This window comes from Streptomyces sp. NPDC048172 (genome assembly GCF_043202595.1).
GTDB lineage: Bacteria > Actinomycetota > Actinomycetes > Streptomycetales > Streptomycetaceae > Streptomyces.
This window is the reverse complement of record NZ_JBIDAT010000011.1, coordinates 114,022-169,686: the sequence shown is the minus strand read 5'-3', so window position 1 is coordinate 169,686 and position 55,665 is coordinate 114,022. Positions and strand designations below refer to the sequence as shown.

The following is a 55,665-nucleotide window of genomic DNA, read 5'->3' as shown; positions in this document are numbered from 1 at the left end:
TCGGCGACCTGCATGGCGGACACCTTCTCCAGGACGGTGCGGAACCCGCGCCAGGGGTCCGGATCGGCGAGCGCCTCGTCGAGCACCCCGACACAGGCCGTGAGGTCCTTGGCGAAGACCTCGGCGACGAGGGCGTCGCGCGTCGGGAAGCGGCGGTAGAGCGTGGCGACGCCGACGCCCGCGCGGCGCGCGATGGCGCTGACCGGCACGTCGATCCCGTGCTCGGCGTACGCGGCGCGCGCGGCCTCGATGATGCGGTCCCGGTTCTGCAGGGCGTCGGCACGCAACGCGCGCGGCGTACCGGTCTCGTTCCGAGAGGGCTGTGCACACATGTCTCTCACTTTACGGAGAACTGGAAGGGTCCCTCCACTTGGCTCGTTGGCGCAGGTGAGAGCAGTGACCACGAGCCAGGAGAGATGACCATGAGCGAGATGCGCGCCGCCCTCTACGACCGCTTCGGACCGCCCGAGGTCCTGTACGAGGCCAAGGTCCCCGCCCCCGTTCCCGCGCCCGGCGAGGTGCTGGTGCGGGTGCGCGCGGTGGGCGTCAACGGCGGCGAACTGCACGGCCGTTCGGGCCACGCGCGGCTGGTGACCGGCCGCCGCTTCCCGCAGCGCACCGGGATCGACTTCACCGGCGAGGTCGCCGGGAGCTCCGGCGTGCACGGCCTCAAGGAAGGCGAGCGGGTGTGGGGGATCCTGCCACGCGGGCGCTTCGGCAGCGCCGCCGAGTACGTGGCCGTACGCCCCCGGCACCTCGCGCTCGCGCCGCGTGACCTCTCCCCCGAGGAGAGCGTCTCGCTGCTCGCGGGAGGGACGACCGCGCTCACCGCGCTGCGCGACAAGGCGCGCCTCCGTCCCGGCGAGCGGCTCCTCGTGCGCGGGGCCGCCGGCGGGGTCGGCAGCGTCGCCGTCCAGCTCGGCAAGGCGCTCGGCGCCCACGTCACGGCGCTGGCGGGCCCCCGCGGCCTGGAGTACGTCCGCGAGCTGGGCGCCGATACGGCCGTGGACCGTACGGCGCTGGGCGACCCCTCCGAGCTGGGCACGTTCGACGTCGTGCTGGACACGGCGGGGAGCGAGCACGCGGCGTACCGCCGGCTGCTCGCGCCGGGCGGGCGCATGGTGGCCATCGCCTTCGACATGACCCACCCCGTACGGGCCCTCGCCGTCGTCCTGGCCTCCGCCCGCCATGGCTCCCGCCGCATCCGCGCCTTCAGCGGCGACCCGCGCCACGACCTCCTCGCCGAGGTGACGGCCCTTGTGGACTCCGGCGCCCTGCGCCCGGTCGTGGACACGGTCCACGAGCTGTCCGCGATCGCCGAGGCGCACCGCGCCCTGGAGGCGGGCGGCGTCCGCGGGAAGCACGTGCTGCGCGTCGCGTGACACCGGTCCGCCGGTCAGCCGGTGAGCCGGTCCGCCGGTCCGCCGGTCCGCCGGGGCAGGGGCCTCAGTTCGCCGCCCGGATCCTCCGGGGGGCGTCCAGGACACGGCTCGTCCATTCGACGAGGGCCGGGGGCTGGTCGCTGTCGTCGCGGCTGAGCCGGAGCGCGTAGTAGACCTGTTCGACGGAGGGCGGGCCGACCGCGAGCATCCGCAGCGCGGCCTGCCGTCCGTCGGCCTGCCCGGTGCGTACGAGGTAGGCGGCGGCCATCGAGCCCGTACGCCCGACGCCCGCGCCGCAGTGCACGAACACAGGTCCGTCGGACTCCCGGACCACCCTGAGGAACGCCTCCGACTGCGCCTCGTCCGGCGTCTGGCCGTCCCGGACCGGGATCCGGACCGTGCGCATCCCCGCCTCCCCGGGCCCGGCGAGCTGGCGCGGCGTCAGGTCCTCGGCGCGCAGGTCCACCACGGTGGCGACGCCGCGCGCGGCGAGTGCGCGGTAACCGGAGGGGCCGGGCGCCGAGCCGCGCCACAGGGTGCCGTCGACGCGCTGGAAGTGCCGGATCCCGGCGACCGTCTCCCCGCCCGTACGCCCGTCGTGGCGGGCCCACGCGGAGAGGCCGAGCATGCCGAGGGCACTGGCACCCCAGAGCAGGGCGTAGCCGAGCACGCAGCAGCCCAGCACCTTGAGGGGCTTGCGCACGCGGGGAGGGAGCGGCGGTAAACGGGAGAGGGAACGGTTCGCAAGGGGCATGTCGCGGCGCCTCATAAGGCCTCATAAGAGGGGGCGGAGGCTGTCAGCGTAAGCGGGAGGGCGCCCGGCGTCCCCCGCGCGCCGCCAAGTTCGCCCCCGCGACGTGCCGTTCATGGTTCAGCGCGACGCCTGCCCCTCCCCCAGGACACGTGCCGTCGCACGGTCCTGATGTACGTCCGTGAGGCAGCCGCGCAGCCGCATCAGGTTGTGCGGGGACAGCCCCGGGCGTACGACGCCGACGTAGACGTCCCGTTCGAGACGGCTCAGCGGCGCGTGCTCCAGATGGGCCGAGGTCGAGCTGCGGCACCGTTCCCACAGCCCCTGCGCGGCGAGCCGGGCGGCGGTGCCTCCGGGGCGCGCACGCCGCACGTCGACGCGGAAGACCACCGTGGTGGCGGCCGTTCGCGCCGGGCGGGCCTCCTCGCGGGTCTGGGTGGCGTCCGCGAGCCTGTCGTAACCGGCCGACAGCAGCATGATCACGAGCGCGACGGCGAGCACGCCTCCCACGAGCCGCCACGGGCTCCGCGAGGCGACGGCGGGACGGTCCTCCAGCCGTACGGTCTGCGCGTCGGCGGGCAGCGGGGGCGCCGTCAGGCCCACGAGCCGCCCCGCGAGCCGGTGGTCGGCGCCGCGCGCCGTCGTCTGCGCGATCTTCTGGATCAGCCAGGCCGCGCCGGACAGCGCGGCGCCCGCGACGACGAGCACGGGCACGAACACATACGTCCGCTCTCCCTTACCGCCGTCCTTGACGTCGAGCCAGGCGAAGGGGCCGGTGGAACTGCCGGTTCCGTTGGAGCCGTTGAGGTGGCGGCGTACGTCGGCATACGGGTCCGGGGCGGGGGCAGGCGCGGGGGCTCCTGCCCGGCTGCTCTCCTTGAGCTCCCTGACGTGCCGTTCCAGCCGGTCGAGGCGTAACAGCAGGACCGTACAGACGAGGACGCCCTCGATGGCGAGCAGCAGCGTCCCGGACAGCAGGGCGCGCTGCCACTCCCACCGGTAGAGGTACACGACGAGATAGACGGCCGCGCCCGCGGCGGCGGCGAAGCCGATCAGGAGGCTGAGGTACTTCACGTCACGCCCACCGTCTCGGCGGGGGGCACGGGCGGCCTGGTCTGCTCTGTTTGCGCGGTCTGCTCTGTCTGCGCGGCCTGTGGTGTCTGTGCTGTCGGCGCCGGTGCGAGGATCTCGACCGTGCCCCCGCTCCCGTCCACGGAGACCTCGGTCCCGGGCGGGAACCGTTCCGTCGCCCCGGGGAGGCCGACGACGGTCGGCACCCCGTACTCACGGGCGAGCACGGCGAGATGCGAGAGCGGACTCCCCGTCTCGGCGACCAGCCCGGCGAGCCGGGGCAGCACGGTGGCGAGCGCCGGATCGAGCGTCCGTACGACGAGCACCGCTGCCCGCTCCGGCGGCTCCGGCGGCTCCCCGTGTGTGCCGTCCCATACGGTCCCGGCGCCGATGCCGCCGCCCGCGCCCTCACCCTGGCCCTCGCTCGCGCTCTCGCCCCGGGCCGCGCGTATCCGTTCGGCGACCGGCCTCCCCTCGGCCAGCCGGAACGCGGCGGGCAGCGGCGGCGTCCACGGGCGCGGTACGCGCGCCTCGAAGCCGTCCGGCAGCGCGCCCGTACGGGAGTGCTCCAGCACCTCGTCCCAGCGCAGTTGCGCGAGGCGCGCGGGGCTGTCGAGCACGCCGTCCGCGCACCACCGCGCGGCCAGCTCCCGCGCCATGGCGGCCTGCATCTCCTGCACCCACCGCACGCGCAGCCGCAGCGCCTCCCGCGCGGGCAGCGCCCCGACGCCGCGCGGCATGCCGGTCCGTCCGGCCGCCCCTACGGTCCGTACGGTCCGCGCCGGGAACCCGGCCCACGCCTCCTCGTCCGCCAGCGACGGCGGTACGAGCGAGAGGAGCACCGGATTCCGTACGAGCAGCGCGTGGTCGCCGAGCCCGCGCCGCCGCCCCTCCGCCAGGACCGCCAGCGCCTCGGACGCGCCCGTCGTCCCACTCCCGCTCCCGGGCTCGGGCCCGGGCCCGGGCCCGGGCCCGAGCAGCGCGCCCGCGAGCGACTCCTGCGCGTGCAGTGCGGAGAGCGCGGAACGTCCCCAGGCGAGCGCGGCGAGGAGCTGTCCGCCGAGCATCCGCGCGGGCGGCGGGAACGCGGCGAGCTGCCGGTCCGTGTCGGCCGCCAGGTCCGCTGCGAGTCCGGGCAGCGCGGCGCGCAGCCGCCCGACCCGCCAGGCGGCGGAGGCGCGACGGGCGCCGGGGGCGGGGTTCACATGGCTGAGGACGGGGTGGGGGTGCGGCACGGCGCCGAGCAGCCGCAGATCGGCGGCGGCCCGCCCGTCGACGGTCGTGACCAGCGGCACCGTACGCAGCGCGCGGCGCGGCGCGGCACCGGCGATGTCGAGCGCGAGTGTGAGCCCGTGCGACATGGGGGCGAGCCAGAGGTCCTCCTCCAGCGGCTGGAGGACTCCGGGGAAGGTCTCGGCGACGGGCCCCGGCCCCAGCAGCCGCGCGCCGCGCGGCACCCGGGGCGCCACCGCAGTGACGGGCCGGGACTGGAAGAGCCAGAGCGTGCCGTCCCCGTCGAAGCCGAACTCCATGTCCTGCGGCCCGCCGAACAGTTCGCGGGTGCGCCGCGCGAGCCGCGCCAGCCGCCAGAGCTGCGCGCGCCGCAGGACCTGCGGCGCGTCTCTGGGGCGCTCCACGACGCGTCCGCGCGGGGTGAGTGCGTACAGCGCCCCGCGCACGCTCCCGCCGACGAGCCGGTCGGGGCCGCCCCGTACGGCACTCACCAGCACCCGGTCGGCCCTTCCGGCGACGGGATCCACCCCGAACACGACCCCGCCCGCCACCGCGTGCAGCATGGGCTGCACCAGCACGGCGCCCCCGCGCCCGTCCCCGGAGGCGAAGACGGTCGCGACGGCGCGCAGGAACTCCTCCCACCCGCGCACGTCCAGCACGGTCTCGAAGCGCCCCGCCATCGACGACCCGGCCTCGTCCTCCCCCGCGAACGACGACCGTACGACCACGGGCCGCGTCCCGCCCCTGCTCACCTCGCGCCAGGCCGCGCGCAGCACGCCCCCGCCCGCCGAGGGAGGCAGCCGCCGCGGCAGCACGGCGAACCCCGGCAGCACGGGCAGCCCCGCTGCGGCCGACCGCGCGAGACCGGCGGCCTTCGCTCCGACCAGCTCCGGGTCCACCGCCCGCCGGTCTCTCAGCGACACCACGGACAACAGGTCAGGTTCCACGCCGGTCCCCTTCCACCCCGTACGGCGACACAGGGGGACACACCACCCCTACGCGGCCCTACCCCGCCCTACCCGGACGTCTCCACCACCGAGGACGCTCCGCGCACCCCCCGGGTTGACCCCGGGGCGTGTCCGCGTGTTCACCCCTCCGTATTCCTCGCCTCCGGCGCAACCTGGAACCCTGTTGATGGCGTCACAAAGTGACAAGTGCGATCGCCAGCATGCGACAGCCAGCAAGGGATTGATCTGACGTGGTGAACCAGACGGAAAGCGACAGTCACGAGCGGGCCGCCGAGCCCGGGGCCGTGACCGGGACCGGGACCGAGGCCGAGGCCGGAACCGGGGCCCGGACTGAGGCCGGGACCAAGGCCGGAACCGGGGCCGGGAGCGGACCCGAGCCCATAGAGGTGACCAAGCCCGACGACCCCGAGGACGCGGGGGCGGACGAGAAGCCGCTCGGCTCCAGGGCGCCGCACTTCATCAGGCGCTCCCGGACGCTGCACCTCGGCTGGCAGGCCGGGGTCTTCCTGATCGGCCTCGCGATCGTCGTCGCCGGCGTGATCATGCTGCCCCTGCCGGGTCCCGGCTGGCTGGTGATCTTCGCGGGCATGGCCGTCTGGGCCACCGAGTTCATCTGGGCCCAGCTCGTGCTGCGCTGGACCAAGCGCAAGGTCACCGAGGCCGCCCAGCGCGCCCTGGACCCACGCGTCCGCCGCCGGAACATCGCCCTGACCACGGTCGGCCTCGTGATCTGCGCCGCGCTCCTGTCGGCGTACCTGTGGAAGTACGGCATCGTCATGCCCTGGGACATCGACCGCTGAGCTGCCGCAGTCACAGCCACAGCCACAGCCGCGGGGGACTCCTCTTAACCGGCCGCCGCCACACCGCACTTGAGAGCCGCGACGGGCAACTACCGCCCGTCGCGGCACTTTTGTGCCCACTCGCGCTCATCATGTGACTCAGGTCACATAATCCGGGGTAGCCAGCACTGTCGCTAAATGACACGCTGTCATTAAGTGACGAAGCGACGGAAGTCGCGATCGCACTCGCCCGTCCCCAACCCCGGAAGGCCCGATTCCCCATGCAGACGCACCAGCCGCACCAGCCACAGCAGCCGCAGCAGCCGCAGCAGCCGCCGAACGAGGCGGCGGAAGCCCCCAAGAAGCGGCCCACGGTCCTCGAACAGATCGGCGGCACCAAGGGCGCCGTCTACTCCGTGATCCCGGTCATCGCGTTCGTTCTCGCCAACAACTCCCGCGGGCTGAAGTTCGGGATCATCGCCGCGTTCGTCGCCGCGGGAGCCGTCGCCCTGGAGCGGCTGCGGACCAAGGAGACGCTGCAGCCCGCGCTGGGCGGGGTGCTGGGCGTCGCGGTCGCCGCCGGAGTCTCCTGGTACACCGGCTCGGCCAAGGACTTCTTCCTCATCGGCATCTGGGCGAGCCTGGGCGGCGCGATCCTCTTCCTCGCCTCCGTGCTCGTCCGGTGGCCGCTGGCGGGCCTGCTCTGGAACTCGGCCACCGGCAAGGGCACCCTCTGGCGCGCGGACAAGCGCTCGCGCCTCTACTACGACATCGCCACCCTGACCCTGACCGCGGTCTTCGGCGCCCGTTTCGCCGTCCAGTACTGGCTGTACGAGACCGACCAGGTCAGCTCGCTCGGCTTCGCCAAGGTCCTCATGGGCTACCCGCTGCTGGGCCTCGCGCTCCTGGTCGTCGCCTGGGCCGCCCGCTGCTCGAACAAGCGCCTGAAGGCCGTAGGCCTCCTCCCCACCGGACCGACCGGACGTTCCTGACGCACTGCACGCACCGCACGCACCGCACGACGTGACCGAGGGAGGCCGAACGACATGACCGAGGAAACGGGAACGAGGGCCCGCCGACAGGTGCTCCAGACGGTGTCCGGTCTCGTCGTCGGCCTCTTCGTCGCCGTCCTCGCCGGAACGGTCGTCTCCAACGCCCTCCCCCGCATCACCGCCGACCTGGGCGCCGGCCAGTCCGCCTACACCTGGGTCATCACCGCGGAGCTGCTGGCCATGACGGCGACCGTGCCGCTCTGGGGCAAGCTCTCGGACCTCTTCGACAAGAAGCTGCTCGTCCAGCTCTCCCTGGTCCTGTACGTCATCGGCTCGCTCCTGGCCGGGTTCTCCCAGAACGCCGAGACGCTGATCTTCAGCCGCGTGGTGCAGGGCATGGGCGCGGGCGGGCTCACGGCGCTGACCCAGGTCGTGCTCGCGGCCGTCATCCCGCCGCGCGAACTGGGCCGGTACAACGGCGTCTTCGGCGCCGTCCTCACCACCGCGACCGTGGCCGGGCCACTCATCGGCGGCGTCATGGTGGACACCTCGTGGCTCGGCTGGCGCTGGTGCTTCTTCTTCGGCGTCCCGTTCGCGCTGCTGGCCATCGCGCTGCTGCAGCGCACCCTCGACCTGCCCCGCGTACCGCCCCACGTACGCCGCCGCCCCGAGGTGAAGATCGACTTCCTCGGCGCGTTCCTGATCGTGGGCGGCGTGAGCGCGCTGCTCATCTGGGTCTCGCTGGCGGGCAGCAGCTTCGGCTGGCTGTCCTGGGAGACCGGCGCCCTCACGGCCACCGGCACCCTGCTGCTGGCGACGGCCCTCCCCGTCGAGGCGCGGGCGCCGGAGCCGGTCGTCCCGCTGGACATCTTCCGCAACCGCACCGTGGCCCTGACCACCGTCGCCTCGCTGCTCGTCGGCGTCGCCCTCTTCGGCGGCACCGTCTTCCTCTCCCAGTTCTTCCAGGTCGCCCTGGTCAAGTCCCCCACCGCCGCGGGCCTGATGAGCCTGCCGCTGGTCCTGGGCTCGCTCGTCGCCTCCACCGTCACGGGACGGCTCGTGAGCGCGACCGGCAGCTGGAAGCGTTACCTGGTCGCGGGCGCGGCCCTCATGACCACCGGCCTCGCCCTGCTCTCCACCATCGACGCCACTACGTCCCTCGTCCCGCTCAGCCTCTTCATGGCCGTACTCGGCACCGGCGTCGGCATGCTCACCCAGAACCTGGTCCTCGCGGCCCAGAACGACGTCCGCGCCGCCGACCTCGGCAGCGCGACCTCCGCACTCTCCTTCTTCCGCAGCATGGGCGGCACCATCGGCACCAGCGTCCTCGGCGCGCTCCTCGCCCACCGCGTCACGGCGGAGCTGGCCGCGTCCGGCGGCACCCGCCCCGAACAGGCCTACGGCGCCGCGACCGCCGACCTCTTCCGCTGCGCGACCCCCTTCGCGCTGCTGGCGCTGATCGCGGTGCTGTTCCTCCAGGAGAAGCCCCTCAAGACGACGACGAGCACGCAGCGCCTGGCGGAGGAGGGGACGGAAGCGGCAACGACAACGGCAACGGCAACGGCAACGCTGACGAAGGCCGAGCCGATGTGACGCCCGACGTCACTTACTGCCACTATGACACTTGGTGTGCTGAGGTGACGTGAGCAGGGAGTGGAGATGGCGGGCGCGGCTTCGACCAAGCGCAGCGGGATGAGCGACGAACGCCGCCGCCGTCTGCGGCTGGAGATCTCACGGGAAGCGGCCCGTCTCTTCTGGGAACAGGGCGTGGACGGCACCAGCGGCGACCAGATCGCCGAGGCCGTGGGCCTCTCCACACGCACCATCTGGCGCCACTTCCGCAGCAAGGAGAGCTGCGCCGAGCCCATCGTGTACAAGGGCGTGGAGTGGGAGATGTCCATGCTCCGCAGCTGGCCCCCGGAGCTCTCCCTCGAAGAGCACATCAGCGCGGAACAGCGCAGATACAGAAGCGAGGCGGACGAGACCGTACGGGCCGACGACGCCCTCGCCCTCAAGATGATCCGGCTCGCCGACGACGAACCGGCCCTCCGTACCGCCTGGCTGATGGCCTGCGACCAGATCGAGCGCGAAATGGCCGAGATCGTCGCCGTACGCCTGCGGCTCCCCGCCGACGACCTCCAGATCCGCCTGCACGCCGCGTCGGCCACGGCCGCCCTCCGCATCATCAGCGAGCACATCGGCGCCGCCCTCCTCGCCGGCACGGACCCCAAGGAATTCGCCGACGCCCACGAGAGCCTCGCCGAAGCCATCCGCAACGCCACCGGCAACGCCATCGGCGACCCCATCACCCCCTGACCGGCACCACCCCCCTCCCCCATCCGCTAACCTGTCCTGGGTCACCCTTCGGGGCCGACCCCCGCCTCCGTAGCTCAGGGGATAGAGCACCGCTCTCCTAAAGCGGGTGTCGCAGGTTCGAATCCTGCCGGGGGCACGTGCTGCATCTGTACGGCGAGAAGGGCCTGCGATCTTTTGGGTCGCGGGCCCTCTCGCATGTCCGGCACCCTGCGCGGCGTCGGCGATCTCGGACAGCCGGTCGGCGGGGAGCCGGATCGTGAGGGTGACGTCGTCGGTGTCGGGGTGGAGCTGGGCGGTGAGCCTCGTGATCTCGTAGAGGCGGCGCTGGAGACGTTCGGGGGCGCGGGAGAGGTTCAGCGCAAGGTAGGGAAGGGCGTCGAGCAGGCGGGCGGTCTGGGCGGTCGGGCGGGGCGAATCGACCGCTCCGGCTTCGGCCTCGTTGAGGTCCGACAGCGCTGCGACAGCGGCTCGACGCTCGGCTTCCAGCTCGTTGTAGGTCTGCCGCAGGCCCTGCGCGAAGGGGTCACCGGCCTCGCAGTCCTGTGCCTGCCGGAGTGCGTTGTGCTGGCGGCGGACGATGTCGTCGAGAGTGCGTTGATGGAGATCGCGTTCCGCTTCTCGTTGGCGCGCGGCGTGGTCGTCGGCCGTGGCGAGGTCGGCGGCGAGCAAGGTACGGCGGTGGGGGCCGAAGACGCGGTCGGCGAAGAATGCGTTGATGGCCTCCAAGAGACCGGTCTCGCCCACATACCGGGTCTTGGGATGTCCCGCGTACGTGTCCGGACGCCCGCGATTGTTGGCCCGGGGCCAGCAGGCGTAATAGGTCGTGCGGTGGCGCTCGTTGCCGTACATGCGGCGTCCGCAGGCGCACAGGACCATCCCGCGCAGGACGTAGGTGCGGCGGGTGGCGGGGTGGGTGTTGGGTGCGCCCCCGCTACGGGAACCGCGACCGGCCAGGCGGCGCGCGGCAAGCTCGTCGAACATCCACTTGGGGATCAGCGGCTCGTGGACGGGTTCCGGCGACCAGACCCACAGGGCCGGGTCGTTGCAGGCTCCGCGCTTGGAGCGGGACGCTCGGCGGTTGAAGACTTGGTAGCCGGTGTACTTGGGGTTGCGGAGAAGCTCGCAGACGGTCGACTTGCTCCAGGCCCCGCGTGCCCGTGCGGGGCCTGGTGGCTCCGGCGGCGGGTGGCGGTCGAGGTCAGTGTTCAGCCGGTCGGCGATGGCGGAGTAGCCGAGGCTCTCGTGGTAGCGCCAGAGGGCGATCTGCGTGACCGTCTCGGCCTTCGCGCCGTCCGGCTCCAGACGGGACTTCGTCGCGCCCTTGTCGGCCTTGGCGGGGTTGGGGTGGCGGTACTGGCGGGCGCGGTAGCCGTACGGTGGTTTGCCGATGTTCCAGCCCTCGCGGACGTGGGTGCAGAGGCCGCCCCAGGAGGTCTCCAGGGCGTTGAACACCTCGTACTCGGCGACGGACTGGTTGATGCGGCGCTGGAGGATCTGCTGAGCGCGTCCACCGTCGAGCTTGATCGGCTCGTTCCAGGCGAAGAGAGGGACTCCGGCTCGCTCCAACTCCCGCTCGACGGAAAGGTTCTCGTACATGCGGCGGGCCACGCGGGACGTGCTCTCGCAGATGACGGCGTCGAAGCGGCGATCCGGGCACGCGGCTTCGGTGAGCAGGTCCGCGATGCCGCCGTCGCGAGCGACCGGGATCCCGAACCGCTCGTAGCCGGTGCCCCGGCCCCGGGCCTCCAGCTCCATCCGGCCGGACTCGACGTCGAAGAAGTGGCAGACGATGAACCAGGCATCGGGGAGGGCCGACTTGCAGCGTTCCAACTGCCGCAGCAAGGACTGCCGCGGATCCTGCTGCTCCTCGGTCGAACACCGTCCGACCCATGCGACCCGGACCTCGCCACGCAGCAGGACCGTCGGCACCCCGAACGGGGAGACGGCCAGGTCGGACGGACCTGTTGCGCTCATGTTCATGTCTTGGCCTTCCGTGCCCAGACCAGGAGCTGGCGGATGACGAGGGCCAGCTCGCCTCGCAGACGTTCGCTCTCGGAGCCGTCTACCTGGATGACCCGCCCCTGGTAGCGGAGGGAAGGGCGTCGTCGGTTGGATGGTCGGTCCTGTGGGTGCATGGCGTACCTCCAGCCCCTGGAGGGGCAGGGAACGACACTGGGGCACCCTAAAAAGGCCGTCGTCCAGGTGCTTTTCCGACAGGCGCGAGGGAGGTGACCGCCGGATTTAAGCACTTCTTAGTAGTCCGCCGAGAGCGACAGCTCCACACGCAATCTGTCTGCCTCGGCAGCCGACAGCGGGAGTTCGAGGTCGGCGCAGTGCTCCCCGTCGCAGAGCAACCACAAGGGGAGAACAAGGCCACCCTCCGGCGTCTGCCGTACCGGCTTGCCGGGGATGCGGTCGATACGCCAGCAATGCTCAGGCTCCACGGAGCCCACCAGCCTCCATACCCCGTGCGGCCAGATCCTCGCGCAGCCAGTCGGGCGCGAACCAGTTCGCCGCGTACTCAAGGGCACACGACGGACACGCGTACACGATCGCGCCGGGCCCGGATCCGGACTCCACCGCCCCGATCATCACCGGGTCGCCCGTCATCCGGTGGCACCGCGCGCACCACTCACGGTCTGACATGTCAGTGCTCCCGCCTTCCGTCCTCGAATACGCGCAAGGCAACCGGAACGGGCAGTACCGGACCACTGCGGAAATGCCGTACTCCTGCTGCGACTCCGCTGCGAGGACTACGCTGACCTGGGCGGCACCTCAACGGGAGGACGGCCATGGCAAGCAGCAGGCGACGCCTCGCCGAGCGCCGAAAGGCGCGTGGCTACAGCCAGGAGCAGTTCGCGGAAGCGCTCCGGGTGGACCGTACGACCGTTCAGCGGTGGGAGAAGGGCGAGAACGACCCGCAGCCATGGCACCGGCCGAAGATCGCTCGGCTTCTCGGCCTCGACGCGACAGAGCTGGAAGCCGTCCTTGGCTCCGGCGGCACGGAACATCGCACCGACGGTGACGACGAACTCGAAGCCTGGGAGCTGCTCCGGCGAGTGCGAGCCAGCGATGTCGGCCCCGAGACCCTGTCCCGGCTGGAAGCCGACTTCGACGAGTTGGCTATCGCCTACGCCACGACTCCCCCGCAAGATCTTCTGCCGCGCGTCCGTCGGCACACGGCATACGTGGCTCAATTACTGGACTGCCGCAAGCCGCTGAAGGAGCACAGGCGTCTCCTGACCGTCGGCGGGTGGCTCTCGCTCATCGGCGCCACGCTGCACATCGATTTGAAGCAGCGGCACGCGGCGGCGGCGCGCTTGCAGACCGCAGCAGCGCTCGCCCACGAAGCCGATCAGCCGGAGATCGAGGCGTGGTGCTTCGAGACGGAAGCCTGGCGGGTCCTGACAGCAGGCGACTACCAACGGGCCCTGGAGCTGTCCCGGACAGCGCAGAAGGCGGCTCCGAAGGGAAGCTCGGCGGCCATCCAGTCAACGGCCCAGGAGGGCCGTGCTCGCGCACGCCTGGGGCAAGCCCGGGAGACCTACGCGGCCATCGACCGGGTCCACACCATGGCAGCGTCCGCCGACACCCCGGAACGCCCGGAACACCACTACCGCTACGACCCGTCGAAGTCCCTCGCCTACACCGCTACCACGCTCGCCTGGCTCGGCGACGCGTCCGCCGAGACACACGCCCGCGAAGTGATCGACCGCCTGAATCCGAGCGACGACATCACCAAATGGCCTCGCCGAGTGGCGACCGCCAATATCGATCTCGGACTGGCGCTGCTCGCCCAGGACCGCCTCGACGAAGCATGCGATGCCGCGCAGCGCGCCATTCTCAGCGGCCGGATCGTCCCGTCGAGCCATTGGCGAGCGCGTGAGGTCGTAGCGGGACTGGAGAAGAGAAATCTGCCAGAGGTGAAAGAGCTACGGGAGGTTTACGAGGGAATGAAGAGACTCACGGACAGGTGAGTGCACGCTCGCGGCGAAAGCGAATCAACCCAACCGGCGCCCGCCGCCGGGCTCCTCCCGCCTTATCTGAACAGAACTGTTCTGTAGATAAGTCGGGGATAGCGTGGGAACCCGCCCTACCACCTCTGACCTGCACCGTAGTAGCCGCGACTGAGGGCCCGCCTAATGGGCCCGGGGGTGAGCCCCCGGAGAAGTGCTCCGGGAGGAACCCCTAGAAGCCCCGTACCGTGCCGCCCTACTGCGCCGGAGCACTTCACTTCGCACCACTGTGCGCCTTCCCTCGACAACGCGAGGCCAAGAGGTTGGGTCTTCCGACATTCCGCTCGTGTGAGAGGTGGCATGGCATGGCCCGACAGTCCAAGTGCGGAGCGACTACCAAGAAGGGAACGCGCTGCCAACGGCTGGCACTCATCGGCGCCTCCCGCTGCGACATCCATTGCGGCCCTTGGTCCCGCGAGGCCACCGGGTGGCGCAAGGGTAAGCCGAAGAAGCGCCGGAAGTAGTAACCCCGAGCGCAATCAGCGTTTTGACCGTCCGGCCAGCGCGACCCACGCCGAGATCACCAACTCGCCCCGTACAGATGCAGCCCGCTCCTCCCCGGGGGCACCAGCGAAAAGGCCCCGGACCGATCATGGTCCGGGGCCTTTGGCATCCACATCTGACATCAACGCAGGCGGCCCCTCGTGACCGGCCGCCGCATCACGACGCCGAGTCCGGCCCCGGCCGCGGTGAGCAAAGTGGCGGTGCCGTACCGAGCACCGTCCAGCCGGATCACGCGAGGCACGAACGTCGCCGCGTCCAGGAAGGCGTCAGTCACCCGGCTCACGCGACTCCCACATGCTTCGCATCCGCTCACGCGCCTGATCGGAGGCGGGGACTCGTTCAAAGACGCCCTGACGAACCCGATGAACGATGTCGATCCCGTAATGGTGCAGGAGGTGGCGTTCCTTGGCCTCAAGCGGTTGGGGAAAGAGCGCCGCGAGGCGATCGACCTTGCTGGGAGCGTATCGCGCGTAGTCGAGCAGCTGAGCCAATGCCTCGCGCACATAACTCCGCTCGACACGCGACTTCGCCTCGATGAGCTCGCACCCCTCAGGGCCGCTCAAAAAGATGTCACAGATACCGGCCGTACTGGAAAAACGTTTCACCGTCGTGTCGGTGAGAGTTTCGCGAAATTCGATGACCAACGCGGCCTCGTCGCGGCGGAAGAAGACCTGCTGCGCAGCTCGCTCCACCGCTGTGTAGCGGGTGTGCTGTCGCTCCACCGGCAACTCGCGGACCTCGCCGGGCGGTGCCACAGCACCAGCGTCCTCCAGAGCCGTTCTGGTATTGATGAGCAGGCCGTCGATTCCCGCACGAGCTCGATCACCGGAGAGCACCAACTGCCCGGGATACTGAAAGTTGGATTTGTAGCCGAGGAGAGCACTCAACGTGGTGTACGGAATCTCCGTCACCTCGAACTGGCGCAGGCTGTAGACCGTGTGCCAGCTCTCGCCATCCTGCTTCGGCGGCCACAGCAGGTCGGCAAAGGAACGGTTCTGGAAAATGGCCCCGATCTCGCCGATGGCACGTATGTGGTTCTTCCCCGTGAAGAGCACTACGTCGCCTGCGGACACTCCCGCCATCTTGCGGTCGTGACCTGGTGTGGCGCCCCAGAAGCGTGCCTGTCCTTCGGGGTGGAACTGCTTGAGACCGTCCAGCTGGTCTTCCGTCAGTCTCCGGGCGTACTTGGCCTCCGTGAACGGCACCAACTGGTCCAGCGTATCGGCCCAGTGCCGGCGTGACTCGGCTCTGCCGTACGCCGGCGAGACCAACAGGCGCGTCTCGGTGCTTGATTCGGCGGGGTCCTTCCCAGCCCGGCCCTCCTCGACGCGGAAGCCGAGCCGGGTCAGCACCGGGACAACTGTCGCGGCACCACCGGAAAAGTCACTCGACCCCAAGGCGCGGCCGTTCGCATGCCGGTGGGCCACACCGACGATGGCCTTGGAGTCATATCGACGGCCGTCATGAAGGAGCAAGTAGTCTCGAGCGGGCTTGAACCCGTACTTGGCCAGGAAGGCCTGCCTACCAAGGTTGTCGCACTCCGCCAGCGCCTGAAGCACGTGCTCACGTGCTATGTCACCGATTCCCACCCTCGCATCATATGACGGCCAGTCACCTCGACGACGTTCGGCGCGGTTCCTCGGACCGGCTGTTCCTCAGCCACGGCTCTCTTGTGTCACGCCGTACCACCACCCGTGCGCCCTGACCCCCCAGGTGGGTCAGGGCAAGGCCCGACACATCCAACGCTGCCGTCCTGCTGCTCTGCGGGGCTCCGGCGTCGTGGGCGCTGGGGTCAGGGGCCGTGGGCCAAGTGGGCGGCAGGGTCTCCGGCTTGCGGCGCGCATAGGGCACATATGCGTCTGTGCTCCTCCCTGTGGGAGCTGTGCCCGAGGCCCGATCGGTGAGCGGGGCGTCCCCGAGGAGAGCCGTAGCGGATGACGGCCGGGGCGGGGGTGCTCGTGGTGTCAGAGCAGTTCGGTGCGGTAATGGGCGGCGAGGTCGGTGGCTTTCTTGCTGCGGGCCGCGAGCTCGGTGTCTGTCAGTTCCGGGGGCTGCGCGGTCGCGCTCGGGACCGGGTCGGCGACCTGGAGGAAGTACTCCTCCTGGCCCGCCGGGGTGCACATGGAGTGCATGCGGGCCGGGCGGTCGGACACGTTGCGGAAGAAGTGGGGCGCGTTCGCCGGGATGTTCACGGACTCGCCAGCGTGCACGGTGACCTCCTCGCCCCGGAAGGTGAACTGGATCTCCCCTTCCAGGATCGTGAACATCTCCTCGAAGCCGTGCCGGTGCGGCGGCGGACCGCCGCCCGGCGGGACCCGCATGTCGATGAGGCAGTACCGGCCGTCGGTCTGCTCACCGGTCAGCAGGATGGTGTAGACGTCGCCGACCAGAGCGATGTGCTGGAGGCTGCCGTCATCGCCCGGCCGGGCGACGGCGAGCTGCCGCCGCGGATCGTCGGGCGGGATGGGGGAGTTGGCGGTGGGGGTCATGGCAGGCTCTCCTTCTGAGGCTTTCCGGTATCGCTCAGGAACGGGGAGAGAAGCCCCAGGAACTCAGCAGGGCTCTCCTCTGCGAGGAAGTGGCCGGTGCGGGGCACGACGGCGGCGGTCACGCCGGGAACCGCCGGACGTACGGCGTCGGCGAGTCGGGTGCCCGCTCCCAGCTCGCCCCCGATCGCGAGCACCGGCATGGCGAGTCGGCCGCCGCTCTCGTACCAGGTGCGGTTGACCTGCCCGTCGACGAGCAGGGTGCGGTAGTGCGCGAAACCGCACCGTAGGGACTCGGTGCCGGAGTAGGCATGGGTCACGGCGGTGACGTCGGCCTCGCCGATCGCGTCGGGAGCACCCGCGAGGTGGGCGAACCACCAGGTGAAGAACGCGTGTTCGTGGCCGGAGAGCAGCAGCTCCGGCACCTGTGGGGTCATGAAGAGGCCGAAGTGCCATCTGCCGCCGCGGGCCACGTCCATGGCCTGTTCCAGCCCCAGCCCGGGGACGGCGAGTTCGGCGAGTACGAGCCGTTCGACCGTGTCCGGGAATCGGCGCGCGTACGCGAACGCGACCATGCCACCGATGTCGTGCCCGACCAGCCGTACGTCGTCCCGGCGCAGCCGCAGCGATTCGAGCAGCGCGCGGAGGTCGTCCGCCTGCGTGTCCTTGTCGTATCCGGACGTCGCGCGCGCGGAGCGGCCGAGCCCGCGCAGGTCCGGCGCCAGCACGGTGAAGCCGAGCCGGGCGAGCGGCGTGAGCACGTGCCGCCACGCGAGGGCGGTCTGCGGCCAGCCGTGCAGCAGTACGAGGGGCGGGCCCTCGCCGCCGGTGAGGTAGCTGAGGGTGGTGCCATTGACGTGCGCTTCGCGGCGGGTGAATCCCGCTGGAAGCGTGTCCTCGGAGTCGGAGTCGGAGGAGGTCATGGTGGGCCTCAGCGCCTCAGTCCGGGATGCGCGAGGCGACAGTCGGCAGGCCGGGCCTGCCCGGCGGGCGAATTCCCCTCACGCGCCAGGGCGGTGAGGGTGGGACAGACGGTGCACACGTCGTTGGTCCCTCCGGCGAGGATCAGGGTGCGCCGTCCGGTCGCTCCGGTGACAGTGACAGTGACCATCGCGGTCGCTCCTGTGGCTGGAGGGCGGACGGGCGGGGCAGAAAACCGGAGCATTTCGTCCGCTTTGATTTTGACATTAGTCTGCGCTCACCACAACCGTCCACCCCGGCCCCCGGTCCGTCCTCCCGACCACGTACGGAGCACCGATGTCCCGCCCCCGCAAAGCCCGCCGCGACGCGGAAGCCAATCGCGAACGGCTCCTCGCGGCGGCTGTCACCGCGATGCACCGGGACGGCCGCCACGTCCCGCTGGCCGCCATCGCGGCCGAAGCCGGCCTCGGCATCGGGACCCTCTACCGCAGCTACCCGGACCGCGAAGCCCTGCTGCACGCCCTCGAACTCCGCGCGTACGAGCTGCTCAACTCCCTTCTGGACGAGATCGAGCACGAGGACGGCATCAGTTGCCTGGACGCGATCGCGCGCTACCTGGAGGGCGCGCTCGCCGTACGCGATCAGCTGTTCCTGCCGCTGCACGGCGCACCGCCGCTGCTCGACCCGTCCGCCGTGGAGCAGCGCAGGCGGATCAATCAGCGGCTCGACGGATTCCTCGACGCCGGCCGCTCCGCCGGCGCCGTACGCGCGCCGGTCAACGCGACCGACCTCATCATCTTCAGCGCCGTCATCACGCAGCCCCTGTCCCACGGCCCGGACTGGGACCACGTCGCACGGCGCCAGATCGCCGTCTTCCTGAACGGCCTGACGGTCGAGGGCCCGGCAGACGTGCCGGGCCCACCGGTCGAACGCGGAAGCATGGAAAGGACGTTCATGCGGCACACGTGATCAGCCCCGCTGGCCGACTGTACGCCGAGGAGCGCCCGCGGCCGCGAGCGCCGGGGTGTCGTTAGCCTGGCCGGTGTGGCGATTGTGCATCGGGTCGGTGGTGGAGGTGGGGGCGGGGGCTCGGAGGGGGACTATCTCCGCGCTGTCGGGGAGGGTGAGGACCTCGACGGCGAGGGCGTCCGGTATCGGGTCCGGCCTTCCGTGGGGGACGGGAGCATCGAGGTGACCTCGCTCGGGAGCGGGTTCGAGGTCGTGCGGTACGACGTCAGTTTCCACGGCGAGCATCGGGTGGGGTTCGAGTTTCCCTCCGGTCACTTCGAGTTGGAGTGCTGTCTCGACGGGGCGTTGCGCGTCCGGGAGGGTCAGGGCGGGGAGGGGACGCTCGGCGCCGGGGCCGTGGCGTTGAGTCCGCGCGGGGCCGTCGGCGGTGTCGTCTCGTACGGGGGTGGGGTGCGGTACCGGGCCGTGTCCGTCACCGGGACCTGGTCCGGAGTCGAGGCGTATCTCGCCGGGTTCGGGGTGGGGGCCTGGCGGGACACCCGGGCGGAGAGTGCCGCTCGGGCGCAGTACGCCGGGCGGGCTCCCGGATTCCGGGGCGTCGTGAGGCCGTTGGAGGACGTCTTTCTGCACCGGCGGGCCTCCCCCGGGCGGCGGCTGTTCCTGGAGTCGCGCGTTCTCGACGCCCTGGGGGCGGTCGTTGACGAGCTGGACGGGCCGGACGACGAACGTTCCGGGGCCAGGGCCAGGGCCAGGGCCGGGGCCGAGGCCGGGGTCGTCCTCGCACCGTACGAAGTCGCCGCACTCCGGCGCGTGCCCGGGATTCTCTGGGGCGCGCGGCACTCGCCGCCCGCCCTCGCCGAGCTCGCGCGTGCCTGCTCGATGTCCGTGCGCCGGCTCACCACCGGGTTCCGGGCGCTCTACGGGACGTCCGTCATGGAGCACCACCGGCGGCGCTGTCTCGACCGGGCCGCCGTGCTGCTCGTCGAGACCGGCTGGACCGTGGAGCGGGTCGCGCACGAGGTCGGGTACGCGTCGGCCAGCAACTTCGGTTATGCCTTCCGGCGGGACCGGGGCGTGTCACCCGCCCGGTTCCGGCGCGCGCACGCCTGAAGAAGGCACGTTCCGGGCTCCACAGGTTCCGGGGGCTCCCTCCACACCGTCGGCTGCGTCCCGCTCCGAGGATCCGGGCATGAGATCCCCTCGCATCCCCGCCCCCGCCCTCTCCCTCGTTCTCGTCCTCGCCGGGCTCTCCGCCGTGTCGCCGTTCGCCGTCGACATGTACGCGCCCGGGTTCCCGCTCATCGCCGACTCGTTCGGGGCCTCGGCGACGGGTGTGCAGTTCTCTCTGACGGCCTGCCTCCTCGGGCTCGCGGTGGGGCAGGTCGTGCTCGGGCCCCTGAGCGACGCGTGGGGGCGGCGGCGGTTGCTGCTGGGCGGGTCCGGGATGTTCGCCGTGCTGTCCCTGGGGTGCGCGGGCGCGCCGACCCTCGCCGTGTTCGACGCCATGAGGCTGCTGCAGGGGGTCGCGGGCGGGGCGGGGATCGTCATCGGGCGGGCGGTGATCAGCGATCTGTTCAGCGGCGCCCGCGCCGCACGGCAGTTCGCGGCGCTCAGCGTGATCGGGTCGACCGCGCCGGTGGTGGCGCCGGTCACCGGAGGGCTCGTGCTCGGGCTCGGCTCGTGGCGGCTGGTGTTCGTGGTGCTGGCGGTGACGGGGCTGGCGCTGATGGCGGCGGTGTGGGCGTGGGTTCCCGAGTCGCTGCCCGTCGGACGGCGCAGGTCCGGCGGACTGCGGGCCGCGCTCGGCGCGATGGGCGGACTGCTGCGGCGCCGCGCGCTGGTCGGATATCTGCTCGTCCTGGGGTGTGGGCTGGGCGCGCTGTTCGCGTACATCAGCGGCTCGCCGTTCGTCTTCCAGGACGGGTACGGGCTCTCGCCCACCGGGTACGGGCTCGTGTTCGCCGTCAACGCCCTCGGGACCGTCGCCGCCGGGGTCGTGTTCGGGCGGCTGGCCGGGCGCGTACGTCTGCACTCGCTGCTCGTCTCGGGCGTCGCCGTCACCGTGTCGTCCATGGGCGCGCTGGTGGTGCTCCTCGTCGCCGGTGCCGACTCGCTGGGCATCACCTGGGTCTGTCTCTTCGGGCTGACCTCCGGGTTCGGGATGCTGCTGCCCGCCGCGACGAGCCTCGTCCTCGCCGCCGGTGACGACGCCCCCGGGGCCGCGTCCGGGCTGCTCGGCGGCGCCCAGTTCCTGCTGGGGGCCGCGGCCGCGCCGCTTCCCGGCGCGCTGGGAGGTGACCCCGCGCTCTCCACGGCCGTCGTGGTGCTGGGGGCCGCGCTGCTGTCGGCCGTGGCGACCGTCGGCCTCGCCCGCCCCTGACTCCTCGGTCAGGGGTGGTGCGGGGGCGGTGCCGCGCGGTCGTCGCACACCAGCAGCAGGAGCGCCGCCCGTTCCTCGCTCACCGAGCGGAACTTGTGCGGGGTCGTCGCGCGGAAGTACGCGGAGTCGCCGGGGCCGAGTTCGACGGTCCGGGAGGGGATGAGCAGTTCGACGCGGCCCGTGTGGACGAAGACGAACTCCTCGCCGGGGTGGTCGCGGAAGGGCACCGGGCCCGCGTCGTGCGGCGGGTAGAGCATGAAGGGCGTCATCCGCTTGGTGCCCGCCTCCAGCGCGATGCCCTCGTAGCGGGAGCCCGGCTCGCCGTCGGCGGTGAGCTGCTGGCGGTCGCCCGCGCGCGTGACGGTGACCTCGGTCAGCTCCTCGGCGTCGGCGAAGAGATTGTCCAGCGGCACGTTCAGGGCCCTGGCGAGGGAGGCGCTGACGGCGATCGACGGGACGCTCTGGCCGCGTTCGACCTTGGACAGATAGCTCTTCGTGACGCCCGAGCGCTCGGCCAGCGCCTCCAGCGTCATCAGCCGCTCCTTACGGAGCCGCCGTACGCGATTGATCACCGGTGACTCTCCATTCGCTGTCACAGGGACAGTACCGGCACCCTTGCTGCATGACACAAGGTTTCCTATCGTGCAACTTGTTTCCTGCACGGCCACATTCTCTCGGAACCACGACCACGCAGCCCGGAAACGGAGCGCAGATGGCCAAGACCCTGCACGACACGAAAGACACCCTCGTCGACCGCGCCGAGCGGCAGATGGACACCCACTTCGGCGACTCGAAGCTGACCACCCGGCAGAAGGTCGCCCTGACCTGCCGTATCGCCTACGACGGCGGGCACGACTCGGGGCTCGCGGGGCAGATCAGCGCCCGCGGCCCGGAGAACGGTACGTACTGGACGCAGCGGCTGGGGCTCGGCTTCGACGAGATCACCGAGGACAATCTGCTGCTCGTGGACGAGGATCTGCGGGTCCTCGAAGGGGAGGGCATGCCCAACCCCGCGAACCGGTTCCACTCGTGGATCTACCGGGCCCGCGAGGACGTCAACTGCATCATCCATACGCACCCGCTGCACGCCGCGGCCCTCGCGATGCTCGAAGTGCCGCTGGTGGTCTCCCACATGGACACCACGCCGCTGTACGAGGACTGCGCGTTCCTGAGGGACTGGCCCGGCGTACCGGTCGGCAACGAGGAGGGGGAGATCATCTCCGCGGCCCTCGGCGAGAAGCGCGCCATCCTGCTCGCCCACCACGGCCAGCTCGTCACCGGCGCCACCGTCGAGGAGGCGTGCTCCCTGGCGGTGATCATCGAACGGGCCGCGCGCCTCCAGCTGCTCGCCATGGCGGCGGGGACGATCCAGCCCCTGGACCCGGCGCTCGCCCGCGAGGCCCACGACTGGACCTCGACCGACCGCCGCAACAAGGCGAGCTTCGCCTATTACGCGCGCCGGGCGCTGCGCATCCACCCCGACTGCGTCACCGGCGAGGTGGAGCTGTGATGAGCGAAGCACCTGTGCACGGCATCATCTCCTACCCCGTCACCCCCTTCGCCCCGGCCACCGGCGAGGTCGATCTGACCGTGCTGCGCGCGCTCACCGGCGAGCTGGTGGCGGCCGGAAGCCATGCCGTGGCGCCGCTGGGAAGCACCGGCGAGAGCGCCTACTTAACGGACTCGGAGTGGGACGCCGTCTGCGAGACGACCCTCGACGCCGTCGCGGGGCGGGTCCCCACCGTCGTCGGCGTCGCGCACTGGAGCACGGAGGGTACGGTGCGGCGCGCACGGGTGGCCGCCCGGCACGGGGCCACCGCGGTCATGGTGCTGCCGCTCGTGTACTGGAAGCTGACCGAGGCGGAGCTGGCGCGGCACTTCGCGACGGTCGCGGACGCCGCCGGTCTCCCCGTGATGCTCTACAACAACCCCGGCACGAGCGGCGTCGATCTCCTGCCCGAGACCGTGGCCGGGCTCGCGCGGCGGATACCGAACCTGACGATGGTCAAGGAGAGTTCGGGCGACGCCACCCGCTTCCGCGCCCTGCGCGAACTCTCCGACGGGGCGCTGTCCGTCTACAACGGGAGCAATCCGCTCGCCCTGGAGGCCTTCCGCGCGGGCGCCGCGGGCTGGTGCACCGCGGCGCCCGCTCTCGTCCCCCGCCAGTGCCTCGCGCTCTACGAAGCCGCCCGGCGCGAGGACGCGGAGGCGGCCGACGCGATCCTCGCGGAGCTCCTCCCCTTCCTCAGCTTCATCGTCCAGCAGGGGCTGCCGAGGGCCGTCAAGGCGGGGCTCGCGCTCCAGGGGCGGGGCGTCGGCAGCCCGCGCCCGCCCCTGCTGCCGCTGCCGGAGAAGGAGACGGAGCAGCTGCGCCACCTGCTCCAGGGCCTCTCCGCCTGACGCCTGACGCCTGACGTCTGACGGCGCTCTAGCGGAGCCAGTCCGTGGTGAGGCGGGTGAAGTAGATGCCTCCCTTGTCGCCGACCTCGTACAGGTTGCCGACGGAGCCGTCCTTCAGGACGGAGAGCGCCGAGTAGCCCGCCGCACCCGGCTTGATCACCGCGCGCCGCGACCAGGTGGCCCCGTCGTCCTCGCTGAGCCGCACCGTCAGCTCGTTGCGGCCCGAGGTGGAGGCGGTGTTGCTGAACAGGGCCGTGCCGGTCAGGCCCGGCTTGCCCGCGCCCGGCTTCAGGTACGCGATCTCGTCGGCGTTGTTGCCCGGGTCGGGCAGCGCGTCGGAGCGGGTCATGGCCCCGAAGGGGGCGGTGGCGTCGGGGGAGGTCGCGTAGTAGCGGGCGCCGCCGGAGTTGTGCCGCATGTTCTGGGTGACGGCGCCGGTGGAGCGCTGCACGGCCTTGGACTCGTTGACGTCCGTGCCCGCCTCGGACCCGGCCTTCCAGGTCTTGCCGTGGTCGTCGCTGACGAGGTTGCCGGTGTGGGTGCCCTTGTCGTCGCGGTAGACGACGGGCTGGACGAGGCGGCCCTTGTCGGTCTGGATGCCGTGGCCCGAGGAGAGGAACTGGTTCTTCCAACCGGGCTGCTTGACCTGCGCGTTCATATCGACCGGCTTGCTCCAGGTCGCGCCGTTGTCGTCGCTGGAGACGTACTGGAGGTGCTGGCCCTCCGCGCTGTCCTCGTAGAAGCCGGTGCCGGGGCGGGCGAAGTTGTAGAAGAGGAAGACGCGTCCGGTCTCGCGGTCGACGAGGAGGCTGCTGTCGCCCGTGCCCGTGTCGGTCCTGTCCGCGTGGGCGACGATCTCGGGGTCTGTCCAGGTCGCGCCGTTGTCGGTGCTGCGGCGCAGGCCGACCTGGATGTTGGAGGGCAGGTCGGTGCTGCCGTCCACGCGCGCGTCGGTGGCGGCCAGGATCGTGCCGTCGTTGGTGGTGGCCAGGGCGGGGATGCGGACGGACTTGGCCTTGCCGTCGTACTCCTTGCCGTCCGCGCCGAGCAGCCCCTTGAAGACGGTGTCGGTGGAGAAGAGCCGCGTGGTGTTCAGCTGCGGGGTCCCGCTGCCCAGGCCGCAGGAGATCTTGCCGCTCTCGGTCCGCTGGAAGCCGCCGGGGGCCGTGGCCTTGAGCGTGTAGGCGGTGCCCTTGGCCCGGGTCCAGTGCAGCTCGGTGCTGCCGCCCGCGGAGACGGTGCGCTGCACGGACGCCCCGCCGTCGGGGCCCGCGACGGTGAACTCGACGTCGGCGCCCGACCTGTTCTCCAGGATGAGCTGGAGCGCGCCGCCGGTGCAGTCGACGGCCGTACGGGCGGAGAGCTGGGCGGGATCGGCGGCGGTGCGGGCGGCCTGCGCGGCCGGGGCGGTGAGGGCGGTGGCGACGGCGGCGCCGACGACCGCCGTCGCGGTGAGAGCCGCGCCTCGGCCGTACGTTCTCAAGGTGTGCCGCATGCGGTGTTCCTTTCCTCTCCGGTGGATTCCGGTGGACCGGACGGCGACGCCGCCCGGAAGCTGGGCGGGAGCTGGGCGGGGCGTCAGCCGAGGAGGGCGCGCAGCCAGGCGAGCTGCTCGCGCTGCTGGTACTGGCCGCCGCCCTCGTGCCCGTTGAACTCGTAGATCCGCGCCTCCTTCGGCCCGCCGTAGTGGTTGAGGGCCGTGAAGCAGGTGGAGGGCGGGCAGATCTCGTCGCGCATCGCGACGGAGAAGAGCGCGGGGGCGCTCGCGCGGGCGCCGAGCAGCGCGGCGTCGAAGTACGAGAGCGTGCGGAAGACCGCCTCCGTACGGTCGCGGTCGCGGTGCAGGCGGAGGTACTCGGCGACCCCGGCGTACGGCGGCTGGAGGGCCAGTTCGACACCGCGGCGTATGTGGCACAGGAACGGCACGTCCGCCATCACCCCCGCGAGGCCGGGCGCGAGTCCGGCGGCGGCGAGCGCCATGCCGCCGCCCTGGCTGACGCCCGCGACGACGACGCGGTCGGCGGCGACGGCCGGATGGGCCCTGGCGGTCGCCACGCAGCGCACGGCGTCGGTGAACAGGCGCCGGTAGTAGTGCGTGTACGGGTTGTGGATGCCGCTGGTCAGGAAGCCGGGGACCGTGCCGTGCGGCGCGGATCCCGGGTCGGGGGTGACGCCGGGCGAGGCCGACCAGCCCTGGCCGCGGGTGTCCATGACGAGGTGGGCGTGGCCCGCGAGCGCCCAGAGGGTGTTCTCGTGGGGCAGCCCGCGTCCGCGCCCGTAGCCGAGGAACTCCACGACACAGCCGAGCGGTTCATCCCGCGCCGTACGCGGGAGGTGCAGCCAGCCGCGTACGGGGTCGCCGTCGAAGCCCGTGAACGTGACGTCGTACGTGTCGACCAGCGCGAGCCCGTTCTCGACCGGCTCGAACTTCGGGTCCCCGGCGTGCTTCTCCGCCTCGCGGCAGGTCTGGGACCAGAAGTCGTCGAAGCCGTCGGGCTCCGGGAGTTCGGGGCGGAAGTCGCGGCACTCCGCGAGCGGAAGGTCGGCGAGGGGCATGGAGGCGGGATCTCCCTAGGAGCGCAAGGACACATGACGTCAGACGTCTTATGGCCGTGTGACCCTAGGGAGAACTCCGCGAGAACGTCAAGAGCCCTCACACAGAGCCGGGTCGGGGCGGAGGGGGAACCCTCCGGGCTCAACTCCCCTCGGCGGCACCGCCCGTGGCGTTCCGCGCGCGCGAGTCGGCCAGCCTGCGCCGTACGGGCGCGTAGTGGTCGGCCAGCGCCGCCACCAGGGCCGGGGCGTCGCCCGCGCGTGCCGCGTCGACGATGCGCTGATGTGCGGCGATGGTCTCCTGCTCGCCCTCGTGCGTGACGACGTTGAGGTGCGGGGCGACGATCGCGTAGACGTCCCAGAAGGCCATGGAGAGCTGGCCGATGAGCGCGTTGCCCGCGGCGCTGACGAAGTGGGCGTGGAAGGCGCGGTCGGACTCGATGAACCCGGTGCCGTCGGCGGCGCCGCTGCGCCGCATCTGCTCGACGAGCCCCTCCATCGTGTCGAGGTACTCCGCGTCCAGGGAGACGACGATGCGCTCGGCGACGCCGCGCTCGAAGAGCTCGCGCGCCTCCAGCAGGTCAGACATGACCTGCATGTCGTCGTCGGCGCTGAGCATCCCGCGGAAGGTGAGCGACTCGACGAGGGCGGAGAGGCTGAGGCGCCCCACGTAGGTCCCGTGGCCGTGCCGGACCTCGACGATGTCCAGCGCGTGCAGCGTCTTCACGGCCTCGCGGACGCTGGAGCGGCTGGCCCCCAGCGCCTCGCACAGGGCGCTCTCGGTCGGGAGGGGGTCTCCGGGGCGGAGGTGATTCTCCAGGATGTACCGCTTGATCCCCTCGGTCACCTCCTGGCGCAGCAACTGCCTGCCCACGCCGGCCCTGCTCTCCACCATGTTCGAACTCCCCACCTCTTGACCTTCCTTCCGTCGTCGGGCTAGCTTCCCCGACCATCGGCATCAGACATCATACGTCTGATGCCCCGCCTTCCTCATCCTGTTGCGTTGCCTTGCCCCCGCGTGGAGGAGACCTATGCCCGACCGGAAGATCGCAGCGCTGGACCGCCGCGCTTTCCTGCGCGCGAGCGGCGCCCTCGGCGCCGCCGCGGCCTTCACCGCGAGCCTGTCGGCCTGCGGCGGGCCCGAGTCCACCGTGTACGCGGGGGACGGCACGGGCCGCGACACCATCGAGGCCGGGCTGTCCTACACCCTCTCCACGGGCTTCGACCCCATGATCACCTCCGGTGCCACTCCGTACGCCGCCAATATGCACATCTTCGAGGGGCTGGTCGACCTCGACCCGGCCACGCTCGACCCGCGCCCCGGGCTCGCGACGGGGATGCCGGAGAAGAAGGACGAGCTGACCTACCGCGCGACGCTCCGCGAAGGCGCCACCTTCCACGACGGCTCCGAGGTCACCGCCGAGGACGTCGTCTTCAGCTTCGAACGCGTCCTCGACAAGAAGAACGCCTCGATCATGGCGCAGTTCGTCCCCTTCCTCGACAAGGTCCGCGCGGTGGACCGCAGGACCGTCGAGTTCCGGCTCAAGCACGCCTTCGAGCTCTTCCCGTCCCGGATATCCGTGGTCCGGATCGTCCCGAAGAAGATCGTCGAGAGGGACCCCAAGGGCTTCGACGCCAAGCCCGTCGGCTCGGGCCCGTACCGCCTCGTCGGCGCGACCCGCGAGGACCGGATCACCTTCGCGCGCTGGGACCGGTACAACGGGAAGCACCCCGCCCGCGCGAAGACCATGGTCTGGCGGCTGATCTCGGACTCCTCGGCCCGGGTGAGCGCCCTGGAGTCCGGCCGGGTGCAGGCCATCGAGGACGTGCCGTACCTCGACATCGACCGGATGAAGGACTTCAGCACCGTGCGCCAGGTGCCGTCCTTCGGGCTGCTGTTCCTGATGTTCAACTGCGCCCGCAAACCCTTCGACGACCGGCGCGTGCGCCAGGCCCTGCACCACGCCGTCGACACCGAGAAGCTCATCCGGATCGCGCTGCTCGGCGGCGGTGACGCCGCCACCGGCTACCTGCAGCGCGACCACCCCGACCACCGCAGGGCCGCCACCGTCTACGGCTACGACCCCGGGCGGGCCCGCGAGCTGCTCCGCGAGGCGGGCGTACGGCGGCTCGACGTCGAACTGTTGGTCACCGACACCGGCTGGGTCAACGACGCGGCGCCGCTCGTCAAGGAGGCCTGGGACGCGGTGGGCGTCGAGACCTCCCTGAGCATCGCGCAGTCCCCCGCCCAGTACGCCAAGGTCGACCAGGGCAGGTACCAGGCGCTCCTCGCCCCCGGCGACCCCTCGGTCTTCGGCAACGACGTCGACCTGCTGATGCGCTGGTTCTACAACGGCCTGTGGCCCGAGACCCGGTACGGCTGGAAGGACGACCCGCGCTACCGCACGCTCACCTCCCTCCTGGACGACGCCGCCAGGAGCACCGACGGCAAGGAGCGCTCCCGGCTCTGGGCGAAGGCCCAGGACCTGGTCGCCGCCGAGGTGCCGCTCTACCCCCTCCTGCACCGCAGGCTGCCCTGCGCGTGGGCGCCGGACGAGCTGGAACGTTTCCGTCCGCTGCCCACCACGGGCCTCTCCTTCCTCGGCACCGCCCGCGCGTGACCCACCCCGATCCGCCCGATCCACCCGATCCGCCCGATCCACAAGACCCCTAGGAACACGACGATGATCGCTTTCCTCCGGCTCGCGCTGCGCCGGATCGCGATGCTGCCCGTGATGATCCTCGGCATCACGCTGATGGTCTTCGTGGTCATGCAGTTCTCGCCGACCGACCCCGCCTACAACGCGCTCGGGGACGGGGCGAGCCCCGAGGCCCGCGCCGCCTTCGCGAAGGAGCACGGGCTCGACGACCCGCTCCCCGTGCGCTACTTCCGCTTCCTCGGCGACCTGCTCCACTTCGACCTCGGCTCGACGGTGCCGCCCAGCTCGCCCGTCGCCGAGCGGATCGGGACGGCGTTCCCGCTGACGTTCCAGCTCACGCTGCTGAGCCTGGTCCTCGCGATCGTCTTCGCCGTCGTCTTCGGCGTCATCGGCGCCGTGTACCGCGACCGCTGGCCCGACCAGCTCGTACGGGTCGTGTCGATGGCGGGCGTCGCCATCCCCTCGTTCTGGCTGGGCGTGCTGCTGATCCAGCAGTTCGCGCTGAACACCCCGCTCTTCCCGACCGGCGGCTACACCAACCCGGCGGACTCCTTCACCGGCTGGCTGCACACCATGGCGCTGCCCGCCGTCTCCATCGCGCTGGCCGTCTCCGCCTCGCTGGCCCGGCTGGTGCGCACCTCGCTCGTCACCGAGCTGGAGCGGGACTACGTCCGTACGGCGCGCGGCAGCGGGCTCCCGGAGAGCGCGGTGCTGCGCTCGGCGCTGCGCAACGCGCTGGTCAACCCGCTGACGGTGCTCGGCATCAAGGTCGGCTACATGCTCAGCGGCGCCGTCGTCATCGAGGCGATCTTCGACCTGCCGGGGATGGGCAAGCTGATCCTCGAAGGGGTCACCGGCAACGACACCGCGCTCGTGCAGGGCACGGTGCTCACGATCGCCGTCACGTTCCTGGTCGTCAACGTCCTCGTCGACCTGCTCCACCTGCTGGTCAACCCGCGCATCAGGACGGTGTGAGATGTTCCCTGGCTCCCTCATCGGCAAGCGCGGGCGCGCTCTCGCCCGTACCGGCGTCCGCCTCCGGGCGCTGCGCGCGCTGCCCCTCTCCTCCCGGATCAGCCTGGGCGTCCTGCTGGCCGTCGTCCTCGGCGCCGTCCTCGCGCCGCTGCTGACGCAGGACCCGCTGGCGATGAGCCAGCCCGTCAAGGGCCCGGGCGCCGACCACCTCTTCGGCACCGACCGCGCCGGGCGCGACGTCTTCGCCCGGGTCGTGCACGGCGCCCGCTACTCGCTGCTGATCGGCCTCGGCGCCGCCGCGCTCGCCCTGCTCTTCGGCGGCGTGCTGGGCGCGCTGGCCGCGACCTCGCGCAAGTGGGCCGACGAGACGGTCATGCGGCTGCTCGACGTGGTGATGTCGTTCCCGCCGATCGCCCTGGCGGCCGTGCTCGTCGCGGTCTTCGGCACCAGCGTGCCAGTCATCGTCCTCACCATCGCCGTCGTCTACACCCCGTCGCTCGCCCGCGTCGTACGCGCCAACGTGCGGGAGCAGTACGGCGAGGACTACGTGGCCGCCGAGAAGGTCATCGGCGCCCGGCGCGGCTTCATCGTGCTGCGGCACGTCGCCCGCAACTGCGCCGCGCCCGTGCTGGTGTTCACCACGGTCATGGTCGCCGAGGCGATCATCTTCGAGGCCAGCCTCTCCTTCATCGGCGCCGGGGTGCAGGACCCCGACCCGAGCTGGGGCAGCGTCCTGGCGTACGGCCGGGACATCCTGCTGGCCGGGGGCTGGTGGGCGACGTTCTTCCCCGGGCTCGCCGTCCTCGTCACCGTGCTCGCGCTCAACGTGCTCTCCGAGGGGATGACGGACGCGACGTCGGCGCCCCGGCAGGCGGAGCCCGCGAGGGAGAAGGACACGGACACGGACACGGACACGAACTCGGACGCGGACACGGACACCCCGGCGGGGCCCGACCCCGTGCGCGAAGCCGCCGCCTCCGCGCACGTGGACGAGGCCCTGGACCGGCTCGCCGCGCATCTGCGCGAGGCGCCCGCCGCCGTCACGCCCGTGCCCGAGGACGCGCCCGTGCTCCTCTCCGTACAGGACCTCGGCATCCGCTTCCCCGAGCGCTACGGCGACGTCCCCGTGGTCGACGGCCTGTCGCTCACCGTGCGCGAGGGCGAGACCCTCGGCCTCGTCGGCGAGTCGGGCTGCGGCAAGAGCCTCACCAGCCTCGCCGTGATGGGGCTGCTGGCGCCCGGCGCCGAGGTCCGGGGGCGCGTCGAGTACCGGGGCCGCGACCTGCTCGGGCTGAGCGCGCGCGAGCGCCGTACGCTCATGGGCCCGGAGATCGCGATGGTCTACCAGGACGCGCTCTCCTCGCTCAACCCGTCCGTGCTGATCGGCAAGCAGCTCGGCAGGCTCACCCGGCGCGGCGGCACCAGGACCCCGTCCGAGCTGCTCGACCTCGTCGGCCTCTCCCCCGAACGCACCCTGCGCAGCTACCCGCACGAGCTCTCGGGCGGCCAGCGGCAGCGCGTACTGATCGCGATGGCCCTCTCCCGCAGCCCCCGCCTCCTCATCGCGGACGAGCCCACCACCGCGCTCGACGTCACCGTGCAGGCGCAGGTCGTGGAGCTGCTGGAGGAGCTGCAGCGGGAGCTGGGCTTCGCCATGGTGCTCGTCTCGCACGACCTCGCGCTGGTCGGCGACCTCGCGCACCGGGTCGCGGTGATGTACGCGGGCCGGATCGCCGAACTCGGGGAGATACGGGCGCTGCTCACCGACCCCTCGCACCACTACACGCGCGGGCTGCTCGGCTCGGTCGCCTCTCTCGAAGCGGGCACGGCCCGGCTGCACCAGGTGCCCGGCGTGGTCCCGCCGCCGACCGGCTTCGGCGGCGGATGCCGCTTCGCCTCCCGCTGCCCGGCGGCCACGGAGCTGTGCCGTACGACGGCGCCCCTCCTCACCCCCGCCGCCGACGGCCGCGAGCACCGCTTCGCCTGCCACCACCCGGTGGGGCACGCGCAAAGGCCGGCGCCGGAACAGGACCACGTGAAGAAGAAGGAGGGCGTCCAGTGATCGAGCTCGACGGCGTACACGTCAGGCACCGGGCCCGCAGCGGCGGCGTCTTCCGGCGGGATGCGGTGCACGCCCTGACCGGGGTGGACCTGAAGGTGGGGCGCGGCGAGATCGTCGGCCTCGTCGGGGAGTCCGGCTGCGGCAAGTCGACGCTCGCCCGCGTCCTCACCGGCCTCCAGCGGCCCACCGAGGGCACCGTGACCTTCCGGGGCGAGGACCTGTGGGGCATGCCGGCGGCGCGGCGCCGTACGGAGTTCGGGCAGAGCGTCGGCGTCGTCTTCCAGGACGCGTCCACCGCGCTGAACCCCCGGCTGCCCGTCGGACGGATCCTGCGCGACCCGCTCGACGTGCACCGGCGCGGGAACGAGCGCGAGCGCGAGGAACGGGTCACGGAGCTGCTCGACCTCGTCGGCCTGCCGGGCCATGTGCGCGAGTCGCTGCCCGGGCGGCTCTCCGGCGGGCAGCGGCAGCGCGTGGCCATCGCGCGGGCGCTCGCGCTCGGCCCCGAGCTGATCGTCGCCGACGAGCCGACCAGCGCGCTCGACGTGTCCGTACGCGCCCAGGTACTCAACCTCCTCGTGGACCTGCGCGAACGGCTCGGCCTCGGCATGGTCTTCATCTCGCACGACATCCAGACCGTGCGCCACCTCTCCGACCGCCTGGCCGTGCTCTACCTCGGGCGGATCGTGGAGGAGGGCCCGGCGCGGGCCGTCGGCGCCGCGCCCTCCCACCCGTACACCGAGGCGCTGTTCTCCGCGACGCCGAGCCTGCTGGAGACCACCGAGCGCATCGTGCTGACGGGCCCGGTGCCGACGGCCACGCACCCGCCGCGCGGCTGCCCGTTCAGCACCCGCTGCTGGAAGGCGGACGCGGCCTGCGAGGAGACCTTCCCCGCCGTCACCGAGGGAGGAGAGGGCCACCGCTGGCACTGCGTCCACCCCGCCGCCTGACCGTACGAGAACACCCGTACAAGGAGATCCACTTGAGCACCGCCCCGGATTCCGCCCCTTCCTCCCCCTTCACCGGCGTCGTCCCGCCCGTCGTCACCCCGCTCACCGAGGACGGCGCGGTCGACACGGCGTCGCTGGAGCGCCTCGTCGGCCACCTCCTCGAAGGGGGCGTGCACGGCCTCTTCGCGCTCGGCAGCTCGGGCGAGACCGCGTATCTCACCCCGGACCAGCAACAGACGGTGCTGGAGACCGTCACAGGCGCCGCCGCGGGGCAGGTGCCGGTGCTGGCGGGCGCGATCGAGCCCACCACCAACCGCGTCGTGGAGCGCGCCCGGGTCGCGGCGAAGGCCGGAGCGGACGCGATCGTGGCCACCGCCCCCTTCTACACCCGTACGCACGTCACCGAACTCGGCCCGCACTTCCGGCAGATCGCGGGCTCGGTCGAGCTGCCGCTCCTCGCCTACGACGTGCCGGTCTGCGTCCACACCAAGCTCGCCCCGGCCACGGTCCTCTCCCTCGCCGCCGAGGGCGTGCTCGCGGGCGTGAAGGACTCCAGCGGCGACGACGTCGGCTTCCGCCAGCTCGTCCTCGGCTCCCGCGAACTGCCCGGCTTCGCGGCGCTGACCGGGCACGAGGTCGTCGTCGACGGCATGCTGCTGGGCGGCGCCGACGGCGTGGTCCCCGGGCTCGGCAACGTCGATCCGCGCGGCTACGTCCGGCTGTACGAGGCCGCGCGGCGCGGCGACTGGGCCGCCGCCAAGGCCGAACAGGACCGGCTCGCCCGGCTGTTCGCCCTCGTGGACGCGGTCGAGCCGGGCACCGCCTCCGGGACCACCGGCGGCATCGGCGGCTTCAAGACCGCGCTCGCGCTGCGCGGCGTCATCCGCACCCCGGCGGTCAGCCCCCCGATGCGCGCCCACACCGAGCCCGAGACCGCCCGCGTCCGTACGTGCCTGGAGGAAGCGGGTCTGCTCTGACCGCCGCCGGGACCGCCGGCCCGGACCGGCGTGTCAGGCGCCCTCCGGGCGGAGGCCCGCGTCGCGGGCCAGGAGGGCGGCCTGGACGCGGTTGTCGCAGTTCAGCTTGGCGAGGACGCGGCTGACGTACGTCTTGACCGTGCCCTCGCTCATGTGGAGCCGGTGGGCCGTGTCCGCGTTGGAGAGGCCCTCGCCGAGGAGGGCGAGGACGTCGCGTTCGCGCGCGGAGAGGGTGGCCAGCAGGCGGCGGGCCTCCTCCGTGCGGTGCGCGGGGGTGCCGGAGGCCAGCGAGTCGACGACGTGGCGGGTGGCGCCCGGGGAGAGATAGGCGTCACCGGCCGCGGCGGCCCGTACCGCGCGGATCAGCTCGGCGGGCGCGGAGTCCTTGAGGAGGAAGCCCACGCTGCCGCCGGAGAGCGCGCGCAGCACGTTCTCCTGCTCGCCGAACGTCGTGAGGATCAGCACCCGCGTCCCCGGTGCCGCGCGGCCCAGCTCCGGGAGGGCCGTCAGGCCGTCCATCACGGGCATCTGGATGTCGAGGAGGACGACGTCCGCGCGGTGCGCGCGGGCGCCCTCCACCGCCTCACGGCCGTTCGCCGCCTCCGCGACGACGTCGATGTCGTCGGCGGAGGTGAGGATGACCTTGATGCCCGCCCGGATGAGCGGCTCGTCATCCGCGATGAGGACCCTGATCACGACTCTCCCGTTCCGCTGTGCCGAGGTTCCGCTGTGCCCAGGTTGCGCTGTGCCCGGGTTCCGCGGGCTACTGCGCTACCTCGTACGTCTTCTTCTCGATCAATGTGCCGTCCTTGAAGCAGAACCGGTAGACGGTCTCCGAGTCCATCTCCGTGTTGTCCAGGTCCACCAGCCTGAGGCATTCCGCTCCCCCGGGCTCGGGCGGTCCCCCCTTCGTCATGCCCTCGGTGAAGATCGAGTCGCCGCTCGGCAGCTTCCCCCGCACCTCCTTCTCGGACTGGCCCACCTTCACCGCGTCGTACTGGCTCCGCTCGATCGAGCCCTTGTTGATGCTCCTGACGAGGAGGTACCCGCCGATGCCGAGTCCCGCGAGGACGGCCAGCGCCACGATCCCGCAGCCGACCTTGAGTCCTCCGCGCCCTCTGTTCCTGCTCACGGCCTTCACCAGCTCCTTCGGCAATCCGGTCCCGTCGTGGACCGGAACACCGTCGCCGGGCCAGGTGCCCGGCGTCGGCTGCCGAAGGTCGTCGCCCGGGTCCACGAAGGTCGCGGATCCGGCCGCCGGTGCCTGCGCGTTCCCCGCCTCGGACCCGACCGCGTACGGCAGGACGCCCGCCAGCCGGAAGCCGCCCTCCGGCGTGGGCGCCGCGTGGACCATGCCGCCGACCAGCCGGGTGCGCTCGCCGAGGCCCGTGAGGCCCTGCCCGCCGCTCACGACCTCGCGCGCGGGGCCCCCGGGCGCGGAGGCGGGCGGGGGGCCGTTGGCGACCTCCACCGTCAGCGCGTCCTCCTCGTAGCTCAGGGTCACGGTGATACGGGCGCCGGGCGCGTGCTTGTGCGCGTTGGTGAGGCCCTCCTGCGCGATGCGGTACGCCGCGTGGTCGGAGGCCGGGGCGAGCGGCCTGGGCTCGCCCGTGCGCCGCAGTTCCACGGCGGCGCCCGCGTTCCGGGACGTCTCCGCCAGCCCCTCGATGCCGTCCGCGACGCGCGAGGCGGGCCGTGCCCCGGAGCCGTCCCGGTCGCCCTCGGCGGCTCCTCCGGTGTCGCGGGGGTCGCGGGGGTCGCCGGGCTCGCGGAGCAGGCCGACGACCTCGCGCAGTTCGCGCATCGCGGCCACCGACGCCTCGCGCAGCACCGAGACGGCCTCGCGCTGCCGCCCGGTCAGCTCGGTGTCGACCTCCAGCGCGCCGGTGTGCACCGAGATCAGTGCGAGCTGGTGGCCGAGGCTGTCGTGCATGTCCTGGGCGATGCGCTGCCGCTCGCGCAGCCGCGCCTGCCCCGCGACCATGTGCCGCTCGCGCAGCGACTGCGCGTGGTACTCGCCCAGGATGTCGACCAGCGTGCGGCGCTGCGACCGGTACCGGCCGACGAGCGCGGGCACCACCATGAGGACCAGCAGCACCAGCGCCCCGAAGAGGAGAGCCGAGGGCACGAACCCCGGCAGGTCCGTGACGACGGTGAGGCCGATGTTGGCCACGTAGGCGACGGCGAGGACGGCCACCGCGCGGGAGGGCGGTTCGACGCGCCGCCCCGCCGACCAGGACGCCACGCACACCGCGGGGAGGAGCCCTCCGTACGCGACCATGCCGACGGCGATCACCATCACCACGGTCGCGGGCAGCGTGCGGCGCAGGGCGACGACCGGCCCGACGAGCAGCCCGACGGCGACGGCCCGCGCGGGCCCCGCGCCGTCGAACTGCTCGATACCCGCGGCGCTGAGGCCCAGCACCAGCCAGAGCAGCACCTCGCGGGTGATGCGCCGGGCGGGCCACATGCCGGGCGCGAAGAGGTTCCGGACCGGGGCCGCCAGCCGGGCGGCGACCGTGGCCGGACGCGCGTTCGTACGGTGCAGGGGATTCACGCCGCCACGTTAGACACGCTCCGTCACCCCGCGCAGCTGACGTTCGTCGCGACAGGCGGGGACGAAAGTGGTCACCGCTCGGACAAGAGGGAAACGGCCACCGCCCGTACGCCGCTCATACGGCCGTGCCCGGCAGTGTCTCCTGGTCGATCTCCACGTCCGGGGGCCGCGGGGCGAGCCGGAGGCGGAGCTTGTCGCGGCAGGCCGGGCCGAGGCCCCAGATCCGGGAGACGCGGTCGTGCAGAGGGTGGCCGCAGAGGCGGCAGTGGGCGGGTCCTGGGTGGACGGGCTCGCTGTCGGGGAGGGTGGGCTCTGAGGTCACGGATTCCGTCACGGTTCCGTGTCTACCACTCCGGCCCCGTCGGGCGCCCGCCCCTCCGCGTCCTCTCCCTCGGCCGCCGTCTCCCGTACGGCCAGCTCGGCCCGGAGCCAGTCGGGCGCGTACCACTTCTCGGCGTACGCGCGAGCGCAGGGCGGGCACGCGTAGAGGATCGCGCCGGGGCCCGAACCGGCCTCCACCGCGCCGATCATCACCGGCTCGTCCGTCCCCCGTCGGCACCGCGCGCACCGCTTCCCGCCCGTCATGAGCGCTCGCCCCCTCCACCTGGATCGCGTCTTCACCCCAGCGAACAGCCCCGCGTCCGTCAGGACCATGGCGGATCTGCCCGGGTTCTGTCCCAACCTCGCTGCGGCGCCTCGCTGCGGCGCCGGGGCGCCCGGGAGCGCGCCCCGGCGTACCGCCGGGAGCCGGAACCGGTCAGGTGCGCCCCCGCACCCGTGCCGCTCGTGCCCCTGCCGCCCCTCGCGTCCGCGAACGCGCAGGCCGGTACGGCCGCCGGGCGGCACGGACCCTGGCCGGTCCGCGGCTTGCCGGGGTACGGCCGCGCGAGCACGCTGCGTCGCGTGGATGTGGAGCCGCACTGCTCGAAGTGCTGTCCCGTCAAACCGCCGAAGGCGGAGCCCCCAGGGCCCGTCCCCGGCGGCGCTCTGGCCTGGCTGGCGCTGATCGTGGTGGTGTTCGCCGGCGGCTACGCCGGGCTGCTCTACGGGGCAGCTCTGCTCTTCTCCTGAGGCCCGTTCCGCGTCCCTCGCCGCGACACTCCGCCGTCGCCCACCGTTCTCCTGACCTGCTTACGTTCGTCGCCGCCCGGTAGTCGTGGGGGAGCACGGGAGGTTCGGTGTCGTTCGAGGAGGAGTGGGCGGAGCTCAAGGCCGTCCACGCGCCGTCGGGATCCGTGGGGATGCAGATCGACGGGGCCGGAGACGGCCCACGAGGCCCACGAGGGCCGGGGGAGAAACCGCTCGCCGTGACGCCGTCCGTGCTGCGGACGCGCGCCGGGCGTGCCGAGACCGTGCGCGGCCAGTTCCTCAGGGCCGACGACGAGGTGATGCGCGAGACCGGGCAGGTCGGCGGCACGCTGAAGGGCTTCGCGACCGAGAGCGCGCTCACGACGTTCCAGGAGCGCTGGCGCGACCAGATGGCGTACGTGAAGGAGCAGTTCGGCGGCACGGCCAAGGCCCTGCGGTACGCGGCCGACCACTTCCGGAGCACCGACATCGAGCGCGACCGCAAGATCCGCGAGGCGGCCAGGGGCAAGGGCAGGGCCTCATGAGCGGCTCGATCAGCTACGCGGAGCTGCGCGCCGCCGACCTCGGGCCGCTCGGCGAGGCCGTCACCAAGTGGGGCAAGGCGCCGGGGAAGTTCGACCAGATCGGCGTCAACTTCGGCACCGAGGTCACCAAGGGCCTCGCCCACTCCGGCTGGGAGGGCGAGGCCGCCGACGCCGCGTGGCGGAGCCTGCGGCGCGTACGGGCGCAGATCCAGGCCGCCGAGGAGGAGGCCCGGCGTGTGCACCGGGTCATGTGGCAGGCCCTGGAGAAGTTCAAGGCGGCCCGGAAGGCGCTGGAGGACATCGAGACGGAGCTGGCCGGACACGAGTTCCTCAAGCTCGACAAGCGGGACGGCTCGGTCTCCCTCCACCTGGACGCCCAGGAGGAGAAGAGCCGCAAGGACCTGGAGGAGTGGTACCGGGACACGATCGAGGCGTACGCCGAGCGCACCCGCAAGGCCCTCAGGACCGCCACCGAGGCCGACAGCGACCTGGCCCAGGCGCTCACCACCGACGTCAACGGGACGGCGCGCGGCTTCAACGACCACGCCTACGCCAGCCTCGACCAGGCCCGCGAGGCCTCCGCGAAGGACCTCAGGGACGCGCTGCGGATCGCCCGTACGGAGAACGGCAAGCTGCCGTCCGACGAGTTCGCCCGGCTCACCCGGATCGTCGCGCGGCACTCCCAGGACGCCGAGTTCGCCGAGCGGTTCGCGCTGCGGATGGGCCCCGAGGGGACGCTCAAGCTCTTCTACAACGCCACCCACCCGCACCACGTCGACTTCCCCGACACGAAGATCGACGAGAAGGCGTGGCAGCGCTCCGCCACCGTCTTCCAGAAGTCCCTGGGCACCACGCTCGCGACCGCCTCGCACGCCGACACCCCCGCCATGCGCGAGTGGCAGACGAAGATGATCGCGATGGGCGACGACCGGCTGGAGAGCAGCGGCGGACGCACCCACCCCTTCGGCTTCCAGCTGATGAGCAACCTGATGCGGCACGGCTCGTACGACAGCGGCTTCCTCAAGCGGTACGGCGACAAGCTGCTGGCCTGGGACAAGAAGGAGAACACCCGCGGCCCCTTCCCCTACTGGGCCAACCAGGCCGACACGGACTCCCTCAACCCCGAGGGCGGCGGCAGGGACACCGGGCACGACGCGGTGACCGGCTTCCTGGAGGGGCTCGGCCACAACCCGGAGGCCGCCACCGGCTTCTTCGCCCAGCCGGGCGGCGTCAGCGGCGCCGTCGACCGCGAGTCCGAGCTGAACGGCCACCTCAAATACCTCACCCAGGACCGCAACTGGGACTTCGACGGGATGAAGGGCAACGGCCCCGGCACGCAGCCGGGCCACGACGCCCTCGGCCACGCCCTGACGGCGGCCACGACGGGCTACGCGTACGACGCCGACGAGCTGACCGGCAGGAACCCGGAGATCTTCCAGAACGGCGGCGACCGCGACCGCCGTACGGCCGCGACGGCGGGCGTCATGGAGCAGGTCGTGCACGTCTACGGCGGCGAGGACGGGCCGAAGCTGCTGCACGACCAGCCCGCGATGGCCGCCAGCCTCGGCGCGATGGGCGGCGCCTACGTGGACGACCTCAACCGGAACATCTCCGGCGTCGGCGAGGGCCTGGAGAACGACAGGGCGTTCCCCTCCGCGTACAAGGGCCACGCCGACTTCGGGCGGGGTCAGGCCCTGGACTTCCTCAGCGTCCTCGGCCAGGACAAGACCTCGCACGCGGTCATGAACCAGGCCGAGCACCTCTACACCCTCGACCGCTTCGCGCAGCACCCGCCCTCGGAGAGCGACGAGAGCTGGGCCACGGGCCGCCGCGTGCTGCTGACGGAGGCCGAGGCGCGCGGCACCCTCGACCACGCGCGCGTGCAGAAGATCGAGGCCCAGTACAGCGCCGACACCACCAAGGCGCAGGAGGCGTTCCGCGAGTCGGCGAACTGGACCCGCGTCGGCATGACCGGCAGCGCGCCCGGCGTGACCGCCGGGATCCTCAGCGTCCTGGGGAAGACGGGCCCCTGGGGCGTCGCCGTGCCCATCGTGACGGGCGCGACGACGGAGTTCTCCAAGCTCTTCCACGACGACGTGGTCTTCGGCGGCCCCGATCTGCCGGACCCGCCGAAGGACAAGGACCAGTTCTTCGCCCGCGGCGAGAACGACCTGGGCGCCGCCGCCGAGAAACATCTGAAGGGGCGTGCCCCTGGGCTGGACCCGACGGGGGACCTCGCCGATGACATCAAGAGCAAATATCTGGCCATCGGGCCGCAGGGGAATGCCTTCGAGGGCCGCGAGCCGTATGTGGGGTAGGCCGTCACCGCAAAGGGGGTGCCCCTCGCCGCTATCCGCGGTCCGCGGGCGCGTCGTGGCCGGTCGCGCAGTTCCCCGCGCCCCTCGAACAGCGCTCTCTTTCGTGATTCTGACGGCATTGCTCGCCGGGTGCACCTCCGGTGGGGGCGAGGACGACGGTGTACGGGCCGGGGAGTTGTGTCACGGGGCCCTCTCCCCCGGGGCCGCGCGGGCCGTGCGTTCGCTCAGCGTGGAGGACGAGGGGTACGGGGAGAAGCGGGACGCGTCCCTCGCGGAGGCCGCCCGTACGCTGCGCGGCAACGCGGACGCCGCCACGTCCCGTTCCGTCGTCTGCCGGGTGCACGCGCTGGAGGACGGCAAGGGCGACGACCCGCTCCTCCAGGTCGAGTTCACGCACCTGGGCGCGGGCGACGAGCCGCGCCGCGCGCGGGAGCCCGGGCAGGTGCGGTACGGGGTGGGCGAGCTGGCCTGGGCGCGGGACAGCGGCGCCTTCCTCGCGTTCCGCTGCGCGGGCGGGCTGCGGCGCGGGGACCCGCCGCTGGTGGCGGGCCGCGTCGACGTCCCGTTCACGGACGGGCACGCGAAGCTCGCCGACGCGGCGCGGGCCCGCGCGGCCATGACCGTGCTGCACTCGGTCAGCAGGGCCATGGCCGCGCGGCTGGACTGCCGGAAGGAGTCACGGATCCCCGCGACGCCGCCGCGCCCGCTCACCACGTCGGATGCGCGCTGACGCCCCCGTCCACGGTGAGGTTCGTGCCGCTGATCCAGGAGGCGGCCGGGGAGGCGAGGAAGACGCAGGCGTTGCCGATGTCCTCGGGGCGTCCGAGCCGGGTCAGCGGGGCCGACTCCGTCCAGCGGGCGACGCCCTCGGGCCAGTTCTCGGCAAGGCCCGGCTGGTCGATCAGGCCGGGCGAGACGCTGTTGACGCGGATGCCGCGCGGGCCCAGCTCCAGCGCGGCGGCGCGCGCGTGCATGATCACGGCGGCCTTGGAGGCGTTGTAGTGCGCGTGGTGGAACGCGGGCTGGCTGCCCTCGATCGAGGCGATGTGGGTGACCGAACCGCCCTCCTCCTGCGCGCCCATGACCTCGGCCGCCGCGTGGGTGCAGGCGAACGTGCTGGTGACGTTGGCCTCGTAGAGGCGGCGCCAGTCGTCGGCCGTCTGCTCCGCGAAGGGCTGCACGGGCTGGATCCCGGCGTTGTTGACGAGCGCGTCCAGCCGTCCGCCGCGCCAGGCGGCCGCCTCCTCGACCAGGCGGCGGCACTCCCCCTCGTCGGTCAGGTCGGCGGCGAGGGCCGTGGCCTCGGCGCCGAGTTCGCCGGTGAGGCGCTCGACGAGGGCGCGGGCCGCCTTCTCGCCGTGGTGGTAGTGGACGACGACGGCCGCGCCCGCGCGCGCGAACCTGTCCGCGATCCCGGCGCCGATGACGCCGCTGGCGCCGGTGACCAGGGCTGTCTTCCCCGTGAGCGCGGGCAGTTGGGGGTCAGTCATTCTTCTCCTCTGCGTCGAGTGCGTCGGGCATGCTCTGGGGCGCGTCGGCGCGGCACAGGGCACGGATGAGTGCGGCGCGCGCGGGGTGGCGCGCGGCCAGCGTCTCCGCGTCGCCGCCCTCGTAGTCCGAGGGCAGGAAGCCGGGGGCCATCGTCGTGCCGAAGAGCGACCACGTGCCGCCGGGCGCGACGCGGGCGCCCATCCAGGTGCCCGCCGGGACGACGGTCTGGACGTGCGGCTCCCGGCCCAGCGGTATCACCTCGTCGCGCCCGTCGGGATGGAGGAGGAGCAGCTCCAGCGGGTCGCCCCGGTAGAAGTGCCACACCTCGTCGGTGGGCAGCCGGTGCAGTGCGGAGAAGTCGTCCTCGTCGTCGGTCAGCAGCATCATGATCGCTGTCCCGACGGGGCGTCCGGCGGCGTCGGGAGGGCCGCTCCAGGTCTCACGGAAGAGCCCGCCCTCGACGGGCAGGGGGGCGAGTCCGTACTGCTTCGCGAGGTTCTCGGCTGTCGGGTCCACGCACGTGACTGTAGGCGGACGGATCAGCTGTCCGCGAGACCGCCGGGACGGGACTCGCCCAGGGTGACGGGGAGTTCGGCGAGGGAGTGCGAGCGGAACGAGGTCTCCCAGCGGGGTTCGCCCGCCAGGCGCAGCCCGGGGAAGCGGACGAGCAGCGTCTCCAGCGCGACGGACAGCTCCAGGCGCGCGAGGGGCGCGCCCAGGCAGTAGTGCACGCCCTGTCCGAGCGCGAGATGCTGGGCGGCGTCGGCGCGGCGGATGTCGAAGCGCTCGGGGTACGGGGCCGCGTACCGCTCCGGGTCGCGGTTGGCGCCCGCGAGGCAGAGCAGCACGGTGTCACCGGCGGGCAGCGTCGTCCCGCCGTAGGTGACGGGCACGGTCGGGAAGCGCCGGATCGCGGTGAGGTTGGGGTGCCCGTGGCGCAGCATCTCCTCGACGGCGCCCGGCAGCAGCGCCCCGGGGTCGTCGGCGAGCGCCGCCCACTGGTCCGGGGCGCGCAGCAGGGAGCGTACGCCCGCGCTGAGGGTGTGCTGCACGTTGTCGATGCCCGCGCCCAGCAGCAGGAACGCCAGCGAGCACAGCTCGTCCTCGGACAGCCTGTCCCCCTCGTCCCGGGCCCTGACCAGCGCGGACAGCAGATCGCCGGCGGGCTCGGCACGGCGTTCGGCACCGAGTTCGGCACGGCGTTCGGCGACGAGGCGGCGCAGATAGTCGTGCATCGCGCCGATGGCCGCGACCACCTCGCGCGGGTCGTCGGGCGCGAGCATCGTCCTGACCCACCCGGCGAACGGCCCGCGCTCGTCCTCCGGCACACCGAGCAGGTCCCCGATGACCGCGAGCGGCAGCGGCAGCGCGAAGTCCCGTACGAGGTCCGGGCGTTCGGCGGCGGCGAGCCGGTCGGCGCAGCGCCCGGCGACCGCGCGGACGCCCTCGCGCGCCTCCCGCACGCGGCGCGCGGTGAAGCCGTACGAGACGAGGCGGCGCAGCCGCAGATGGTCCGCGCCGTCGAGGTTGAGGAGGTTCGCGTCGAGCGCGGGCGGCAGCGAGAAGCCGGTGTAGCCGTCGCCCGCGTGGGACTTGTCCACAGAGAGCCGGGGGTCGGCGAGCGCCGCGCGTACGTCCGCGTCCCGGGTCACCAGCCACACCGCCGTCCCGTCCGGCAGCGCGGCCCGGTGCACGGGGCCCTCCGTGCGCAGCCTCGCGTGCACGGCGTACGGATCGGCGCGGAACTCCGCACCGAAGGGGCGGGGCAGGGGCGGTGGCGGGGTCATCGGCTTCCCTCGTCGCTCGATGCGTCAGCGTACGTACGTGCGTGCCAAGCACAGTAGCGAGCGGAAATCCGGAGGCGGGCCGGGCCCCTGGCCTGCAAGCATGAGGCGGATCATCCTGTCGCCCAACAGCACTCCGAGGGGAACTCCATGGCTGGTGCCGTCCGTCTCATCCGTTCCGGTTCGCTGTCCGACGTCGCCGAGTACGCGTACGCGGCGACCGCGCCCGCCGACGCGCGCTTCATCCATCTCGCCGGGGCCTGCCCGCTGGAGGCCGACGGATCGACGGCCGCCGTCGGCGACTTCGCGGGCCAGGCGGCCAAGTGCGTGGAGAATCTGCGCGTCGCGCTCAAGGACGCCGGGGCCACGCTGGAGGACGTGCTCAGCACCCGCGTCCTCGTCGCCTCCTCCCGCCAGCCCGACCTGGTGAGGGCGTGGGAGGTCGTACGGGACGCGTTCGGCGCGCACGACGTGCCGAGCACCCTGATGGGCGTGACCGTCCTCGGGTACGACGACCAGCTGGTGGAGCTGGAGGCCGTCGCGGCGGTGACGGCCTGAGGCCGCGGTGCCGCGCCCCCGGAAAGCCCCAGGTCTGGACCACTGATACCTCTTCGCGATAGTCCAGAACTATCCGGGGACGTTTTCCGGTCTGCTCCTCACGCCCGCCGACCCGGCGCTGACCAGCGACGACGGACACCGCGCGGCCCTCTGCCCAGTCCGGGGCCCCGGGGGCGGGGCGTCCGGAACACCGGTGTCCGCTACACCCGGTCGCCGGTAGATTGTGTCAGCGGTGTTAACCGCCGTTCGCGCGCTGCGTCGACCACGCTGGAGCCCACATGATCCGGGTCTTGCTCGTACTGGACACAGGGGTCACCCGCGCCGCGCTCGCCGCCGTGCTCGGCCAGGACGCGGCCATCGACGTCGAGGAGGCCACCCTCCACGAGGCCCCGTACCGCCTGCGGTCCTCGCGCCCCGACGTGTGCGTCGTGGACGCCGAGTGCGCGGGCACCGGAGGGCGCCGCGCCCTCCCCGACCTCTTCGGGAGCTACGCGCGCGAGACCGTCGGCAAGGTGCTCGTGCTGGTCCCCGCGGGCAAGCCGGGGCTCATGTACTGGGCGCACCGCGCCCGGGCCCGCGGCTTCGTCGACGCCGACGGCACCCCCGCCGCGCTCGCCCAGGCCATCCGCCGGGTCGCCGAGGGCGAACGCATCGTCGACGGCACCCTCGCCCCGGGCCTGCTGGACGCCACGGAACGGCCGATGACGCCCCGCGAGCTGTCCGTCCTGGAACTGGCGGCCGAGGGCACGCCGATCGCGGAGATCGCGGGCTGCCTCCACCTCTCGCACGGCACCGTCCGCAACTACCTGGCGGACGCCTCCCGCAAGCTGGGCGCCCGCAACCGCGTGGACGCGATCCGGCTGTGCCGCCGGGCAGGCTGGATCTGAGCCCCTTGGGGTCCTAGCTCCAGAAGGAGCGGTGAAGCACGCGCATCCGGTCGGTGAAAGCGGACACCGGCCCCCGCACCTCCAGCCCCGGCACGACCTCCCGCACGGCGAGCGGGCGTACGGGCGACGGGGGCACGCCCAGCTCGGACAGCCACGCGGTGAGCTGCTCGGTCGAGTGCGCGTACACGATCCGTCCGAGCCCCGCCCAGCCGTGCGCGGCCGAGCACATCGCGCAGTGCTCGCCGGAGGTGAAGACCGTGGCGGCGGCGCGCTCCCCGGCACCCAGCTCGCCGCAGGCCCAGCGGGCCAGCGCGAACTCGGGGTGCCGGGTGGGGTCGTCGAGCGTCCGCACCCGGTTGCGGTCCTCCGCCAGCACCTCGCCCTCGCCGCCCACCAGGACCGAGCCGAAGGGCTCGTCCCCGGCGCCGAGCGCCTCCTCGGCGAGCTCCACGGCCCGCTCCAGATGCCGCGCTTCGTCCGCCGTCAGCTCATCGGTCGTCAAGATCGCGCTCCTCGTACGGGCGTGGGGCCTTCTGTATAGCAAACGCGGCGGAGGGCGGGAGGTCCCACAGGCCGGCCAGGTCCCGGTAGAGCGGCGAGCGTACGAGCAGGTCGTCATGGGTGCCGAGCGCCGTGCGCGTCCCGTCCATCACCAGCACCCGGTCCGCGCGGCGCGCGGAGTCGATCCGGTGGGCGACGACGACGAGCGTGCCGCCGGGGCGCGCGGCGAGCGCCCGTTCGGCACGGGCCTCGGCGGCGGGGTCGAGGTGGCACGTCGCCTCGTCGAGGAGCAGCAGCGGCGCGGGCGCGAGCCAGGCGCGGGCGAGCGCGACCAGCTGGCGCTCACCCGCGGAGAGCGCGGCGGGCGCGAGACGGCCCGCCGCACCGCCGAGCCGCTCGGCCAGGGGGCCGAGGCCGAGCAGTTCGACGGCGTACCGGAGTTCGCCCTCGGGCACGCCGTCCGGGCGCAGATACCCGAGGTTCGCGGCGAGCGTCCCCGCAAACACGTACGCCTCCTGCGGCACGAGCACCCGCGCGGCGCGCGCCCGCTCCGCGTCCGCCGTCGTGGACACGCCCCGCACCCGTACCCGGCCCCGGTCCGGCGCCAGCACCCCGGCGGTGAGCCCCGCGAGCGTCGACTTCCCGATGCCGCTCGGCCCGACGACGGCCAGGTGCCCGCCCTCCGGCACGGTGAGGTCCAGCCCGTCCACGACGGGGCGCGCGCCGGGCCCGTACGCGAAGGTGACGCCACGGAGTTCGAGGGCGGCGGCGCCAGGGTGCGCGGGAGCCGGTGCGGAGTGTTTCTCCTCCGGGAGCGGCGCGTCGGCGTGCGCGTCGGCGAGGAGCCAGCCGAGCACGACCACCAGCCGCGCGCCCGCGTTGCCGAGGCCGTGGATCAGGGCCTGGAGCGCGGGCATCAAGGACTGCGTCAGATACGTCAGCGCGCCGACGACCGCGCCCGCCGTCACCCCGTGCCGGAGCAGCCAGGGCGCGGCGGCGAGCAGCACGACGACGGGCACATGACCCGCGACGCCCAGCGCGGCGCTGCGCAGCGCCGCCCAGCGGGCGAGCGCGAGCGAGGCGCGGAGTTCGGCGTCCACGGCCCCGTCGAGCCGCCCCCGCACCACGTCCTCTCCCCCGCACGCCACGACGTCCCGCAGCCCGGCCGCCGCCACGCCCGCCTCGGCGGCGAGCCGCTCGTCGGCACGCAGATACGCGCGCTGGCGGCGGGCCATCGGACGCAGCGAGACGAGCAGGAGGCCGACCCCGGCGAGCACCGGGGGCACCACGACGAGCAGCAGCGGCGGCGCGAGCGCGAGCAGCCCCAGCAGCGCGCCGACCGAGGCGACCACGAACTGCCGCGACACCAGCAGGATTCCGGCCGTGCTGTCCCGGGCGATCTCCACCTGATGCGCCAGCCGCGACACGGCGGCGGCCCCGCTTGCGTTCTGCTTGTCTGGCCCTGGCCCCGTGGCCCGGGCCAGGGCCCCGGTCACGGCCCGCCGTACGAGGATGTCCCGCAGGGGTTCCACGAGTCCGGCCACGGCCCGGTACACCCCCGAGGTCCCCCAGGCCCCGGCCAGGATCGCCACGGCCGCCACGGCGAGCCACCCGAGGCCGACCGCCGCCCGGTCCCGCAGGAACCCGTCGTCGAGCGCGCGGGCCAGCCCGTACCCTCCGAGGAACGTCTGCGCGGCCTCCAGCACGGACCACGCCGCGAGTGCCCCGCACTCTTTGCGCCGAGCGCCGACATACCGCGCCCCGCGCCTCCCAAGCCGTTCCCTCTCACCCACGAGTCCCCTCCACCCCCTCCCACGCACTCGACCAGCACGAGACGCCAGAGCTTGCCCCTTCTCCCTCAGGGGCGCGGGGAACTGCGCGCCAAGCCACGACGCGGGCGCGGCCCGCGAAGCACAGCCCGGGGCACCCCGAACCCGGCCCTGTACGCGGGGCACCCGGCGAAGTGGGCTGCGCTTGCCAACCCTGCGCCTTGCGCAGACTTCCCAAGCGCAGCCGAGGGAGGAGCAGGCGTGTCCCGTTAGGCATCGGCATCGAGGGACTCCGTGAAGACCGCGCGGTATTCCGGTTCTGGCCAGAGGGCGGTGTGGGGGGCGAGGGCGCGGACGTGGCCCCCGTCGAGCCAGGCGACGAGGTCCGCGCGAGCGGCAGTCGTGGCGCGGTGCGCGACGAGGAGACGGGTCCCCGGGTGCACGGCGGAGTGCGTGAGCAGCGCCCGCTGGACGCGCAGCTCAGTCGCCGTATCGAGGCTGGAGGTCGCGTCGTCGAGGATCAGGACGCGCCCCGCGTGCGCGAACGCACGCGTGAGGCCCAGGCGTTGGCGCTCGCCGCCCGAGAGCGGCGCGTCGCCCACAGCCGTGGACCAGCCGTCGGGGAGCAGCGCGACGAAGCCGTCGGCGTGGGCGGCCCGCGCCGCCTCCTCGCGCTGGCCCGGCGTGGGCGTACGGACGCCGAGGTCCACCGCGTCGCCGAGGGTGTCGCCCAGGAGTTCGGGCCGGGCGAAGGCGTAGGAGACGGCGGCGCGCAGCTCGACACGGCTCAGCACCGCGAGCGACGTGCCGTCGAGCAGCACCTCGCCCTCGTCCGGCAGGACGAGGCGCCCTGCGACGGCGGCGAGCAGTGACTTGCCCGCGCCGGAACGGCCGACCACCGCGACGGTGCTGCCGCCGGGAACGGTGAGGTCGACATCCCGCAGTACCACCCGCCCGCCGTGCGAGACGGTCACCCCGCGGAGCGAGAGCGTGCCGTCTCCGGGCGGGAGTCGACCGGCGCCGTGCCCCGGCGCCGGTACGTCCAGGACCGCCGCGACGCGGGCCGCCGCCGCGCGGGCGCGGGCCAGCACGGCGACCGTGCCGGTGAGCGCGCCGACGCCGGAGGCGAGCGCGGCGTAACGGGACGCGGCGAGCAGCGCGCCGACGGTGAGCGCCCCCGAGGCGAGCAGCAGGCCGCCCGCGGCGAGCACCAGGACCTGGAGCAGCGGGACGACGGCGGCGGCCTGCCCGGCGGCGCGGCCGTGGACGCGCCACATCGCGCGGCCGTGCAGGGAGAGTTCGGGGAGGGGTTCCAGCACGCGGTCCCGTTCGCGGGCCGCGGTCCCCGCGGCGGCGACCGTACGGGCGCCCTCCAGGGTCTCGACGAGGCGTTCGGCCAGGTCGCCCTGGGCGCGCTGGTAGCGCGCGGCGCAGTCGGAGGAGCGGCGGGCCAGGGCGCGCAGGACGAGCAGCAGCGCGGGCCCGCCGACGAGGAGGACCGCGGCGAGCCGTACGTCGATGAGGAGCAGCGCGACGAAGCCGCCCGCCGGGAGGGCGAGCGAGGCCAGCGAGGTCGCGGCGGCGGCGGGCGCGAGGCCCGCGTCGGAGCCGTTGCCGACGGTGCGGGTGACGAGGTCGCCGGGCGGGACGCGCGCGGTGAGCCGGGGCCCGGCGCCGAGCATGTGCGCGAGGGCCGTACGCCGTACGTGGGCGGCTCCGCGGGCCTCGGCGCCGAGTTGGAGCCGTCGACTGAGCGCGTCGAGCGCGGTGGCGGCGGCGACGAGCGCGGCGCACACCGCGATCCAGCCCGCGGCCGCGCGCCCGGCGAGCACCAGGTCGAGGGCGCGGGCCACGACGGCGGGCAGCGCGAGTGCGGCGCCCGCCGCCGCGGCGTCGGTGAGGAGGAGGGCGACGAGGTGGGGCGCGTCGCGGCGGGCCGTGTCCCGCAGCAGGGCACGTGCGGATGCCCTGGCGGGTGCCCCGGCGGATGCTCCGGCGTGGGCGGCCGGCCCGCGCGCCTCGGTGACGCTCACCGTCCTGTTCCCTCCCTCACGTCCCTCGACGCGGAGGACCCGCCGTCGCGGCGCCGTGTTCCGCCACGCCGCGACGGCGAGCCCCCCTTCTGCGAACTTCTGCGATCAGGACCGTTCAGCGTTTGTCAGGCGCAGACCGCGATGCTCGCAGAGCTGTTGCAGTGCGCGACGCTGACGTGGCTTCCGCCGTGACCCTCGATTTCCAGGTCCTCGGTGGCGTCCATGCCCTGCAGGTCGAGAAGTGTCATGACTCTGTCCTCTCTGTGTGGGGTGGGGTGGTTCCGGTCCCGTGGACCGTCTGGGGGCCGCCCTCCGGATCAGCGGGTGGTGCCAGGAAGGGCAGATGGACGGGCGCGGCCGTGCCCCGCAGCGCGGCGCCGAGCGCGAGCAGCACGCCCGCCGTGCCCGTCGCGAGGTCGGACGAGAGCCGCATCAACTGGTCGCCGGGGAAGGCGAGTCCCCCGCCGTACGGCACGGCGTACCAGGAGAGCGCGTCGATCTGCCGGGCCAGCGCGGCCTCGCGCACGCCGGGCGGCAGCGCGTCCGTACGGGCGAGCGCGAGGACCATGCCCGCGCGGCCCCGGAAGAGTCCGGGCTGGGCGTAGAAGTGGGAGAGCGCGGCGCGCGCCAGGGGCTCGCGCGCGGCCTCGAACTCCGGGTCGGGGCGCACCGCGAGGTAGGTGTCGAGCACCGCGCCGAGCCCGGCGCTGCCCGCGCCGAGGTACGGCATGGTGCGGAAGCCCTCGTCGATCTGCCACGCGCCGTCGGCGTCCGCGACGCAGTGCCCGAGGTCGTGCCGGAGCGCTTCGGCCGCCGCGTCGAGCAGCCCGGTGTCGGCGCCGCGCGCGTGCAGCCGCAGGAAGAGCAGCGCCGCACCCGTACGGCCGCGCAGCAGCCCGAGCCGGGGGCGGGGGCGGGAGCGGGGGCGCGCGGGCTCCTGGGCGGGGCGCAGCCGGTCGGCGGTGAGCAGGGCGGCGCGGGACGCGGCCTCGCGCAGCGCGGGTTCGCCGGTGGCGGCGGCCAGGTGGTCCAGCGCGAGGCCGAGTCCGGGCAGACCGCCGTACAGGTCGGTGGAGAGCCGGTCCCAGCGTTCGCCGAGGATCAGCTCCGCGAGGTCGAGCGCGGGCTGGGTGTGCCCGAGGTGGTGCAGCGCGAAGGCGGCGCCCGCGAGCCCGTCGTAGAAGCCGAGCCCTGGCCCCTCGGCGGGGTCGGCGCCCGCCGAGTCACCGGGGTGCGCGCAGGCGCGCAGCAGCCACTCCTCGCCCCGCTCGTACCTCCCCGCGCCGGTGACGGAGAGCGCGTACAGCACCCCGGAGGCGCCGCACGCCATTCCCAGGCCCTCCCCCGCGAACTGCGGGATGTCCCCGGGGAAGAGCCGGTCGCTCCGCTCGGGCGTCGCCGAGGCGAGGACCGAACGGGCCAGCACGTCCCGGGCCCGGGGCCAGTCCGCGAGGCCGGTGGCGAGCGGGTCCGGTTCCTCCGCGTCCGCCGCCCGCCCGCCTCCGTCGCCGACGCCGACGCCGACGGAGGCCCGTATGGAACCCGTGATCTCGGCGACCGTCGCGGCGAGTTCGTCCGGCGGCACCGGGAAGTGCGCGGCGATGGTCCGTGCCAGGTGGCGGGCCTTCGTACGGTCGATGGCGAGGAGGGAGGTGAGGGGCAGGAAGAGGGCGAGCTTGAGGCAGGCCAGCGCGTAGTCGTCGACGGCGGCGCCCGTACGGTCGGGCGGCGCGAGGAACGCGGGGTGGGCGACCGCCTGCCGCCGCTCCTCGCTCAGCGGCGCCGCCGCCTCGAAGTCGATGAGCGCGACGGACTCGTCGGGGCGGACCATGATGTTGAACATGTGCAGGTCGTTGAAGGCGTACCCGCGCCCGTGGAGCCCCGCGACGGCGTCGGCGACGGCACGGTGGATGCCCAGCGCCCAGTCCGTGTAGCGGGCGACGCGCCCCGGGTCGGGGTCGTCGGTGATCAGCGGATGGCGCTCGGAGAGGAAGGAGTTGAGGGTGCGGCCCTCGATGAACTCCTGCACCAGGAAGCAGTGGTCGCCGACCGTCAGCCAGTCCCGTACGCCGGGCGCGACGCCCAGCCCGTCCACGGCGCGCAGCGCGTCCCGCTCGCGTTCCAGGCGGGTGACGGCGTCGGCGCCGTCGGAGGCGAGCCCGGCGTGCGGGCGGGCCTCCTTCAGCACCACGCGCTCCCCCGTACGCCGGTCGCGCCCGGTGTAGACGCCGCCCCCGTTGGAGAAGTGCAGGGCCCCGTCGAACTCGTACGGCAGCCCGGCGACGGTCGTCGCGGCGCGCGCCGTCAGGTGCGGCTGGAGCAGCACGGGCGTCTCCGCCCACTCGGGCACGGTGAAGACGGGGCCGCGCTCGTCGGGTACGAGGTTGCCGTCGCCGTCCTCCAGGGCGAGGACCCGGTCGCCGCGCGAATCGAGGCAGTACCGGCGGGTGAAGCCGCCGTAGCGCACGTACAGCGGCGCGTTCCCGATCCGCAGGTCGCTGAGGACGTACGGGCCGTGCTCGCCGTCGAGCGCGGTGCCGAGCGCGTCGAGCAGATCCTTGAGCGCCGCCTCGCCATCCGCGTAGACGGTGATGAACTTGCCGCTCGAACCGCGCGGCGCGTACTTGGAGTTGCGCAGGTGCAGCAGGTGCGGCGCGGGCAGGAACTTGAACGCGGCGCGGCGCTCGACGCAGGCCTTCCATGTGCGCCGCAGCACGGTCGCGGCGTTGTCGGCAGCGGCGGAGACGTGGATCTTCCAGCCCTGGTGCGGGAGCCGGTAGCCGGTGGGCTGGAGATAGAGCCACTCGCCGAGCGGCAGCCGCTCCCAGCCCTCCGGAGCGGGACCCTCCGCCTCCGCGAACGGGGCGGCGACGGCGCCGCGCCCCGGCAGCCGGTCGGGGGTGTCGTAGAACCATCTGTCCGCGAGGCAGAAGACCTCGTACCGCTTCTCCACGACACCTCCACCTCCGGGAAATCGCCGCGCTTCCGCGCCGCCTCATCGAGATTCCCAGGGGCCGGGAAGCGGCTGTAGTCACCGTTGTCACCGACGTGCCCTGCGCTACCCACCCGTCACATGTGCGTCCCGCAGGCCGCTGCCCCGTCGGTGTCGCGGCGCCACAGCCGTGCGCCGTCGGGGACGAGACCGGGCAGCACCTGGTCGAGGTGGTGCACGCCGGGGCGCGCGGCGCCGTCGAGGACGGCGCGGGTGGCGTGGGCGGCGACCTGGGCGGTGACCCGCGACTGCTCACGCCCGGTGAGCGCGTACACCAGCCGCCGTTCGCCGCGCACCGCCTCCGCGCGCAGCGCGAACGCGTCGCCGCCGAGCGCGCCACCGACCGCGCCGAGCGCGCCGTGCGGCATCCGTTCGAGCAGCGGTGCCAGTGCGTGGGCCGGGCGGCGCAGCGCGAACAGCGCGGCGGTGGCCGCCCGCGAGTCCAGGCACAGCCGCGTGGTGACCTCGGGCACGCCGAGCGTCGTACGGAGCGCGTGCTGGTCGGAGAAGGGGAACGGGTGCGCGCGGCGCCGCCCGTGCAGCGGGAACGCCTCCACGCGCGAGCGGGCCGGACGGGCTCCGTCCGCCTTCGCGGTCTCCCCCAGGGACTCCAGCGTCCAGCGGAGCGCGTCGTTCCCGTGCGCTTCCCCGGTGCCGAGCAGGACGGCGAGGTCGAGCCGTTCGGCCCCGCCCACCTCCCGGTGCGCGCGGCGCGCGAGGAGGTTGGTGAGGCCGGGCGCGACGCCGACGCTGACCAGCGCGCTCGCCCCGCCCGCGACGGCCGTGCCGTGCAGCGCCTCGGTCGCGGCGAGCAGCCGCGGCGTCGCGTTGACGTCCACGACGTGCACCCCGCGCTCCAGGCAGAGCCGGGTGATCCCCGCGTCCGGCGGCTCCACGCACAGCACGACGACGGCGACGCGGTGCCGTACGAGCAGTGCGGTGAACGACTCCGGGTCCCGGACGTCGGCCCGTACGGCCCCGGGGTCGCCCGAGGCGGCGGGGCGGCGCCCGGCGGGCAGCACGCGCCCCGGCAGCCGTTCGCGCAGGATCCGGGTGAGCGGGGCGCCGACCGCGCCGTACCCGCCGAGGACCAGAACCGTGTCACGCATGCGTTTCCCCTTCCGCCGTACGTCCGACGTCCAACGTTCACTAGAGTTCTACTCTAGTGAACGTACGCGGCTCCCCGTCTCGTCCCTTCGGCCGAGGCGCGTGTGGCGGAACCGGCCTGGTGGCCGAGGGCGTGGGGCGGGGCGGACGCGGAAGATCGGGACCAGCGGCACAGCCCGTGCCGCCCCCGGACCACGTCCGTACCGCACACCGAACCGGAGTCTCCATGAAGCGCATCGTCATCGCCCTGGCCGTCGCCGCCGTCCTCGCGGGAGTCGCGATCACGGGCTGGCAGGTGCTGGACAACACCTCGACGGCCACGGTCCAGGGCGAGGACCGCACGGTGCCGCGCGACGAGGTCGCGCAGAAGGCCAAGGACAACTTCGCCCGGCCGATCATCGAGGAGGCCCCGGACAAGGTGAGCTGCCCGCGCGGGCTGCGCGCCAAGGTGTACGACCACGTGCGCTGCACCGCGACGTTCGGCGACGAGCGCAAGACCCTCATCGTCTCCGTGACGAACGTCGACGGCGACCGCGTCACCTTCGACTACGGCGTGGAGGAGAAGGAGACGGAGAAGAAGTAGGGCTCAGCCCTCCCCCACCAGGCCGTTGCGCCAGGCCCAGGCCGCGATCTCCACGCGGTTGCGGACCTCCAGCTTGCCCTGGACGCTCGCCAGGTGGGACTTGACCGTGGAGAGGGAGACGAACAGCTCGTCGCAGATCTCCTGGTTGGTACGCCCCACCGCGACCAGCCGCGCCACCTCCATCTCCCGCTCCGTCAGCGGATGCCCGCCCCCCTCGGGGGCAGGCGCCTCCCCCGGCTTCTCCCCGAGCCGCTCCAGCAGCCGTACGGTCACGGCCGGGGACACCAGCGCGTCGCCGCGCGCCGCCGCGCGTACCGCCTCCACCAGCAGCCCCGGGCCCGCGTCCTTGAGCAGGAAGCCGCAGGCGCCGTTGCGCAGCGCGCCGTAGACGTAGTCGTCCTGGTCGAAGGTGGTCACCACCACGACCCGCAGCGGCTCCACCGCGCCGGGGCCCGCGAGGTGCCGGGTCACCTCCAGGCCGTCGAGCTTGGGCATCCGGATGTCCACGAGGCACACGTCCGGCCGCAGCCGCCGCGCCAGCTCCACGCACTCGGCCCCGTCCGCCGCCTCGCCGACGACCTCGATGCCGGGCTGCGCCTGGAGGATCAGCCGGAAGCCGGTGCGCACCATCTCCTGGTCGTCCGCGATCAGCACGCGGGTCGCTCCGCTCATGCCGCAGATCCTGACACGGCCCCCGACGCGGGCCCCGAGAGGGCCTCGCGGACCGGGAAGGACGCGGTCAGGCGCCAGCCGCCGTCCTCGGCCGGGCCCGCGTCGAGCGTCCCGCCGACGGCCTCCGCGCGCTCCGCGAGACCGACGAGCCCGAGGCCGCCCCGCCCGCCGAGCGGCTCGGCCGAGGCGCCGGAGGAGGGGTGGCCGGGCGGCGGCTCGTTGTGGACGCTGACGCGCAGCCCGTCCTCCAGCGAGATCCGCACGGACACCGAGGGGGCGCCCGGCGCGTGGCGGCGTACGTTCGTCAGCGCCTCCTGCACCACGTGCCGCACCGAGGTACCGACCTCGGGGTCGACGGGGGCGCGCCGCGCGTCCTCCGCGAAGTGGAGCGTGGCGGGCGCGTCCCGCTCGGAGAACGCGGCGACCAGCTCGGCCAGTTCGGGGAACAGCTCCCCCGGCCGCACCGGACTGCCGCCCTCCGTGGGGTCCTCGCGCAGCACCCGTACGAGCCTGCGCATCGACTCCAGCGTCTCGGCCCCCGCCCGCTCGATGCCGCTGAGCAGCGGATCGACCTGCTCGGGCGCGGTCTCGCGGATCGTCCGCGCGGCCTGCGCCTGCACGACGATGCCGGTGACGTGGTGCGCGACGAAGTCGTGCAGCTCGCGGGCGAGCGCGAGCCGCTCGCTCTGGCGTACGTCCGCGACCGCGCGCCGCCTGCGCGCGTCCAGCCCGCGCACGTAGCAGCCGAGCCCGATCGCGCCGCCCGCCGCGCAGGTCAGCACGAAGCTGAAGAAGCCGTCCGAGGTCCCCGACAGCCGCAGCGGCGTCGCGACCACCGCGAGCGCGAGCGCGGCGCACAGCGCGGCGGCGAGCCGGGGCGGCCACGTCTCGCGCGCGGAACGGGCCAGCAGGAGCAGCAGGCACAGCGACTCCAGCAGCCCCCAGCTCGACTCCAGCTCGGGCAGCGCCGTCAGATACAGCACGGTCATGACCCCGGAGGCGAGCGCGGCGGCGCCCGCGCGCCAGGGCAGCGCGAGCACCCCGTCGGGCATCACCACGGCGACGCCCGCCACCACGGCGGACGCCAGCACCCACCAGTCGGTCGGGGAGCCGCTGAATTCCGACGTCGCCTCCAGGCTGAACACGTCGAAGAGCCACAGCAGGCCCATGCCGGTCCACAGGGTGCCGAGGGCCGCGCGGCGCGTCAGTCGGGGGAAGGGGTTGGGATCGTCCACGCTCCGCAGCGTACGGAAGGCGGGGGCGCGCGGAGACCGGCCGAAAGGACGACACGGCGGGCCCCGAACCGGCCGGTCAGCCGAGGCCGGGGCGCGGCGCCGGGACGCACGGTGGGCACATGACTCACGCTCCCGCATCCTCCGCCGCGGTCCCGCCCGGCGGTGCCGTCCCGTCCGGCGCTCCCGGTCCCGGCGTACCCGTTCTCCAGGGCACGGGCCT

53 protein-coding genes, 1 tRNA gene and 1 pseudogene (2 of these 55 cut by a window edge) are annotated in these 55,665 nt (G+C 73.1%); 25 read left to right on the top strand and 30 right to left on the bottom strand.

Annotation, left to right across the window (positions count from 1 at the left end; all coding sequences use genetic code 11):
* Positions 1-332 carry the 5' portion of a TetR/AcrR family transcriptional regulator gene (locus ACGF3A_RS38090; protein WP_393735105.1) on the bottom strand. 319 nt of this gene lie to the left of the window's left edge, so 332 of the gene's 651 nt are visible here — the first part of the coding sequence; the start codon lies at positions 330-332; the stop codon falls past the left edge of the window.
* A gap of 90 nt (positions 333-422) precedes the next feature.
* Here ACGF3A_RS38090 and ACGF3A_RS38085 point away from each other — a divergent pair, with 90 nt between their 5' ends.
* Positions 423-1,382, top strand: a complete 960-nt coding sequence (locus ACGF3A_RS38085; RefSeq protein ID WP_393735104.1) for an NAD(P)-dependent alcohol dehydrogenase — start codon at positions 423-425, stop codon at positions 1,380-1,382.
* Between the two features lie 64 nt (positions 1,383-1,446).
* Here ACGF3A_RS38085 and ACGF3A_RS38080 read toward each other — a convergent pair whose 3' ends face one another.
* From ACGF3A_RS38080 to ACGF3A_RS38070, 3 genes are all read right to left on the bottom strand, one after another.
* Complete coding sequence (locus ACGF3A_RS38080) at positions 1,447-2,085, bottom strand: dual specificity protein phosphatase family protein (protein WP_393735103.1); 639 nt, start codon at positions 2,083-2,085, stop codon at positions 1,447-1,449.
* Positions 2,086-2,253: 168 nt separating this feature from the next.
* Positions 2,254-3,207: a hypothetical protein gene (locus tag ACGF3A_RS38075; RefSeq protein ID WP_393735102.1), complete on the bottom strand. Its 954-nt coding sequence runs from the start codon at positions 3,205-3,207 to the stop codon at positions 2,254-2,256.
* Positions 3,204-5,384, bottom strand: coding sequence for a PEP/pyruvate-binding domain-containing protein (locus tag ACGF3A_RS38070; protein WP_393735101.1), 2,181 nt, complete (start codon positions 5,382-5,384; stop codon positions 3,204-3,206). Before ACGF3A_RS38070 ends, ACGF3A_RS38075 begins: the two co-directional genes overlap by 4 nt.
* A 401-nt stretch (positions 5,385-5,785) precedes the next feature.
* Here ACGF3A_RS38070 and ACGF3A_RS38065 point away from each other — a divergent pair, with 401 nt between their 5' ends.
* The 5 genes from ACGF3A_RS38065 (at position 5,786) to ACGF3A_RS38045 (ending at position 9,628) form a co-directional block, all read left to right on the top strand.
* Positions 5,786-6,205, top strand: coding sequence for a TIGR02611 family protein (locus ACGF3A_RS38065; RefSeq protein ID WP_393735202.1), 420 nt, complete (start codon positions 5,786-5,788; stop codon positions 6,203-6,205).
* 260 nt (positions 6,206-6,465) lie between these two features.
* Entirely contained in the window at positions 6,466-7,176 is a 711-nt protein-coding gene (locus ACGF3A_RS38060; RefSeq protein ID WP_393735100.1) for a DUF3159 domain-containing protein, read from the top strand.
* Positions 7,177-7,230: 54 nt separating this feature from the next.
* A complete protein-coding gene (locus tag ACGF3A_RS38055; RefSeq protein ID WP_393735099.1) occupies positions 7,231-8,769 on the top strand; it encodes an MDR family MFS transporter in 1,539 nt (512 codons plus the stop codon).
* A 66-nt stretch (positions 8,770-8,835) separates the two neighbouring features.
* A complete protein-coding gene (locus tag ACGF3A_RS38050) occupies positions 8,836-9,492 on the top strand; it encodes a TetR/AcrR family transcriptional regulator (protein WP_393735098.1) in 657 nt (218 codons plus the stop codon).
* A gap of 63 nt (positions 9,493-9,555) precedes the next feature.
* A tRNA-Arg gene (locus ACGF3A_RS38045) sits at positions 9,556-9,628 on the top strand.
* A gap of 878 nt (positions 9,629-10,506) precedes the next feature.
* Here the strand turns inward: ACGF3A_RS38045 and ACGF3A_RS38040 are convergent.
* Both ACGF3A_RS38040 and ACGF3A_RS38035 read right to left on the bottom strand, forming a co-directional pair.
* Positions 10,507-11,088: pseudogene (locus ACGF3A_RS38040) on the bottom strand (recombinase family protein); the annotation flags it as partial.
* 837 nt (positions 11,089-11,925) lie between these two features.
* Complete coding sequence (locus tag ACGF3A_RS38035) at positions 11,926-12,138, bottom strand: hypothetical protein (protein ID WP_393735097.1); 213 nt, start codon at positions 12,136-12,138, stop codon at positions 11,926-11,928.
* Positions 12,139-12,284: 146 nt separating this feature from the next.
* On the opposite strand from ACGF3A_RS38035, the gene ACGF3A_RS38030 reads away from it, so the two are divergent.
* A complete protein-coding gene (locus tag ACGF3A_RS38030) occupies positions 12,285-13,469 on the top strand; it encodes a helix-turn-helix domain-containing protein (RefSeq protein ID WP_393735096.1) in 1,185 nt (394 codons plus the stop codon).
* Positions 13,470-14,133: 664 nt separating this feature from the next.
* Here the strand turns inward: ACGF3A_RS38030 and ACGF3A_RS38025 are convergent.
* The 5 genes from ACGF3A_RS38025 to ACGF3A_RS38005 all read right to left on the bottom strand — a co-directional run bounded on the left by ACGF3A_RS38025 (position 14,134) and on the right by ACGF3A_RS38005 (position 17,609).
* Positions 14,134-14,295 (bottom strand): hypothetical protein, encoded by a 162-nt coding sequence (locus tag ACGF3A_RS38025; protein ID WP_393735095.1) that lies wholly within the window; start codon positions 14,293-14,295, stop codon positions 14,134-14,136.
* Complete coding sequence (locus ACGF3A_RS38020) at positions 14,279-15,601, bottom strand: hypothetical protein (RefSeq protein ID WP_393735094.1); 1,323 nt, start codon at positions 15,599-15,601, stop codon at positions 14,279-14,281. Before ACGF3A_RS38020 ends, ACGF3A_RS38025 begins: the two co-directional genes overlap by 17 nt.
* A 375-nt stretch (positions 15,602-15,976) precedes the next feature.
* The gene (locus ACGF3A_RS38015; protein ID WP_393735093.1) at positions 15,977-16,501 is read right to left on the bottom strand and encodes a cupin domain-containing protein; all 525 of its coding nucleotides are present in this window, start codon (positions 16,499-16,501) and stop codon (positions 15,977-15,979) included.
* Positions 16,498-17,421 (bottom strand): alpha/beta fold hydrolase, encoded by a 924-nt coding sequence (locus tag ACGF3A_RS38010; RefSeq protein ID WP_393735092.1) that lies wholly within the window; start codon positions 17,419-17,421, stop codon positions 16,498-16,500. Before ACGF3A_RS38010 ends, ACGF3A_RS38015 begins: the two co-directional genes overlap by 4 nt.
* Positions 17,422-17,429: 8 nt before the next feature.
* Entirely contained in the window at positions 17,430-17,609 is a 180-nt protein-coding gene (locus ACGF3A_RS38005) for a hypothetical protein (RefSeq protein ID WP_393735091.1), read from the bottom strand.
* Positions 17,610-17,755: 146 nt separating this feature from the next.
* Here ACGF3A_RS38005 and ACGF3A_RS38000 point away from each other — a divergent pair, with 146 nt between their 5' ends.
* The 3 genes from ACGF3A_RS38000 to ACGF3A_RS37990 all read left to right on the top strand — a co-directional run bounded on the left by ACGF3A_RS38000 (position 17,756) and on the right by ACGF3A_RS37990 (position 20,768).
* A complete protein-coding gene (locus ACGF3A_RS38000) occupies positions 17,756-18,388 on the top strand; it encodes a TetR/AcrR family transcriptional regulator (RefSeq protein WP_393735090.1) in 633 nt (210 codons plus the stop codon).
* Positions 18,389-18,463: 75 nt separating this feature from the next.
* Complete coding sequence (locus ACGF3A_RS37995) at positions 18,464-19,498, top strand: helix-turn-helix transcriptional regulator (protein ID WP_393735089.1); 1,035 nt, start codon at positions 18,464-18,466, stop codon at positions 19,496-19,498.
* Between the two features lie 79 nt (positions 19,499-19,577).
* The gene (locus ACGF3A_RS37990) at positions 19,578-20,768 is read left to right on the top strand and encodes a multidrug effflux MFS transporter (protein ID WP_393735088.1); all 1,191 of its coding nucleotides are present in this window, start codon (positions 19,578-19,580) and stop codon (positions 20,766-20,768) included.
* A gap of 8 nt (positions 20,769-20,776) precedes the next feature.
* Here the strand turns inward: ACGF3A_RS37990 and ACGF3A_RS37985 are convergent, their stop codons facing one another.
* On the bottom strand, positions 20,777-21,340 hold the full coding sequence (locus tag ACGF3A_RS37985; RefSeq protein WP_393735087.1) for a helix-turn-helix domain-containing protein: 564 nt from the start codon (positions 21,338-21,340) through the stop codon (positions 20,777-20,779).
* Between the two features lie 140 nt (positions 21,341-21,480).
* Here ACGF3A_RS37985 and ACGF3A_RS37980 point away from each other — a divergent pair, with 140 nt between their 5' ends.
* The gene (locus tag ACGF3A_RS37980) at positions 21,481-22,278 is read left to right on the top strand and encodes an aldolase (RefSeq protein WP_393735086.1); all 798 of its coding nucleotides are present in this window, start codon (positions 21,481-21,483) and stop codon (positions 22,276-22,278) included.
* On the top strand, positions 22,278-23,168 hold the full coding sequence (locus ACGF3A_RS37975) for a dihydrodipicolinate synthase family protein (protein ID WP_393735085.1): 891 nt from the start codon (positions 22,278-22,280) through the stop codon (positions 23,166-23,168). Before ACGF3A_RS37980 ends, ACGF3A_RS37975 begins: the two co-directional genes overlap by 1 nt.
* A 28-nt stretch (positions 23,169-23,196) precedes the next feature.
* Here ACGF3A_RS37975 and ACGF3A_RS37970 read toward each other — a convergent pair whose 3' ends face one another.
* From ACGF3A_RS37970 to ACGF3A_RS37960, 3 genes are all read right to left on the bottom strand, one after another.
* Positions 23,197-24,663, bottom strand: a complete 1,467-nt coding sequence (locus ACGF3A_RS37970) for an exo-alpha-sialidase (RefSeq protein ID WP_393735084.1) — start codon at positions 24,661-24,663, stop codon at positions 23,197-23,199.
* A gap of 83 nt (positions 24,664-24,746) precedes the next feature.
* Positions 24,747-25,724 carry an acetylxylan esterase gene (locus tag ACGF3A_RS37965; protein ID WP_393735083.1) on the bottom strand — a complete coding sequence of 326 codons (978 nt, stop codon included), beginning with the start codon at positions 25,722-25,724 and terminating at the stop codon, positions 24,747-24,749.
* A gap of 139 nt (positions 25,725-25,863) precedes the next feature.
* Positions 25,864-26,616 (bottom strand): FadR/GntR family transcriptional regulator, encoded by a 753-nt coding sequence (locus tag ACGF3A_RS37960; protein ID WP_393735082.1) that lies wholly within the window; start codon positions 26,614-26,616, stop codon positions 25,864-25,866.
* Positions 26,617-26,752: 136 nt separating this feature from the next.
* Here ACGF3A_RS37960 and ACGF3A_RS37955 point away from each other — a divergent pair, with 136 nt between their 5' ends.
* The 5 genes from ACGF3A_RS37955 (at position 26,753) to ACGF3A_RS37935 (ending at position 33,345) form a co-directional block, all read left to right on the top strand.
* Entirely contained in the window at positions 26,753-28,342 is a 1,590-nt protein-coding gene (locus ACGF3A_RS37955) for an ABC transporter substrate-binding protein (protein ID WP_393735081.1), read from the top strand.
* A gap of 63 nt (positions 28,343-28,405) precedes the next feature.
* Complete coding sequence (locus tag ACGF3A_RS37950; protein ID WP_393735080.1) at positions 28,406-29,356, top strand: ABC transporter permease; 951 nt, start codon at positions 28,406-28,408, stop codon at positions 29,354-29,356.
* 1 nt (position 29,357) lies between these two features.
* Complete coding sequence (locus ACGF3A_RS37945) at positions 29,358-31,418, top strand: dipeptide/oligopeptide/nickel ABC transporter permease/ATP-binding protein (protein WP_393735079.1); 2,061 nt, start codon at positions 29,358-29,360, stop codon at positions 31,416-31,418.
* On the top strand, positions 31,415-32,368 hold the full coding sequence (locus ACGF3A_RS37940) for an oligopeptide/dipeptide ABC transporter ATP-binding protein (RefSeq protein WP_393735078.1): 954 nt from the start codon (positions 31,415-31,417) through the stop codon (positions 32,366-32,368). The genes ACGF3A_RS37945 and ACGF3A_RS37940 overlap by 4 nt, the downstream gene beginning before the upstream one ends.
* A gap of 32 nt (positions 32,369-32,400) precedes the next feature.
* Entirely contained in the window at positions 32,401-33,345 is a 945-nt protein-coding gene (locus ACGF3A_RS37935) for a dihydrodipicolinate synthase family protein (protein ID WP_393735077.1), read from the top strand.
* A 33-nt stretch (positions 33,346-33,378) separates the two neighbouring features.
* Here ACGF3A_RS37935 and ACGF3A_RS37930 read toward each other — a convergent pair whose 3' ends face one another.
* The 4 genes from ACGF3A_RS37930 to ACGF3A_RS37915 all read right to left on the bottom strand — a co-directional run bounded on the left by ACGF3A_RS37930 (position 33,379) and on the right by ACGF3A_RS37915 (position 36,487).
* Positions 33,379-34,041, bottom strand: coding sequence for a response regulator (locus ACGF3A_RS37930; RefSeq protein WP_393735076.1), 663 nt, complete (start codon positions 34,039-34,041; stop codon positions 33,379-33,381).
* A gap of 67 nt (positions 34,042-34,108) precedes the next feature.
* Positions 34,109-35,902 carry a sensor histidine kinase gene (locus tag ACGF3A_RS37925; RefSeq protein WP_393735075.1) on the bottom strand — a complete coding sequence of 598 codons (1,794 nt, stop codon included), beginning with the start codon at positions 35,900-35,902 and terminating at the stop codon, positions 34,109-34,111.
* A gap of 115 nt (positions 35,903-36,017) precedes the next feature.
* On the bottom strand, positions 36,018-36,236 hold the full coding sequence (locus ACGF3A_RS37920; RefSeq protein WP_393735074.1) for a DUF6011 domain-containing protein: 219 nt from the start codon (positions 36,234-36,236) through the stop codon (positions 36,018-36,020).
* The gene (locus tag ACGF3A_RS37915) at positions 36,233-36,487 is read right to left on the bottom strand and encodes a hypothetical protein (protein WP_393735073.1); all 255 of its coding nucleotides are present in this window, start codon (positions 36,485-36,487) and stop codon (positions 36,233-36,235) included. The genes ACGF3A_RS37920 and ACGF3A_RS37915 overlap by 4 nt, the downstream gene beginning before the upstream one ends.
* Before the next feature lie 192 nt (positions 36,488-36,679).
* On the opposite strand from ACGF3A_RS37915, the gene ACGF3A_RS37910 reads away from it, so the two are divergent.
* From ACGF3A_RS37910 to ACGF3A_RS37895, 4 genes are all read left to right on the top strand, one after another.
* Positions 36,680-36,973, top strand: a complete 294-nt coding sequence (locus ACGF3A_RS37910; RefSeq protein WP_393735072.1) for a hypothetical protein — start codon at positions 36,680-36,682, stop codon at positions 36,971-36,973.
* A 107-nt stretch (positions 36,974-37,080) separates the two neighbouring features.
* Positions 37,081-37,515: a hypothetical protein gene (locus tag ACGF3A_RS37905; protein WP_393735071.1), complete on the top strand. Its 435-nt coding sequence runs from the start codon at positions 37,081-37,083 to the stop codon at positions 37,513-37,515.
* The gene (locus ACGF3A_RS37900) at positions 37,512-39,833 is read left to right on the top strand and encodes a hypothetical protein (protein WP_393735070.1); all 2,322 of its coding nucleotides are present in this window, start codon (positions 37,512-37,514) and stop codon (positions 39,831-39,833) included. Before ACGF3A_RS37905 ends, ACGF3A_RS37900 begins: the two co-directional genes overlap by 4 nt.
* Positions 39,834-39,936: 103 nt before the next feature.
* Positions 39,937-40,563, top strand: a complete 627-nt coding sequence (locus ACGF3A_RS37895) for a hypothetical protein (RefSeq protein ID WP_393735069.1) — start codon at positions 39,937-39,939, stop codon at positions 40,561-40,563.
* Here the strand turns inward: ACGF3A_RS37895 and ACGF3A_RS37890 are convergent.
* Genes ACGF3A_RS37890 through ACGF3A_RS37880 form a run of 3 tightly spaced genes read right to left on the bottom strand, consistent with a single transcriptional unit; the run spans position 40,541 to position 43,111 of the window.
* On the bottom strand, positions 40,541-41,323 hold the full coding sequence (locus ACGF3A_RS37890; RefSeq protein ID WP_393735068.1) for an SDR family NAD(P)-dependent oxidoreductase: 783 nt from the start codon (positions 41,321-41,323) through the stop codon (positions 40,541-40,543). The genes ACGF3A_RS37895 and ACGF3A_RS37890 overlap by 23 nt on opposite strands.
* Entirely contained in the window at positions 41,316-41,840 is a 525-nt protein-coding gene (locus tag ACGF3A_RS37885) for a cupin domain-containing protein (RefSeq protein WP_393735067.1), read from the bottom strand. The genes ACGF3A_RS37890 and ACGF3A_RS37885 overlap by 8 nt, the downstream gene beginning before the upstream one ends.
* A 23-nt stretch (positions 41,841-41,863) precedes the next feature.
* Positions 41,864-43,111 (bottom strand): cytochrome P450, encoded by a 1,248-nt coding sequence (locus ACGF3A_RS37880; RefSeq protein WP_393735066.1) that lies wholly within the window; start codon positions 43,109-43,111, stop codon positions 41,864-41,866.
* A gap of 147 nt (positions 43,112-43,258) precedes the next feature.
* Here ACGF3A_RS37880 and ACGF3A_RS37875 point away from each other — a divergent pair, with 147 nt between their 5' ends.
* Together ACGF3A_RS37875 and ACGF3A_RS37870 are read left to right on the top strand one after the other, a co-directional pair.
* A complete protein-coding gene (locus tag ACGF3A_RS37875; protein WP_393735065.1) occupies positions 43,259-43,666 on the top strand; it encodes a RidA family protein in 408 nt (135 codons plus the stop codon).
* Positions 43,667-43,944: 278 nt separating this feature from the next.
* On the top strand, positions 43,945-44,553 hold the full coding sequence (locus ACGF3A_RS37870; protein WP_393735064.1) for a response regulator transcription factor: 609 nt from the start codon (positions 43,945-43,947) through the stop codon (positions 44,551-44,553).
* 13 nt (positions 44,554-44,566) lie between these two features.
* Here ACGF3A_RS37870 and ACGF3A_RS37865 read toward each other — a convergent pair whose 3' ends face one another.
* The 6 genes from ACGF3A_RS37865 to ACGF3A_RS37840 all read right to left on the bottom strand — a co-directional run bounded on the left by ACGF3A_RS37865 (position 44,567) and on the right by ACGF3A_RS37840 (position 52,957).
* Positions 44,567-45,055, bottom strand: a complete 489-nt coding sequence (locus ACGF3A_RS37865; protein WP_393735063.1) for a nucleoside deaminase — start codon at positions 45,053-45,055, stop codon at positions 44,567-44,569.
* Positions 45,042-46,760, bottom strand: coding sequence for an ATP-binding cassette domain-containing protein (locus tag ACGF3A_RS37860; protein ID WP_393735062.1), 1,719 nt, complete (start codon positions 46,758-46,760; stop codon positions 45,042-45,044). Before ACGF3A_RS37860 ends, ACGF3A_RS37865 begins: the two co-directional genes overlap by 14 nt.
* A 332-nt stretch (positions 46,761-47,092) precedes the next feature.
* Complete coding sequence (locus tag ACGF3A_RS37855; protein ID WP_393735061.1) at positions 47,093-48,856, bottom strand: ATP-binding cassette domain-containing protein; 1,764 nt, start codon at positions 48,854-48,856, stop codon at positions 47,093-47,095.
* A gap of 125 nt (positions 48,857-48,981) precedes the next feature.
* Positions 48,982-49,104 (bottom strand): SapB/AmfS family lanthipeptide, encoded by a 123-nt coding sequence (locus ACGF3A_RS37850; RefSeq protein ID WP_393735060.1) that lies wholly within the window; start codon positions 49,102-49,104, stop codon positions 48,982-48,984.
* Entirely contained in the window at positions 49,101-51,809 is a 2,709-nt protein-coding gene (lanKC, locus tag ACGF3A_RS37845) for a class III lanthionine synthetase LanKC (protein WP_393735059.1), read from the bottom strand. The genes ACGF3A_RS37850 and lanKC overlap by 4 nt, the downstream gene beginning before the upstream one ends.
* Positions 51,810-51,925: 116 nt before the next feature.
* Complete coding sequence (locus ACGF3A_RS37840) at positions 51,926-52,957, bottom strand: saccharopine dehydrogenase NADP-binding domain-containing protein (RefSeq protein ID WP_393735058.1); 1,032 nt, start codon at positions 52,955-52,957, stop codon at positions 51,926-51,928.
* A gap of 224 nt (positions 52,958-53,181) precedes the next feature.
* Here ACGF3A_RS37840 and ACGF3A_RS37835 point away from each other — a divergent pair, with 224 nt between their 5' ends.
* Positions 53,182-53,538 (top strand): DUF4333 domain-containing protein, encoded by a 357-nt coding sequence (locus tag ACGF3A_RS37835; protein ID WP_393735057.1) that lies wholly within the window; start codon positions 53,182-53,184, stop codon positions 53,536-53,538.
* A 3-nt stretch (positions 53,539-53,541) separates the two neighbouring features.
* On the opposite strand, the gene ACGF3A_RS37830 is transcribed toward ACGF3A_RS37835, so the two are convergent.
* Positions 53,542-54,210 carry a response regulator gene (locus ACGF3A_RS37830; protein WP_393735056.1) on the bottom strand — a complete coding sequence of 223 codons (669 nt, stop codon included), beginning with the start codon at positions 54,208-54,210 and terminating at the stop codon, positions 53,542-53,544.
* Positions 54,207-55,445, bottom strand: a complete 1,239-nt coding sequence (locus tag ACGF3A_RS37825; protein ID WP_393735055.1) for a sensor histidine kinase — start codon at positions 55,443-55,445, stop codon at positions 54,207-54,209. Before ACGF3A_RS37825 ends, ACGF3A_RS37830 begins: the two co-directional genes overlap by 4 nt.
* A 119-nt stretch (positions 55,446-55,564) precedes the next feature.
* Between ACGF3A_RS37825 and ACGF3A_RS37820 the strand changes: the two genes are divergently transcribed.
* Positions 55,565-55,665, top strand: the start of a protein-coding gene (locus ACGF3A_RS37820; protein ID WP_393735054.1) for an ABC transporter ATP-binding protein. 682 nt of this gene lie beyond the right edge of the window; 101 of the gene's 783 nt are visible here — the first part of the coding sequence; its start codon is at positions 55,565-55,567; its stop codon lies off the right edge, out of view.

Bases quoted from the DNA above. Each gene is read 5' to 3' on its own strand.
- ACGF3A_RS38085 (WP_393735104.1), top strand. From the start codon at position 423: ATGAGCGAGATGCGCGCCGCCCTCTACGACCGCTTCGGACCGCCCGAG.
- ACGF3A_RS38060 (WP_393735100.1), top strand. From the start codon at position 6,466: ATGCAGACGCACCAGCCGCACCAGCCACAGCAGCCGCAGCAGCCGCAG.
- ACGF3A_RS38055 (WP_393735099.1), top strand. From the start codon at position 7,231: ATGACCGAGGAAACGGGAACGAGGGCCCGCCGACAGGTGCTCCAGACG.
- ACGF3A_RS38050 (WP_393735098.1), top strand. From the start codon at position 8,836: ATGGCGGGCGCGGCTTCGACCAAGCGCAGCGGGATGAGCGACGAACGC.
- ACGF3A_RS38035 (WP_393735097.1), bottom strand. From the start codon at position 12,138: ATGTCAGACCGTGAGTGGTGCGCGCGGTGCCACCGGATGACGGGCGAC.
- ACGF3A_RS38030 (WP_393735096.1), top strand. From the start codon at position 12,285: ATGGCAAGCAGCAGGCGACGCCTCGCCGAGCGCCGAAAGGCGCGTGGC.
- ACGF3A_RS38015 (WP_393735093.1), bottom strand. From the start codon at position 16,501: ATGACCCCCACCGCCAACTCCCCCATCCCGCCCGACGATCCGCGGCGG.
- ACGF3A_RS38010 (WP_393735092.1), bottom strand. From the start codon at position 17,421: ATGACCTCCTCCGACTCCGACTCCGAGGACACGCTTCCAGCGGGATTC.
- ACGF3A_RS38005 (WP_393735091.1), bottom strand. From the start codon at position 17,609: ATGGTCACTGTCACTGTCACCGGAGCGACCGGACGGCGCACCCTGATC.
- ACGF3A_RS38000 (WP_393735090.1), top strand. From the start codon at position 17,756: ATGTCCCGCCCCCGCAAAGCCCGCCGCGACGCGGAAGCCAATCGCGAA.
- ACGF3A_RS37990 (WP_393735088.1), top strand. From the start codon at position 19,578: ATGAGATCCCCTCGCATCCCCGCCCCCGCCCTCTCCCTCGTTCTCGTC.
- ACGF3A_RS37980 (WP_393735086.1), top strand. From the start codon at position 21,481: ATGGCCAAGACCCTGCACGACACGAAAGACACCCTCGTCGACCGCGCC.
- ACGF3A_RS37975 (WP_393735085.1), top strand. From the start codon at position 22,278: ATGAGCGAAGCACCTGTGCACGGCATCATCTCCTACCCCGTCACCCCC.
- ACGF3A_RS37970 (WP_393735084.1), bottom strand. From the start codon at position 24,663: ATGCGGCACACCTTGAGAACGTACGGCCGAGGCGCGGCTCTCACCGCG.
- ACGF3A_RS37965 (WP_393735083.1), bottom strand. From the start codon at position 25,724: ATGCCCCTCGCCGACCTTCCGCTCGCGGAGTGCCGCGACTTCCGCCCC.
- ACGF3A_RS37960 (WP_393735082.1), bottom strand. From the start codon at position 26,616: ATGGTGGAGAGCAGGGCCGGCGTGGGCAGGCAGTTGCTGCGCCAGGAG.
- ACGF3A_RS37955 (WP_393735081.1), top strand. From the start codon at position 26,753: ATGCCCGACCGGAAGATCGCAGCGCTGGACCGCCGCGCTTTCCTGCGC.
- ACGF3A_RS37950 (WP_393735080.1), top strand. From the start codon at position 28,406: ATGATCGCTTTCCTCCGGCTCGCGCTGCGCCGGATCGCGATGCTGCCC.
- ACGF3A_RS37945 (WP_393735079.1), top strand. From the start codon at position 29,358: ATGTTCCCTGGCTCCCTCATCGGCAAGCGCGGGCGCGCTCTCGCCCGT.
- ACGF3A_RS37915 (WP_393735073.1), bottom strand. From the start codon at position 36,487: ATGACGGGCGGGAAGCGGTGCGCGCGGTGCCGACGGGGGACGGACGAG.
- ACGF3A_RS37900 (WP_393735070.1), top strand. From the start codon at position 37,512: ATGAGCGGCTCGATCAGCTACGCGGAGCTGCGCGCCGCCGACCTCGGG.
- ACGF3A_RS37890 (WP_393735068.1), bottom strand. From the start codon at position 41,323: ATGACTGACCCCCAACTGCCCGCGCTCACGGGGAAGACAGCCCTGGTC.
- ACGF3A_RS37880 (WP_393735066.1), bottom strand. From the start codon at position 43,111: ATGACCCCGCCACCGCCCCTGCCCCGCCCCTTCGGTGCGGAGTTCCGC.
- ACGF3A_RS37875 (WP_393735065.1), top strand. From the start codon at position 43,259: ATGGCTGGTGCCGTCCGTCTCATCCGTTCCGGTTCGCTGTCCGACGTC.
- ACGF3A_RS37870 (WP_393735064.1), top strand. From the start codon at position 43,945: ATGATCCGGGTCTTGCTCGTACTGGACACAGGGGTCACCCGCGCCGCG.
- ACGF3A_RS37850 (WP_393735060.1), bottom strand. From the start codon at position 49,104: ATGACACTTCTCGACCTGCAGGGCATGGACGCCACCGAGGACCTGGAA.
- ACGF3A_RS37840 (WP_393735058.1), bottom strand. From the start codon at position 52,957: ATGCGTGACACGGTTCTGGTCCTCGGCGGGTACGGCGCGGTCGGCGCC.
- ACGF3A_RS37835 (WP_393735057.1), top strand. From the start codon at position 53,182: ATGAAGCGCATCGTCATCGCCCTGGCCGTCGCCGCCGTCCTCGCGGGA.
- ACGF3A_RS37830 (WP_393735056.1), bottom strand. From the start codon at position 54,210: ATGAGCGGAGCGACCCGCGTGCTGATCGCGGACGACCAGGAGATGGTG.